General features: G+C 66.5%; 56 protein-coding genes and 3 pseudogenes (1 of these 59 only partly in view). 24 read left to right on the forward strand and 35 right to left on the reverse strand.

What is annotated here, in order from left to right; translation table 11 throughout:
- Window positions 1-323 precede the first annotated feature (323 nt).
- Window positions 324-455, forward strand: coding sequence for a hypothetical protein (locus tag BN4332_RS34890; RefSeq protein ID WP_003882239.1), 132 nt, complete (start codon window positions 324-326; stop codon window positions 453-455).
- Window positions 456-536: 81 nt separating this feature from the next.
- Here the strand turns inward: BN4332_RS34890 and BN4332_RS13330 are convergent, their stop codons facing one another.
- From BN4332_RS13330 to BN4332_RS13340, 3 genes are all read right to left on the reverse strand, one after another.
- Window positions 537-1,550 (reverse strand): NAD(P)H-dependent flavin oxidoreductase, encoded by a 1,014-nt coding sequence (locus BN4332_RS13330; protein ID WP_066898870.1) that lies wholly within the window; start codon window positions 1,548-1,550, stop codon window positions 537-539.
- A gap of 12 nt (window positions 1,551-1,562) precedes the next feature.
- Window positions 1,563-2,318, reverse strand: coding sequence for a 3-hydroxyacyl-CoA dehydrogenase (locus BN4332_RS13335; protein ID WP_066898940.1), 756 nt, complete (start codon window positions 2,316-2,318; stop codon window positions 1,563-1,565).
- A gap of 61 nt (window positions 2,319-2,379) precedes the next feature.
- The gene (locus BN4332_RS13340) at window positions 2,380-3,471 is read right to left on the reverse strand and encodes a CaiB/BaiF CoA transferase family protein (RefSeq protein ID WP_066898871.1); all 1,092 of its coding nucleotides are present in this window, start codon (window positions 3,469-3,471) and stop codon (window positions 2,380-2,382) included.
- 135 nt (window positions 3,472-3,606) lie between these two features.
- Between BN4332_RS13340 and BN4332_RS13345 the strand changes: the two genes are divergently transcribed.
- Together BN4332_RS13345 and tet(V) are read left to right on the forward strand one after the other, a co-directional pair.
- On the forward strand, window positions 3,607-4,410 hold the full coding sequence (locus tag BN4332_RS13345) for an enoyl-CoA hydratase (RefSeq protein ID WP_066898872.1): 804 nt from the start codon (window positions 3,607-3,609) through the stop codon (window positions 4,408-4,410).
- A gap of 74 nt (window positions 4,411-4,484) precedes the next feature.
- Window positions 4,485-5,765: a tetracycline efflux MFS transporter Tet(V) gene (tet(V), locus tag BN4332_RS13350; RefSeq protein ID WP_074133058.1), complete on the forward strand. Its 1,281-nt coding sequence runs from the start codon at window positions 4,485-4,487 to the stop codon at window positions 5,763-5,765.
- Window positions 5,766-5,775: 10 nt separating this feature from the next.
- Here the strand turns inward: tet(V) and BN4332_RS13355 are convergent, their stop codons facing one another.
- Window positions 5,776-6,297, reverse strand: coding sequence for a gamma carbonic anhydrase family protein (locus BN4332_RS13355; RefSeq protein ID WP_066898941.1), 522 nt, complete (start codon window positions 6,295-6,297; stop codon window positions 5,776-5,778).
- 31 nt (window positions 6,298-6,328) lie between these two features.
- Window positions 6,329-7,125: pseudogene (locus BN4332_RS13360) on the reverse strand (GlxA family transcriptional regulator).
- Between the two features lie 39 nt (window positions 7,126-7,164).
- Between BN4332_RS13360 and BN4332_RS13365 the strand changes: the two are divergent.
- Together BN4332_RS13365 and BN4332_RS13370 are read left to right on the forward strand one after the other, a co-directional pair.
- The gene (locus BN4332_RS13365; RefSeq protein WP_066898942.1) at window positions 7,165-8,484 is read left to right on the forward strand and encodes an MFS transporter; all 1,320 of its coding nucleotides are present in this window, start codon (window positions 7,165-7,167) and stop codon (window positions 8,482-8,484) included.
- A gap of 156 nt (window positions 8,485-8,640) precedes the next feature.
- Window positions 8,641-9,351, forward strand: coding sequence for a fasciclin domain-containing protein (locus tag BN4332_RS13370; protein ID WP_066898874.1), 711 nt, complete (start codon window positions 8,641-8,643; stop codon window positions 9,349-9,351).
- Window positions 9,352-9,425: 74 nt separating this feature from the next.
- Here the strand turns inward: BN4332_RS13370 and BN4332_RS13375 are convergent, their stop codons facing one another.
- From BN4332_RS13375 to BN4332_RS13390, 4 genes are all read right to left on the reverse strand, one after another.
- Window positions 9,426-10,298, reverse strand: coding sequence for a type IV toxin-antitoxin system AbiEi family antitoxin domain-containing protein (locus BN4332_RS13375; RefSeq protein WP_066898875.1), 873 nt, complete (start codon window positions 10,296-10,298; stop codon window positions 9,426-9,428).
- A 159-nt stretch (window positions 10,299-10,457) separates the two neighbouring features.
- On the reverse strand, window positions 10,458-11,600 hold the full coding sequence (locus BN4332_RS13380; RefSeq protein WP_066898876.1) for an acyl-CoA dehydrogenase family protein: 1,143 nt from the start codon (window positions 11,598-11,600) through the stop codon (window positions 10,458-10,460).
- Between the two features lie 3 nt (window positions 11,601-11,603).
- Window positions 11,604-12,404, reverse strand: a complete 801-nt coding sequence (locus tag BN4332_RS13385) for a crotonase/enoyl-CoA hydratase family protein (RefSeq protein ID WP_066898877.1) — start codon at window positions 12,402-12,404, stop codon at window positions 11,604-11,606.
- On the reverse strand, window positions 12,401-13,549 hold the full coding sequence (locus BN4332_RS13390; RefSeq protein WP_066898878.1) for a thiolase family protein: 1,149 nt from the start codon (window positions 13,547-13,549) through the stop codon (window positions 12,401-12,403). The genes BN4332_RS13385 and BN4332_RS13390 overlap by 4 nt, the downstream gene beginning before the upstream one ends.
- A 202-nt stretch (window positions 13,550-13,751) precedes the next feature.
- Between BN4332_RS13390 and BN4332_RS13395 the strand changes: the two genes are divergently transcribed.
- The gene (locus BN4332_RS13395) at window positions 13,752-14,543 is read left to right on the forward strand and encodes a FadR/GntR family transcriptional regulator (RefSeq protein ID WP_066898879.1); all 792 of its coding nucleotides are present in this window, start codon (window positions 13,752-13,754) and stop codon (window positions 14,541-14,543) included.
- 130 nt (window positions 14,544-14,673) lie between these two features.
- Here BN4332_RS13395 and BN4332_RS13400 read toward each other — a convergent pair whose 3' ends face one another.
- From BN4332_RS13400 to BN4332_RS13415, 4 genes and pseudogenes are all read right to left on the reverse strand, one after another.
- Window positions 14,674-15,057: a hypothetical protein gene (locus BN4332_RS13400; RefSeq protein WP_066898880.1), complete on the reverse strand. Its 384-nt coding sequence runs from the start codon at window positions 15,055-15,057 to the stop codon at window positions 14,674-14,676.
- On the reverse strand, window positions 15,041-16,774 hold the full coding sequence (locus BN4332_RS13405) for a DUF3556 domain-containing protein (RefSeq protein ID WP_066898881.1): 1,734 nt from the start codon (window positions 16,772-16,774) through the stop codon (window positions 15,041-15,043). Before BN4332_RS13405 ends, BN4332_RS13400 begins: the two co-directional genes overlap by 17 nt.
- 411 nt (window positions 16,775-17,185) lie before the next feature.
- Window positions 17,186-17,683, reverse strand: a pseudogene (locus tag BN4332_RS33690) (DoxX family protein); the annotation flags it as partial.
- Between the two features lie 22 nt (window positions 17,684-17,705).
- Window positions 17,706-18,470, reverse strand: coding sequence for an SDR family NAD(P)-dependent oxidoreductase (locus BN4332_RS13415; RefSeq protein WP_066898882.1), 765 nt, complete (start codon window positions 18,468-18,470; stop codon window positions 17,706-17,708).
- Window positions 18,471-18,494: 24 nt separating this feature from the next.
- On the opposite strand from BN4332_RS13415, the gene BN4332_RS13420 reads away from it, so the two are divergent.
- Entirely contained in the window at window positions 18,495-19,097 is a 603-nt protein-coding gene (locus tag BN4332_RS13420; RefSeq protein WP_066898883.1) for a TetR/AcrR family transcriptional regulator, read from the forward strand.
- Here BN4332_RS13420 and BN4332_RS13425 read toward each other — a convergent pair whose 3' ends face one another.
- The 4 genes from BN4332_RS13425 to BN4332_RS13445 all read right to left on the reverse strand — a co-directional run bounded on the left by BN4332_RS13425 (window position 19,098) and on the right by BN4332_RS13445 (window position 23,132).
- Window positions 19,098-20,354: a WS/DGAT/MGAT family O-acyltransferase gene (locus BN4332_RS13425; RefSeq protein ID WP_066898884.1), complete on the reverse strand. Its 1,257-nt coding sequence runs from the start codon at window positions 20,352-20,354 to the stop codon at window positions 19,098-19,100.
- A 3-nt stretch (window positions 20,355-20,357) separates the two neighbouring features.
- The gene (locus tag BN4332_RS13430) at window positions 20,358-21,269 is read right to left on the reverse strand and encodes an alpha/beta fold hydrolase (protein WP_066898885.1); all 912 of its coding nucleotides are present in this window, start codon (window positions 21,267-21,269) and stop codon (window positions 20,358-20,360) included.
- 529 nt (window positions 21,270-21,798) lie between these two features.
- On the reverse strand, window positions 21,799-22,449 hold the full coding sequence (locus BN4332_RS13440) for an Rv1363c family protein (RefSeq protein ID WP_066898887.1): 651 nt from the start codon (window positions 22,447-22,449) through the stop codon (window positions 21,799-21,801).
- A gap of 80 nt (window positions 22,450-22,529) precedes the next feature.
- Window positions 22,530-23,132 carry a TetR/AcrR family transcriptional regulator gene (locus tag BN4332_RS13445; protein ID WP_235654084.1) on the reverse strand — a complete coding sequence of 201 codons (603 nt, stop codon included), beginning with the start codon at window positions 23,130-23,132 and terminating at the stop codon, window positions 22,530-22,532.
- Between the two features lie 100 nt (window positions 23,133-23,232).
- On the opposite strand from BN4332_RS13445, the gene BN4332_RS13450 reads away from it, so the two are divergent.
- Window positions 23,233-24,105: an alpha/beta fold hydrolase gene (locus BN4332_RS13450; protein WP_066898944.1), complete on the forward strand. Its 873-nt coding sequence runs from the start codon at window positions 23,233-23,235 to the stop codon at window positions 24,103-24,105.
- Window positions 24,106-24,159: 54 nt separating this feature from the next.
- On the opposite strand, the gene BN4332_RS13455 is transcribed toward BN4332_RS13450, so the two are convergent.
- Window positions 24,160-24,330 carry a hypothetical protein gene (locus tag BN4332_RS13455; RefSeq protein WP_096866894.1) on the reverse strand — a complete coding sequence of 57 codons (171 nt, stop codon included), beginning with the start codon at window positions 24,328-24,330 and terminating at the stop codon, window positions 24,160-24,162.
- A 41-nt stretch (window positions 24,331-24,371) separates the two neighbouring features.
- Between BN4332_RS13455 and BN4332_RS13460 the strand changes: the two genes are divergently transcribed.
- On the forward strand, window positions 24,372-25,052 hold the full coding sequence (locus BN4332_RS13460; RefSeq protein ID WP_096866895.1) for a guanylate cyclase: 681 nt from the start codon (window positions 24,372-24,374) through the stop codon (window positions 25,050-25,052).
- On the opposite strand, the gene BN4332_RS13465 is transcribed toward BN4332_RS13460, so the two are convergent.
- From BN4332_RS13465 to ychF, 4 genes are all read right to left on the reverse strand, one after another.
- Window positions 25,042-25,623 (reverse strand): GNAT family N-acetyltransferase, encoded by a 582-nt coding sequence (locus tag BN4332_RS13465; RefSeq protein ID WP_066898889.1) that lies wholly within the window; start codon window positions 25,621-25,623, stop codon window positions 25,042-25,044. The genes BN4332_RS13460 and BN4332_RS13465 overlap by 11 nt on opposite strands.
- 116 nt (window positions 25,624-25,739) lie before the next feature.
- Entirely contained in the window at window positions 25,740-26,486 is a 747-nt protein-coding gene (locus BN4332_RS13470; protein WP_066898890.1) for a class I SAM-dependent methyltransferase, read from the reverse strand.
- Window positions 26,487-26,602: 116 nt separating this feature from the next.
- A complete protein-coding gene (locus BN4332_RS13475) occupies window positions 26,603-26,956 on the reverse strand; it encodes a DUF1801 domain-containing protein (protein WP_066898891.1) in 354 nt (117 codons plus the stop codon).
- Window positions 26,957-27,704: 748 nt separating this feature from the next.
- Window positions 27,705-28,778 carry a redox-regulated ATPase YchF gene (gene ychF / locus BN4332_RS13485; protein ID WP_066898893.1) on the reverse strand — a complete coding sequence of 358 codons (1,074 nt, stop codon included), beginning with the start codon at window positions 28,776-28,778 and terminating at the stop codon, window positions 27,705-27,707.
- Window positions 28,779-28,862: 84 nt separating this feature from the next.
- Between ychF and BN4332_RS35490 the strand changes: the two are divergent.
- Window positions 28,863-29,592, forward strand: a pseudogene (locus BN4332_RS35490) (DUF6542 domain-containing protein).
- Between the two features lie 25 nt (window positions 29,593-29,617).
- Here BN4332_RS35490 and BN4332_RS13495 read toward each other — a convergent pair.
- Entirely contained in the window at window positions 29,618-30,631 is a 1,014-nt protein-coding gene (locus BN4332_RS13495; protein ID WP_066898895.1) for a 4-hydroxy-3-methylbut-2-enyl diphosphate reductase, read from the reverse strand.
- 62 nt (window positions 30,632-30,693) lie between these two features.
- Here BN4332_RS13495 and BN4332_RS13500 point away from each other — a divergent pair, with 62 nt between their 5' ends.
- The 4 genes from BN4332_RS13500 to BN4332_RS13515 all read left to right on the forward strand — a co-directional run bounded on the left by BN4332_RS13500 (window position 30,694) and on the right by BN4332_RS13515 (window position 33,634).
- A complete protein-coding gene (locus BN4332_RS13500) occupies window positions 30,694-31,275 on the forward strand; it encodes a lipid droplet-associated protein (RefSeq protein ID WP_066898896.1) in 582 nt (193 codons plus the stop codon).
- Window positions 31,272-32,234 (forward strand): exodeoxyribonuclease VII large subunit, encoded by a 963-nt coding sequence (gene xseA, locus BN4332_RS13505; RefSeq protein WP_066898897.1) that lies wholly within the window; start codon window positions 31,272-31,274, stop codon window positions 32,232-32,234. The genes BN4332_RS13500 and xseA overlap by 4 nt, the downstream gene beginning before the upstream one ends.
- Window positions 32,235-32,242: 8 nt before the next feature.
- Entirely contained in the window at window positions 32,243-32,455 is a 213-nt protein-coding gene (locus tag BN4332_RS13510) for an exodeoxyribonuclease VII small subunit (protein WP_066898898.1), read from the forward strand.
- A gap of 63 nt (window positions 32,456-32,518) precedes the next feature.
- A complete protein-coding gene (locus BN4332_RS13515) occupies window positions 32,519-33,634 on the forward strand; it encodes a 3-beta-hydroxysteroid dehydrogenase (RefSeq protein ID WP_066898899.1) in 1,116 nt (371 codons plus the stop codon).
- Here the strand turns inward: BN4332_RS13515 and BN4332_RS13520 are convergent, their stop codons facing one another.
- Both BN4332_RS13520 and BN4332_RS13525 read right to left on the reverse strand, forming a co-directional pair.
- Entirely contained in the window at window positions 33,635-33,910 is a 276-nt protein-coding gene (locus tag BN4332_RS13520) for a dsRBD fold-containing protein (protein WP_066898945.1), read from the reverse strand. It abuts the gene before it with no gap.
- Between the two features lie 15 nt (window positions 33,911-33,925).
- A complete protein-coding gene (locus tag BN4332_RS13525; RefSeq protein ID WP_066898900.1) occupies window positions 33,926-35,002 on the reverse strand; it encodes a tellurite resistance/C4-dicarboxylate transporter family protein in 1,077 nt (358 codons plus the stop codon).
- A 148-nt stretch (window positions 35,003-35,150) separates the two neighbouring features.
- On the opposite strand from BN4332_RS13525, the gene BN4332_RS13530 reads away from it, so the two are divergent.
- From BN4332_RS13530 to BN4332_RS13545, 4 genes are all read left to right on the forward strand, one after another.
- Window positions 35,151-36,701, forward strand: coding sequence for an arylsulfatase (locus BN4332_RS13530; protein WP_066898901.1), 1,551 nt, complete (start codon window positions 35,151-35,153; stop codon window positions 36,699-36,701).
- A 140-nt stretch (window positions 36,702-36,841) separates the two neighbouring features.
- Complete coding sequence (locus tag BN4332_RS13535; RefSeq protein WP_066898902.1) at window positions 36,842-38,386, forward strand: arylsulfatase; 1,545 nt, start codon at window positions 36,842-36,844, stop codon at window positions 38,384-38,386.
- Window positions 38,387-38,389: 3 nt separating this feature from the next.
- The gene (locus tag BN4332_RS13540) at window positions 38,390-39,289 is read left to right on the forward strand and encodes an HAD family hydrolase (protein WP_066898903.1); all 900 of its coding nucleotides are present in this window, start codon (window positions 38,390-38,392) and stop codon (window positions 39,287-39,289) included.
- A gap of 78 nt (window positions 39,290-39,367) precedes the next feature.
- Window positions 39,368-40,252 (forward strand): formylglycine-generating enzyme family protein, encoded by an 885-nt coding sequence (locus BN4332_RS13545; RefSeq protein WP_066898904.1) that lies wholly within the window; start codon window positions 39,368-39,370, stop codon window positions 40,250-40,252.
- Here BN4332_RS13545 and BN4332_RS13550 read toward each other — a convergent pair.
- Window positions 40,249-40,803, reverse strand: a complete 555-nt coding sequence (locus tag BN4332_RS13550) for a TetR/AcrR family transcriptional regulator (protein WP_066898905.1) — start codon at window positions 40,801-40,803, stop codon at window positions 40,249-40,251. The two genes, BN4332_RS13545 and BN4332_RS13550, sit on opposite strands and share 4 nt — an antisense overlap.
- A 165-nt stretch (window positions 40,804-40,968) precedes the next feature.
- Here BN4332_RS13550 and BN4332_RS13555 point away from each other — a divergent pair, with 165 nt between their 5' ends.
- Window positions 40,969-42,168, forward strand: a complete 1,200-nt coding sequence (locus tag BN4332_RS13555; RefSeq protein ID WP_066898906.1) for a cytochrome P450 — start codon at window positions 40,969-40,971, stop codon at window positions 42,166-42,168.
- A gap of 23 nt (window positions 42,169-42,191) precedes the next feature.
- Here the strand turns inward: BN4332_RS13555 and BN4332_RS13560 are convergent, their stop codons facing one another.
- Window positions 42,192-42,458: a hypothetical protein gene (locus BN4332_RS13560; protein WP_200820297.1), complete on the reverse strand. Its 267-nt coding sequence runs from the start codon at window positions 42,456-42,458 to the stop codon at window positions 42,192-42,194.
- A gap of 398 nt (window positions 42,459-42,856) precedes the next feature.
- On the opposite strand from BN4332_RS13560, the gene BN4332_RS13565 reads away from it, so the two are divergent.
- The 3 genes from BN4332_RS13565 to BN4332_RS13575 all read left to right on the forward strand — a co-directional run bounded on the left by BN4332_RS13565 (window position 42,857) and on the right by BN4332_RS13575 (window position 46,024).
- On the forward strand, window positions 42,857-43,930 hold the full coding sequence (locus BN4332_RS13565; protein WP_066898908.1) for a cholesterol dehydrogenase/isomerase: 1,074 nt from the start codon (window positions 42,857-42,859) through the stop codon (window positions 43,928-43,930).
- Entirely contained in the window at window positions 43,927-44,691 is a 765-nt protein-coding gene (locus tag BN4332_RS13570; protein ID WP_066898909.1) for an SDR family NAD(P)-dependent oxidoreductase, read from the forward strand. Before BN4332_RS13565 ends, BN4332_RS13570 begins: the two co-directional genes overlap by 4 nt.
- A gap of 130 nt (window positions 44,692-44,821) precedes the next feature.
- Window positions 44,822-46,024, forward strand: coding sequence for an AI-2E family transporter (locus tag BN4332_RS13575; protein ID WP_066898910.1), 1,203 nt, complete (start codon window positions 44,822-44,824; stop codon window positions 46,022-46,024).
- On the opposite strand, the gene BN4332_RS13580 is transcribed toward BN4332_RS13575, so the two are convergent.
- A complete protein-coding gene (locus BN4332_RS13580; RefSeq protein WP_066898946.1) occupies window positions 46,021-46,821 on the reverse strand; it encodes a dienelactone hydrolase family protein in 801 nt (266 codons plus the stop codon). The genes BN4332_RS13575 and BN4332_RS13580 overlap by 4 nt on opposite strands.
- A gap of 23 nt (window positions 46,822-46,844) precedes the next feature.
- A complete protein-coding gene (locus BN4332_RS13585; RefSeq protein ID WP_066898911.1) occupies window positions 46,845-47,483 on the reverse strand; it encodes a DUF4245 domain-containing protein in 639 nt (212 codons plus the stop codon).
- Window positions 47,484-47,538: 55 nt separating this feature from the next.
- Between BN4332_RS13585 and glpX the strand changes: the two genes are divergently transcribed.
- Together glpX and BN4332_RS13595 are read left to right on the forward strand one after the other, a co-directional pair.
- The gene (glpX, locus tag BN4332_RS13590) at window positions 47,539-48,567 is read left to right on the forward strand and encodes a class II fructose-bisphosphatase (RefSeq protein ID WP_066898912.1); all 1,029 of its coding nucleotides are present in this window, start codon (window positions 47,539-47,541) and stop codon (window positions 48,565-48,567) included.
- A gap of 16 nt (window positions 48,568-48,583) precedes the next feature.
- Window positions 48,584-49,999 (forward strand): class II fumarate hydratase, encoded by a 1,416-nt coding sequence (locus tag BN4332_RS13595; protein ID WP_066898913.1) that lies wholly within the window; start codon window positions 48,584-48,586, stop codon window positions 49,997-49,999.
- A gap of 171 nt (window positions 50,000-50,170) precedes the next feature.
- On the opposite strand, the gene BN4332_RS13600 is transcribed toward BN4332_RS13595, so the two are convergent.
- The 6 genes from BN4332_RS13600 to BN4332_RS13625 form a co-directional block, all read right to left on the reverse strand.
- Window positions 50,171-51,940 carry an AIPR family protein gene (locus BN4332_RS13600; protein ID WP_160110847.1) on the reverse strand — a complete coding sequence of 590 codons (1,770 nt, stop codon included), beginning with the start codon at window positions 51,938-51,940 and terminating at the stop codon, window positions 50,171-50,173.
- A gap of 240 nt (window positions 51,941-52,180) precedes the next feature.
- Complete coding sequence (locus tag BN4332_RS13605; protein WP_066898947.1) at window positions 52,181-53,890, reverse strand: sensor histidine kinase; 1,710 nt, start codon at window positions 53,888-53,890, stop codon at window positions 52,181-52,183.
- Window positions 53,891-53,940: 50 nt separating this feature from the next.
- A complete protein-coding gene (locus BN4332_RS13610) occupies window positions 53,941-54,375 on the reverse strand; it encodes a pyridoxamine 5'-phosphate oxidase family protein (RefSeq protein ID WP_066898914.1) in 435 nt (144 codons plus the stop codon).
- A gap of 78 nt (window positions 54,376-54,453) precedes the next feature.
- Window positions 54,454-55,092, reverse strand: a complete 639-nt coding sequence (dosR, locus tag BN4332_RS13615; protein ID WP_066898915.1) for a hypoxia response regulator transcription factor DosR/DevR — start codon at window positions 55,090-55,092, stop codon at window positions 54,454-54,456.
- 10 nt (window positions 55,093-55,102) lie between these two features.
- The gene (locus BN4332_RS13620; RefSeq protein ID WP_160110848.1) at window positions 55,103-55,543 is read right to left on the reverse strand and encodes a universal stress protein; all 441 of its coding nucleotides are present in this window, start codon (window positions 55,541-55,543) and stop codon (window positions 55,103-55,105) included.
- Between the two features lie 18 nt (window positions 55,544-55,561).
- Window positions 55,562-56,060, reverse strand: partial view of an Acg family FMN-binding oxidoreductase gene (locus tag BN4332_RS13625; RefSeq protein WP_066898917.1) — the 3' portion only. 485 nt of this gene lie beyond the right edge of the window; the window shows 499 of its 984 coding nt (coding positions 486-984); the start codon falls outside the window, past its right edge; its stop codon occupies window positions 55,562-55,564.

Here is a 56,060-nt window from a genome sequence, read left to right on the forward strand (position 1 = left end):
TCGCGCCTGTGCCCCCGCGCCGCGGCCGGCCTGATCGCGCTCGGCGTCGTCGCTGCCGTGGTCACCTGGATCGCCCTCAACGGCGTCAACCCGATCCACTTCACCGCGCCCGCCCCCTGAGGCCGAGCGTGGGCCTTCTCGTCGATTCCCACACCGGGGCTTCCGCCCCGCGTTCTCCAGCGACCGTGCGGTAGAAATCGGCGCAGTCACTACGCACCGGCCGGAAGTGCTACTCGCCAGAAACCTACCCAAAAGTAGGATTGCCACCATTTTCCGAACCGTGACTCAAAGATTCCTTAATGGTGACCCATACGCTCAGTGTCATGTGGATCGACGACACCAGTGCCGATGTCATCAAGGTTGACTTCGAAGCTCTCTACCACGGCGATGTCCTGGTCGAGGGGGAAACCTCGGAGCAGTTCGACGACTTCCAAGAGCTGCCCACCGCAGTATGAGAAAAGCGCGCGCCTCGCGGCGCGCGCTTTCCGTCTTGAGTTTGCCGGCGAGTTTGCCCCGGCACTCCTGCAGTCCTCGCGTCAGGCGAGGACTGCTTCTTTCTCCGGCTCGGCTTCGCCCGCGCCGATCATGTTCGCCAGGCGCCCACTGATCAGCTCCTCGGCCTCCGACACCATCCGCGAGACGAGTTCACCGCAGGTGGGGATGTCGTTGATCAGGCCCATCGAGGTTCCGACCGACCAGATGCCCGCGTCGAGATCACCGATTTCGTAGACCTTCACGCCCCGTTTGCCTGCCACCAGATCCTTGACGTCCTCGAACTGGCCGCCATCCTTGAGGATCTGCACCACCTCACGCGACACCGTGTTGCTCGCGACGCGGGCGGTGTTACCCAGGCTCCGGAAGATCAGCTCGGTGTCGAGCTCCGTGCCCGCCACGATCGCTTCCTTGACGTTTTGATGGATCGCCGATTCCGCCGTGCACATGAACCGCGAACCCATGTTGATGCCGTCGGCACCCAGCGCCAGCGCGGCCACCAGACCGCGTGCGTCGGCGAAACCGCCCGAGGCGATCATCGGGATCTCGATCTTGGCCGCCGCGGCCGGGATCAGCACCAGGCCCGGGATGTCGTCCTCACCGGGATGCCCGGCGCACTCGAACCCGTCGATGCTGATGCCGTCCACACCCAGGCTCTGAGCCTTGACGGCATGGCGCACCGAGGTGCACTTGTGCAGCACCTTGATGCCGTTCTCGTGGAACATCGGCAGGTGCGGCGCTGGGTTGGAGCCGGCGGTCTCGACGATCTTGATGCCGGAGTCGACGATCACCTGGCGGTACTCGTCGTATGGCGGCGGGTTGATCGTCGGCAGGATGGTCAGGTTGACCCCGAACGGCTTGTCGGTGAGTGCACGACACCGCTCGATCTCCTTGGCCAGATCCGCCGGGGTGGGCTGGGTGAGCGCGGTGATGAACCCCAACGCCCCCGCATTCGCCACGGCCGCAACGAGTTCGGCACGGCCGACCCACTGCATGCCACCCTGCACGATGGGGTGCTCGACCCCGAACGTCTCGGTGAACTTCGTCTTCAATGCCATATCAGTCCTTATTTACCTGGGGGCCATGCGGATCGCGCCGTCGAGGCGGATCACCTCGCCGTTGAGCATCGGGTTCTCGATGATGTGCACAGCCAGGGCGCCGTACTCATCGGGATCGCCGAGCCGGGCCGGGTGCGGCACCTGCTGGCCCAGCGACTTCTGCGCCTCCTCAGGCAGCGAGCCCAGCAGCGGGGTCTTGAACAGACCGGGGGCGATGGTGCACACCCGGATCAGCTCACGCGAGAGGTCACGTGCGATCGGCAACGTCATGCCGACCACACCGCCCTTGGACGCCGAGTAGGCGGCCTGGCCGATCTGGCCGTCGAACGCCGCGACCGAGGCGGTGTTGATGATGACACCGCGCTCCTCGTTCTTCAGCGGTTCGGTCTTGGCGATGCGCTCGGCCGCCAGTCGGATCACGTTGAACGTGCCGATCAGGTTGACCTCGACCACCTTGCGGAACCCGTCGAGCGGGAACGCGCCGTTGCGGCTCAGGGTCTTGATCGCATTGCCGATACCCGCGCAGTTGACGTTGATGCGAACCGGCCCAAGCGATTCCGCGACGTCGAGCGCCTCGGTCACGCCGGCCTCGTCGGTGACATCGGTGGCGACGAACTTGGCCCGGTCACCGAGTTCGGCCACGACCTCTTCACCCTTGAGGTCGATGACGACCACCTGAGCGCCCGCATCCAGCAGTCGCTTGGTGGTGGCCAGGCCGAGACCCGAGGCACCACCTGTGACGACGGCTACCGCGTCCTTGATCTCCATGTACCGCATTCCTTTCCGGCCGGCTTCCCGCCGGCCCCTTTGGTCGAACCAAACAGTGGAACTAAACCCAGTCCCGCAGAACGGCTTCGGTGTCCGCGCCGCGCTCACGCGGCGGGGTCGGCACGGACAGGGCGCTGCGCGAGAAGCGTGGCGCCGGCATCGGCTGCAGGTTGCCCTCGTCGTCGAAGAAGGTGTCACGCTCGGCGATGTGCGGTTCGGTGAGCACCTCGGCGAAGGACAGCACCGGTGTGGCACACGCATCGGTGCCGGCGAACACCTTGGCCCAGTGATCGCGGTCCTGCGCGGCGAACGCCTTGGTGAAGGCCTCACGCAGCTCGGGCCAGCGAGCCATGTCGTTCTGGGCCGGCAGGTCCGCATCGTCGAGGCCGAGACCCTTGAGCAGTTCGGCGTAGAACTGCGGCTCGATCGCGCCGATGGCCATGTACTTGCCGTCAGCGGTCTCATAGGTGTCGTAGTAGGGCGCGCCGGTGTCGAGCATGTTGGTGCCGCGCTCGTCGGACCACATGCCGTTGGCGCGGAAGCCCCACATCATCTGCATCAGCACCGACGAGCCGTCGACCATGGCCGCGTCGATCACCTGACCCTTGCCCGAGGTCTGCCGCTCGAACAGCGCCGACAGGATGCCGACGAGCAGGAACATCGATCCGCCGCCGAAGTCGCCCGCCAGGTTCAGCGGCGGCACGGGCCGCTCGCCCTTGCGTCCGACCGCGTGCAGCAGGCCGTTGAGCGAGATGTAGTTGATGTCGTGCCCGGCCTGCAGCGCCCGCGGTCCCTCCTGGCCCCAGCCCGTCATCCGGGCATAGATCAACCGGTCGTTGATCTTCGCGCAGTCCTCGGGGCCGAGGCCGAGGCGTTCGGTGACTCCCGGGCGATAGCCCTCGATCAGCACGTCGGCCTTGCCGATCAGCTTGAGCACCAGCTCGCGGCCCTCGTCGCTCTTCAGATCGGCCGCCACGGAGCGACGGTTGCGCAGCATCGAATCCCGGTCGCCTGCGGGCACTCCCCCGCCGCGGCCCGGCCGCTCGACGCGCACCACATCGGCACCCAGATCGCCGAGGATCATCGCCGCGTGCGGCCCGGGGCCGATACCGGCCAACTCCACAACCCGCAACCCTTGCAGTGGTCCTGCCATGCTCTATCGCCCCTTCGCGTGTTGGCCGCTGTTGACCGGTGACATAGCTTACTTGTATAACCTTCTCGATCGGTATGGCCACAACCGGCCCCGCCCCGGACCGGGCCACGAGCCCGCCAAACTTAAGGTGCACAGATGACCGTGACCCGCGCATACCCCGACGTCAAAGACGTATCCGTGGCCGTTGACAACGGTGTGCTGTCGGTGACGCTCAACCGGCCCGACAGCCTCAATTCCCTGACCCAGGGCATGCTCGTCGCGATCGCCGACGCCATGGATCTGGCCGCCACGGACCCCGAGGTGCGCGCCGTGCGGCTCGGCGGTGCTGGCCGCGGATTCAGCTCGGGCGCCGGGATCAGCGAGGAAGACCAGAACGCCGACAGCCATGACGCCGAGGGCGTGCTCGACGCCGCCAACCGCGCCGTCGCCTCCATCGTGGCGCTGCCCAAACCCGTCGTGGCCGTCGTGCAGGGCCCCGCAGCCGGCGTCGGGGTGTCCCTCGCCCTGGCCTGCGATGTCGTGCTCGCCTCGGAATCCGCGTTCTTCCTGCTGGCCTTCACCAAGATCGGGCTGATGCCCGACGGCGGCGCGTCGGCCCTCGTCGCCGCCAACATCGGCCGGATCCGGGCCATGCGACTGGCGCTGCTGGCCGAGCGGTTGACCGCGGCCGAGGCCTACGACTGGGGCCTGATCAGCGGCGTGTACCCGCCCGATGAGTTCGATGCCGCGGTGGACAAGGTCATCGCCAAGCTGCGCTCAGGCCCGGCCGTCGCACTGCGTGAGACCAAGCAGGCCGTCAACGCGGCCACTCTCACCGAGCTTGAAAATGCCTTCGCCCGCGAGCGCAAGGGCCAGCTGCAACTGCTGGTGTCCAACGACTTCCGGGAGGGCACCAAGGCCTTTCAGCAGAACCGCCGCCCGGAGTTCACCGACCAGTAATCGCTCGCCGCCCGGCGCGGCGAAAATCGTTGGACGTAGCCACCATCGGTCGGCAACCATCGAATGTTGTGAGCATGCAACACGGCATCGAGGAGCCGGTCCGCGAGGCCGGCGGCTGGCGTGTGCTCGCCCCCTTCCGCATCCGCGAATACCGGCTGCTCATCGCCGCGGTGACGTTGTCGATCTTCGCCGAGGGCATGTGGTCGGTGGTGATGGCACTGCAGGTCATCGCGATCGACAACGATCCCACCTCGCTGTCCCTGGTGGCCACCTGCCTCGGTGTCGGCCTGGTGGCGTTCGTCCTCGTCGGCGGTATCGCCGCCGACCGGATCAACCAGCGCACGATCATCATCGCGGTCGAGGCGGTCAATCTGGCGACGGTCTCGGCTGTCGCGGTGCTGGGCCTGCTCGACGCGCTCAAGGTCTGGCACATGGCCGTCGCCGCAGCACTTCTCGGCATCGCGGCGGCGTTCTTCTTCCCGGCCTACAGCGCGATCCTGCCGCGCATCCTGCCGCCGGAACAACTGCTGGCGGCCAACGGCGTCGAGGGCGTGGTGCGTCCGGTCTTCCAGCGTTCGGTCGGTCCGGCGGTGGCGGGCATGGTGATCGCGGCGACCTTCCCCTCGATCGGCGCGGTGGTGGTGGCCGTGTTGTTCGCACTCGGCCTGGTTCTGCTGGTGACCACCCGGCCCGCGACGAATTCGGTTGCCGGGCCGGAGAACATCGAGCGGCCGCACGTATTGCGGGATCTGCGTGACGGTTTCGCATTCATGGTGCGCACCCCGTGGCTGCTGTGGACGTTGCTGTTCGCGAGCATGTTCGTGCTCGTCGTCCTCGGGCCGATCGAGGTGCTGCTGCCGTTCATCGCCCAGGACCGGTTCGCCGACGGGGCCCGGGCCTATGGGTTCATCCTGGCGTTCTTCGGATTCGGCAGTGCCCTTGGTGCATTGACGGTGTCCTCACGCCGGATGCCGCGGCGCTACCTGACCACGATGATGCTGATGTGGGGCTTGGGCTCGGTCCCGCTGGTGATCGTCGGCAGCACGTCGTCGTTCCCACTGATGGCGGCGGCCACGTTCTGCGTCGGCGTGACCGACGGTGCGGGGATGGTCATCTGGGGAACGCTGCTGCAGCGGCGGGTGCCGACGGAGATGCTGGGCCGGGTGTCGAGCCTGGACTTCTTCGTATCGCTGGCCTTCATGCCGCTGTCGTTCGCGATCGTCGGCCCGCTGTCGAAGGTGATCTCGATGGAGTCCATCTTCCTGGTGGCCGGTCTGCTGCCTGCCGCGCTGGCCATGGTGGCGGTCACCGCGGCCCGAATGCCGCGCGACGAGCTGGCGCACCCCTTGCGCTAGCTGGTGCGGATCACTCCGCCTCTCGGTGCAGCCCGGTGAGATGTGTGTAGGCCGCCGCGTTGAGCTGGTTGTGACCGACCTCGTCGTCGCTGAGTTCGCGGCGCACCTTGGCGGGCACACCGGCCACCAGTGAGCGCGGCGGCACCACCATGCCCTGCGGAACCACCGCACCGGCGGCAACCAGCGAGCCGGCGCCGATTACGGCTCCGTTGAGCACCACCGCGCCCATCCCGACCAGGCTGTCCTGCTCGACGGTGCAGCCGTGCAGCACCACGTTGTGGCCCACCGTTACACCGGTGGCGATGCGGCACGGGAATCCGGGGTCGACGTGGACGGTCACCCCGTCCTGGATGTTGCTGCCCTCCCCGACCTCGATGGGCTCGACCTCGGCGCGCAGCGTGGCGCCGTACCAGACGCTGGCCCCGGCGGCCAGCGAAACCTGGCCGATCACACTGGCATTGGGCGCAACCCAGGCGTCGGCATCGATCTGCGGGGTATGACCGGCGACGGACACGATCAGCGGCTCAGGCATGCCGGTCATCGTAAGGGGCCGACCGGCCACCTCACGCGCCCTGGTAGACCTTGCGGTAGCTCGACGGGGACATGCCGAGCCCGCGCCGCAGATGGTGGCGCAGATTGCCGGCCGTGCCCAGACCCGAACGGCGGGCCACCTCGTCGACCGACAGATCCCCCGATTCCAGGAGTTGGCGGGCCAGGTCGAGCCTTCGGCTGCGGATCCAGGCACCGGGAGCCTGCCCGGTCTCCTCCCGGAAACGACGGTTGAACGTCCGGGCGCTCATGTGGGCGTGGGCGGCCAGCCGGGTCACGGTGAGCTCCTCGTCGAGGTGCCGCAGCGCCCAGTCGCGGGTGGCAGCGGTCGAGGCGTGGTCGGTGACGGCGAATCCGTGGTCGATGAACTGCGCCTGGCCGCCTTCCCGCCACGGCGGCACCACGCAGTAGCGGGCCACCGCGTTGGCGACCTGGGCACCGTGGTCGGAGCGAATGATGTGCAGGCACAAGTCGATTCCGGCCGCCAACCCCGCCGAGGTCAACACGTCACCGTCGTCGACGAACAGGATGTNGCCGTCACGTCAGCGCCCAGCACGCCGTCGGCCCGCGCCGGCGCGTACCTGGTCCCCGGGATCACCACGGTGTCGGCCGTATCCAGCGCCTCGGGCCCGGCGGCGGGCACCATCGCGAACCCGTTCGTCGACGGCACCGGGTCGATGGCGAGCCCACACGTCACGACGTCGTAGAGGGGATCGCCCGCGGCGTCGGTGGCGTTGGAGAACAGCAGCGGCGCGATGGTGGCGTCGAAGCCGACCACCGGAGCCAGCAGCAGGACGGCCACGCGGTGCACGACGCCAGTGTGGCACGTTTTTGATGATTGATGTCGTTCATGCCACTGGTCCGCCCTCCCGTCCTCGGCAACAGTGGTCGGGTGACTCGAAACCTCCACTGGGCCTGGGTGGTCGCCGCGGTGAGCTTCGTGGCGATCCTGGGCGCGGCCGGATTCCGGTCGATCCCGGGCGTGATGATGAATCCGCTGCATCACGAGTTCGGCTGGTCGCACGGCACGGTCGGGCTGGCGATGTCGGTCAACATGATGTTGTACGGGCTCACCGCGCCGTTCGCCGCGGCACTCATGGACCGCTTCGGGGTCCGGCCGGTGCTGACCGTGTCGCTCCTGCTGATCGCGACCGGCTCGGCGTGCAGCATCGCGATGACGGCCAGCTGGCAGCTGGTGCTGCTGTGGGGCGTGCTGGTCGGCATCGGCACCGGCTCGATCTCGATGGGATTCGTGGCCACCGTCGCCACCCGCTGGTTCGAGCAGCGCCGCGGACTGGTCACCGGTGTGCTCACCGCCGCCAGCGCCACCGGTCAACTGCTGTTCCTGCCGGTGGTCGCGGCCGTCACGACCCAACACGGCTGGCGCTGGGCGTCGGTGATCGTCGCGGCCGCCTCGCTGGCCGTCGTCCCGCTCGTCGCGCTGTTCATGCGCAACCGTCCCGCCGACGTGGGTTTGGCCCCGTACGGGGCCACCGAGCTCATCCCGGCTGCCCCGGCGACCGCGGGCGGCTTCAAGACCGCGTTCGACGGCCTGCGCATCGGCGCGCGGACCCGGGTGTTCTGGCTGTTGGCCGGCAGTTTCGCGATCTGCGGGATGACCACCAACGGTCTGATCGGCACGCACTTCATCCCGGCCGCCAACGACCACGGCATGCCCACCACCGTCGCCGCGGGACTGCTGGCCACCATCGGCATCCTCGATGTCGCGGGCACGGTGTTCTCCGGCTGGCTCACCGACCGCGTGGACCCCCGGCTGCTGCTGCTCATCTATTACGTGGGCCGCGGCGTATCCCTGCTGCTGTTGCCGTCCCTGCTCTCCCCGCGCGCCGAACCGGGCACCTGGGTGTTCGTCATCTTCTACGGCCTGGACTGGGTGGCCACCGTGCCGCCGACCATCGTGCTGTGCCGGGATTACTTCGGCGATCGTTCGCCCGTGGTGTTCGGCTGGGTGTTCGCCTCCCACCAGGTCGGCGCCGCGATCGCCGCCGCGGGCGCGGGGTGGTTGCGTGATCTGAACGGCAATTACGACGTGGCCTTCCAGCTGGCCGCCGGGCTGTGTTTCGTCGCCGCCGCACTTTGCCTCAGCATCAGAAAAGCGCAGGTCACAGCGCCCGAACCGGCACGAGCAGACACGTCGGCTTTGCCGTAACCGCTTCGTAACCCTTACCATCCGATGCGGCGCCGCGGGGAACGCCGAGTCGGTGGTGCTCGCGGTCGCTCGCCATGGGTCACGCGGACAACCGCGTAACGCGCCACCGGCAGCCGACGACAAATGGCTAGGCATGAGCGGGAGGAAAACCCAACGATGAAGACTCGCACCACGACACTGGGCTTCGCTGCAGCCGTCGCCGCACTCACGGCGTCGCTGCCGTTGGCGGTCACCGCGTACGCAGACCCGACGCCGACGACGACCGCGGCCCCGGTGGTGGAGATCCCCGACCCACACGGCTCGGGTTGCGACAACTTCAAGAAGGCCATGCCCGAGTGGAAGAACCTCGCGGAGCTGCCCGCGGGCAAGGTGCTGGCCAGCATCCCCGACATCAGCACGTTCAACGCCGCGATCTCCGGTGGGTTGAACCCGGAGGTCAACATCGTGCCGGTGCTCGACAACGGCCCGTACGTGATCTTCGCGCCGACCAATGACGCCTTCGCCGCCATGGAGCCGGGCAAGCTCGACGCGCTCAAGGCCGACGCCGCCGCGCTGACCAGCCTGGACTACTACCACGCCTTCCTCGGCCTGCTCGGCCCCGATGACGTGAAGGGCCAGCGCCCCACCCAGCAGGGCGCCGAGGTCAAGGTGACCGGCAAGGGCGGCGACATCAAGGTCAACGACGTCGCCAAGCTCGTCTGCGGCCCGATCCAGGCCCAGAACGCCCGCATCTACCTGATCGACACCGTGCTGGATCCGAACACCCCGCCGGACGCCCTGGTGCCGACGGTCTCGGGCACCAGTACCACGACCACCACCAGCAAGGCCCCCGAGCCCACCCCGGCCGCGGACGCCCCGATCGGCTGAGTTTCTCCGCGAGCAGACACAAAACTGCCCATTTCCGCGCGGAAATGGGCAGTTTTGTGTCTGCTCAGCGGCCGTCACGCGGCGCGTTCGAGGTGACTCTTGATCCGAGAGCACAGTTCAGCGGGATACCGCCGGACATCATCAACAACGGCCGGCACACTGACCCAGCCGATCTCCTGCAATCGAGCCGATTTCATCCGGTCATGTTTGACTGCAACAGGATTCGCGTGCCAATCCATACTGTCGTATTCGGCCGCCACCCGGCACGCAGGCCAGGCAAAATCCACTCGCCACAATTGCCCGTGTCGGTCGACGATTTCGTACTGCAGTTCTGGGGTGGGCAGGCCCCAGTCCATAAAGACCAACCTCATCTCAGATTCCATCGGCGACTCGGACCTGGCGTCAGCGCGGGGCAGCAGTTCGCGAACCTTCACCACGCCGCGCCGGCCGTGCTGTTCCCGGAGCGCGCACTGGAGTTCGACCGGAGTCCAAGTGCCGCTGCGCAGCGCGGCATCGAGAGTGGCCAACGCGCGCGGTCGCCGCAACGACCGGGCCAGCTCGATGGCTGTCCAAGCCGGCGCCGTCAGCAATCGACCGTCGATCTTCTTGAGCGGAGCGCCAATTCGTTGATGCACCATGAGGTCTGGTGACGGCCTCATGCGGGCCCCGGGATCGAGAATGTGAGTCCGAACCGTGTTCTCGGTGTCGAAGCCGTAGAGCTGAGCGGCGGTGCCCATGCAGCCCACGATCGGGGTCTCCGACAGCAGGTCGAGTGCGCGGAGCCGGCCAATGGTGTCCGGCGGGCCCAACGAATACACACCGTGCCAAACTCGGACGATCTCACCGTCGCGGACCCGCCGCGCAAGTGTCCGGTACGTCATCGCCGCAAGTAGTTGCTGCGTGGTCGCGACGCCGTGGTTGAGCGCGAACACTTCGTCGAGCGTCATGCCGGTGATTGTTTGCGGGCCATTCGCCGGACGCCACTATTTGCCTTCGAGCCCTGTGGATAACCCCTCCAGCAGACGCAAAACTGCCCATTTCGGCGTGGAAATGGGCAGTTTCGCTGGGGGCCCCTCCCGCTTGCGGGGGACTGCTCGCCGAAAGTACTACACGCCGAGCTCGCGGCCGATGATCTCCTTCATGATCTCGGTGGTGCCACCGAAGATCGTCTGGATCCGTCCGTCCACGTAAGCCCGCGCCACGCGGTACTCCATCATGTAGCCGTAGCCGCCGTGCAGCTGCACGCACTGGTCGACGACCTTCTTGGCGACCTCGGTGGCCCACCACTTGGCCTTGGCCGCCTCGACCGCGGTCAGCTCACCGTCGACCACACCCTGCAGGCAGCGGTCGAGGTAGTTCTCGGTGACCTCCAGCTCGGTCTCCATCTCGGCGAGCAGGAACCGGTTGTGCTGGAAGCTGCCGATCGGCTGGCCGAAGGCCTTGCGGTCCTTGGCGTATTGCAGCGTCTCCTGGAAGACCGCACGCGCACCGTAGAGCGCCGAGATGGCGATCCCGAGCCGCTCCGAGGGCAGGTTGGTCATCAGGTGATAGAAGCCGCGCCCCTCCTTGCCCAGGAGGTTGGCATTGGGCACCCGCACGTTCTCGAAGTGCAGCTCGGAGGTGTCCTGTGAGTGCAGGCCCATCTTGTCGAGCTTGCGGCCGCGGGTGAAGCCCTCCATGCCCCGCTCCACCACGAAGAGCGTGAAGCCCTTGTGGCCGGCGTCGGGATCGGTGCGGGCCACCACGACACACAGGTCGCAGTTGATGCCCGACGAGATGAAGGTCTTGGACCCGTTGATGATCCAGTCGTCGCCGTCGCGCACCGCCGAGGTGCGGATGCCGGCCAGGTCGCTGCCCGCGCCCGGCTCGGTCATCGCGATCGCGATGATCAATTCGCCGCTGGCGATGCCGGGCATCCAGCGCTGCTTCTGCTCGTCGTTGGCCAGCTCCTTGAAGTACGGGCCGACGACGTCGTTGTGCAGGCTCAGCGCCGGGCCGTGCACGCCGGCCTTGGCAATCTCCTCGTCGATGATGGCGTTGAACCGGAAATCATCCGTGCCGCCGCCACCGAACTCCTCGGGCATGTTGAACCCGATGAGGCCGTACTTGCCGGCAGCGGTGTACGCCGACCGGTCGACGATGCGCTCGGTCTCCCACTTCTCGGCGTTGGGCACGAGCTCACGCTCGATGTACTCCTTGACCGTCTCGCGGAACGCCTCGTGTTCGGCGGTATAGATCTGTCGCTTCATGACTTACCTTGCCTTCCAGACAGGCTCACGCTTCTGGGCGAAGGCCAGCGGCCCTTCCTTGGCGTCCTCGGTCTGCAGCAGGGTGCTGAATTCGCGGTTGGTGCGCTTCCAGCCGTCCTTGTCGCCGGTGACGACGCCCTCGTCGACGCCGTAGGCGACGCGCTTGGACGCCTGCACGGCCAGCGGGGCGTTGCCCGTGATCCGTTCGGCCAGCTTGAGCGCCGCGTCCACGACGGTGCCGTCGGGCACCACCTGGTTGATCAGACCCCACTTGAGTGCGTCGGCCGCCGACATCGGTTCACCGGTGAACAGCAGCTCGTTGGCCACCTTGCGCGGCAGCTGTTCGGCGATGCGGAACACACCGCCTGCGCCGGCGATCAGGCCGCGCTTCACCTCGGGCAGACCGAACTTCGCATTCTCCTCGGCGACGATGAGGTCGCTGGCCAGCGCCAGCTCCGTGCCGCCGCCCAGCGCGGTGCCGTTGACCGCCGCGATGGTCGGCTTGTCGATGAAATGGCTGACGTAGCCGGCGAACCCGTATTCCGGATGCTCGGGGTGAAAGAGGTTCTCACCCCGGGAGATCGCCTTGAGGTCGGCACCGGCGCAGAACGACTTGTCGCCCGATCCGGTGATCACGACGGCCCGGATCTCGGGATCGTGCTGAGCCTGCTCCAGCGCGTCGCCGACGGCGAGGCTCACCGAGCCGTTGATCGCGTTGCGTGCCTCGGGCCGGTTGATCGTGATGAGCAGGACGTTGCCGCGCTTCTCCACGAGGGCGCCGGGCTGGGTGTCGGTGTCGGTCACAGGAGCTCCAGGATGGTCGCGTTGGCCTGGCCGCCACCCTCGCACATGGTCTGCAGGCCGTACTGAATGTTGTTGTCGCGCATGTGGTACAGCAGCGTGGTCAGGATACGGGCACCGGAGCCGCCGAGCGGGTGGCCCAGCGCGATGGCGCCGCCGTTGGGGTTGAGCCGCTCTTCGTCGGCGCCGATGTCCTTGAGCCAGGCCATCGGAACCGGGGCGAACGCCTCGTTGACCTCGAAAACCCCGATCTGGTCGACACTCAGGCCGGACTTGGCCAGCGCCTTCTGGGTGGCCGGGATCGGCGCGGTCAGCATGATGACCGGGTCGGCACCGGCCAGCACGGCGGTGTGCACCTTGGCAATCGGCTTGAGCCCCAGGTCTTTTGCCTTGTCTGCCGACATGATCAGCAGCGCGGCCGAGCCGTCGGAGATCTGGCTGGAGTTACCGGCGTGGATCACGCCGTCCTCCTTGAAGGCCGGCTTGATGGCGGCCATCGACTCGACCGTGCCGCCGCGGCGGATGCCACCGTCTTCCAACACTGCGTTGCCGTCTTGATCCTTGATGCCCACGATCTGGTCCTTGAATGCACCCGAATCCTGTGCGGCCGCGGCCTTCTCGTGCGAACGCAGGGAGAACTCGTCGAGCTGGGTGCGCGAGAAGCCCCACTGCTCGGCGATCGTCTCGGCGCCCACACCCTGGTTGGGGGTCTTGTGGTCGTAGCGCTCCCGGAACGCCTCGGGGTACGGGTGGCCACCGCTGGCCAGCGACGAGCCCATCGGGGTGCGCGACATCGACTCGACGCCACCGGCGACCACGACGTCGTAGTGACCGGCGACCACACCGGCCACGGCGAAGTGCAGCGACTGCTGGCTGGACCCGCACTGGCGGTCGACGGTCACACCGGGCACCGTCTCGGGCCAGCCTGCGGTCAGCACGGCGGTGCGGGCGATGTCGAGCGCCTGCTCACCGGCCTGCATGACGCAGCCCCAGATGACGTCGTCGACGAGGGCGGGGTCGATTCCGGCGCGCTCCACCAGACCGTTGAGCACCTGGGCCGACAGCTCCGACGGGTGCACGCCCGAGAGGGCGCCGTTGCGCTTCCCGACGGGTGACCGGACAGCCTCGACGATGACGGCTTCAGCCATGACTTCTCCTTTGAAGAGTGGGTGGCGCTACCCCAGTTGGACCCGATGGGGCGCTCGAGGTGAAAATAACTCAGTAGGTTTACTAGGTCAACCTACTGGTTGGTAGACGGCGATGTTCCGTTTCCACGCTGAACAGATGGTTTACTGAGTTGTACAGCTGGCCGACCGGCCAGCGCCGACCTTGTCCTCCTGGGAGTGTCTGGTGGCTCGAACCACACCACTGGCGCCGATGATCGGCCCTGACGCGATCGCACCGCAGGCACCCGTCCGTTCCCCGAAGACCGCGGAGCTCGTCGCGGGCACGCTGCGGCGCATGGTCGTCGACGGCCAGCTCAAAGAGGGCGACTTCCTGCCAAACGAAGCCGAGCTCATGGAGCATTTCGGGGTCAGCAGGCCGACGCTGCGCGAGGCCGTGCGAGTGCTGGAGTCCGAGCGCCTGGTCGAGGTGCGGCGCGGCTCCCGCACCGGGGCCCGGGTGCGAGTGCCCGGCCCCGAGATCGTCGCGCGCCCGGCCGGGCTGCTGCTGGAACTGTCCGGCGCCGACATCGCCGACCTCCTGGTGGGCCGAGCCGCCATCGAGCCGATGGCCGCCCGCCTGCTGGCCGAGAAGGGCGACGAGGCCGCGTTCGCCGAGCTGGAACGCATGCTCGACGAGCACATCCCGACCGACCATCGGTCCGACCGGCTGGCCGAGACCACCGGCGACTTCCACCGCCGGGTGGTCGAGCTGTCAGGCAACGCCACGCTCGGCATCATCGCCGGCATGCTGCACGAGATCACCGTGCGCCACCATGCATTCCTGTTCAAGGAGCGCAGGCCGGTGTCCAAGACCGACTTCGACAAGCTGATGCGGTCCTACCGCAAGCTGATTCAGCTCGTCCGCTCCGGCGATGGCGACGCCGCCGAGGCGCATTGGCGCAAGCATCTCGACACCGCACGCATCCTGATGCTGCAGGACATCGAGAGCGTCAAGGTGCGCGACGTCATGCGCTGAGCCCTGGCTGCTCATCGAGCCCACCGAGTCTGCGGGCCGCCCATCGAGTCTGCGCCCAGATCGCGTTTCGCGGCGATTTCGCGATCTGTGCGCAGGTTCGACGATCCGTCCGCAGTTTCGAGCACCACAGCTAGTCCGGCCATACCGCCAGCCGCGCATTCGTCGCCCGCCAACCGTCGGCGGTCTTCCATCGCATCGGCAGCAGCCGGTAGCGCCAGCTGCCGGCTGGGCCGTCCGGGCCGACATGGTCCACGGTGATCGAGATGAGGTCTACCCCAATCTGTTTGGCGTGCGTCTCAAGGTAGACGCCGGCTTCGTCGTCGAGCTCGGACATCAACTCACCGAACAGCAACCGAGGCCCCGGCGGCCGGTACAGCACGACACACTGTGGCCGCTCGGGGCAGTGGCCGGACCGGACGGTGGCGTGACACCGCGTGTCGACACTGCCGAGGTCGCTCATCAGCTGTCCGGCCTCGTCGATCCATACCGCGACCGGCTCAGGTGGCGCGGTCATCTCGATCGGAATACACCGGCAGCTCGTCGTCCCACGGTTGGCGCGTCACCATGTCGGCGACCTTGACGTAGCCCCGCTCGAACTCACCGGTGGCCGCGTCGACGAGCCGGTACTGCTGGGTCTGATGCTGGATCGGCTGAGCGTCGAGCATGACGATGCGCACCTCCCCCGGCTCGAAATGGCACCGCCTCTGCAGGGCGGCGACGAGTTGCTCGTTGCTCATGTGCCCGTCGCCGAAGTTCCAGCCGATCGCCGTCGACACGATCCGCTCACCGTCGGTCAGCACATAATCGTCCTCGTTCTGGCCCGCCATCGCCCGGTGCGCCAGCGTGAACAGCGCACGGCCGTGGGAGTTGAAGCCCCGGAAGGCATATCCCATATAGAGGTACATCTGCGCGGTCTCCGGGCTGCCGTAGTACCGCTCCATCTGAGCGGCGGGCATGCTGGCGATCGCGACGATGTTCTTCTCGATCTTCTCCGCGGCCGAGGGTTTGACGCACCACAGCGAGGTATCCCAGTTGCCCGCGTAATAGCGCATGCCGGGCAGGAAGGAGATCTTGCGGGGGAACAAGTTTCCGAGCACCACCGTGCCCGCGACGACGGCGAACAACACGATCGGCCACGGGCTGGACAGATCACTCAGACCCACCTCGGCGTGGCCCACGAACAGTGCCAGTACCGAGAACATCATGAAGACGTTCCACTCCAGCGGCACGCCCATCGGTATCGAGCTCAGGATGCCGAAGTGGAACACCAGCATCACAAACGCGGCGATCGCCGTCGCCCAGCCGCCGTGGGAGAAGAACAGCACCAGGGGCACCAAACCCTCGATGGCGGTGGAGAAATGCGCCAGGAACCGTGACGGCCGGCCCGGGCGGAGGTCATCGGGGAAGTTCTCGAAGAACTTGCGTTTGATCCAGCGGGGGCGGAACACCGGATTGTTGCTCATCATCGTCGAGATGACGAACGGGAAGTGCTTGTTCAGCTTGGACGCCGCCGCGCCCAGCCAGATCACCAGGCACACCAGCTTGGCCGCGATGACGATATCGGCACCACTGAACAGGAAGCACACCGCCAGCGAGCCGTACACCTCACCGCGGGCGGCCAGGAAGATCACCTTGTCCCGCAGGCCGGCGACCGCCAGCAGGCCGACGATAGCGGCGGTCTGCCACACCGGGAGCACGCCGATCTGGCTGCCGAGTTCAGGGATGGGGCCGGTGCCCTGCGAGGCCAGTGCCACCACCAGCATCACCAGCAGCGCCCCATAGAGCACGATGTCGACGACGGAGCGGCTGTCCCCTTTGGTCAGCGGGACCCGGTTCGGCCAGGGTGGCAGCCGAATCGTCTTGGGCCGCAACCAGTACAGGATCGAGCCCATGGGCGGGAAGAACCGGTTGTTGAGCGGGCCGAAGCCGCAACCAAGGCCGACGACCTCGAACAGCATCGTGTAGAACACGACCTTCTGGTAGACGATGGGCTCGGCGTACCAGGCGGCAACGTTCGTGAAACCGTCGACTCCGGTGGTCGTCAGCGCGATCAACCAGGCACCGAGGATGTAGGCCGCGATCTTGACGACGTAGAACAGGTGCAGCGCCACCGGCGTCCCGAAGCCGACCTCGGCCCAGTGCCGCGCCATCGGCCGGATCTTCTCGGCGCGCGTGCCCTTGCTCCACTCCTCGAAGTCGATCTGGGGCGATTCCTGTTTGAGAAAACCCATGTCGGTCAGATTAGAACGTGTTCTAGTCTGGTGGTAGTCGTTCTGCCGGGTCCGCTCCCAAAGCCCGCGAAACTACGGGTTTTGGCGCGAAAACGCCCGAAGTTCAGCAGAAGCCGTCGTGTCGGCGCGTTAGTTGGTCTTGACCGGTGGGCGGTAGAAGATCGCCAGCTGGCCGATGCCACCGAGCAAGCCGAGGCCGACCGCGATCGCCAGGCCGTACCAGCCGTGCAGCAGATCGTAGAAGCCGCAGTTGGAGAACAGCAGGTGATCGAGGCTGTAGCGCCCGGCCCCCGTCCCGGCGATCGCCACCGCGGCGACCGCCAGGATCAGGTTGTACTCCCAGCCCTCCTTGACGATGAAGAAGCCGTTCGCTCGGTGCACGGTCCAGGCCGCCACCAGCATCAGCGCCACGAAGCCCGCGGCGGGCNCGATGCCACCGAGCAAGCCGAGGCCGACCGCGATCGCCAGGCCGTACCAGCCGTGCAGCAGATCGTAGAAGCCGCAGTTGGAGAACAGCAGGTGATCGAGGCTGTAGCGCCCGGCCCCCGTCCCGGCGATCGCCACCGCGGCGACCGCCAGGATCAGGTTGTACTCCCAGCCCTCCTTGACGATGAAGAAGCCGTTCGCTCGGTGCACGGTCCAGGCCGCCACCAGCATCAGCGCCACGAAGCCCGCGGCGGGCACCGGGGTGAGCAGGCCGAGGGCCAGGCCGAGACCGGCGGCGATCTCGGTGCTGGCCGCGACCCGGGCATGAAACAGGCCCGGCTTCATGCCGATGCTGTCGAACCAACCCGCGGTGCCCGGGATCCGGCCGCCCCCGAAGAACTTGTTGTAGCCGTGCGCGGCCATGGTCAGGCCGAGCACCACGCGCAGGAGCAGGATCGCAGCGTCGTAAGCAGTGGAAGCCATGCAACAGAATGTAGGACATCTGTTAAGCCGCCGCCCAGCCCCCGTCCACACTGAGGATCACGCCGTGGATGTTGCCGGCGTCGTCACCGGCCAGGAAGGCCACGGCCGCCGCGACCTCTTCGGGGGTGCTCATCCGCCGGGATGGGAGCCGGGCCAGCATCGGGGCCACCTCGTCGGCGATGTCGGCGACCCGTTCGGTGGCGATCGGGCCGGGCGCCACCGCGTTCACTCGCACACCGCGCGGGCCGTATTCGACCGCCCATGACTTGGTGAGCGAGTGCAGGGCCGCCTTGGTCGACGAGTACAGCGCCGACCGGTCGCCGCCGATCAGCCCGTTGATCGATCCGACGTTGATGACGGCCCCGCTTCCCCGCTCGACCATCGCGGGCGCCAGCGCACCGGTCAGCAGAAACGGTGCCACGACGTTGGCCTGATAGGACTCCAGCAGCGCTTCTTCGGAGATCTCCTCCGTGGGCTGCGGCATCCTCCAGACGGCGGCGTTGTTGACCAGGATGTCGATCTGCCCGCCGGCGGCGGCAACGGCCTGCTGTGCGAGCCGGTCCACCTCGGCACCGCCTGCGCCCAGATCGGCGGCGACGAACTCGGCCTGCCCTCCGGCAGCCCGGATCTCGGCGACGACGGCATCGCCGCGCTCCTTGTTGCGGCCGCTGACGACGACGAGGGCGCCCTGGGATGCCAGGGCCTTGGCGATGGCGACGCCGAGGCCGCCGGTGGAACCAGTGACAAGTGCTGTGCGGCCGTGCAGGCGCGTAGTGTTTGGACTCATGAGTCCAGGTATAGGCCGCTGAAAATGGACCTGCAAGTCCAGAAACTGACCGCGAAAGGCGAGGCCACCCGGCGCCGGATCATCGAGGGCGCCGCGGCGGTGATCCGCACCAACGGCGTGGCCGCCACCACGCTCGACGACATCCGCGCCCACACCCAGACCTCCAAGAGCCAGCTGTTCCACTACTTCCCCGACGGCAAGGACCAACTGCTGCTCGCGGTCGCCGAACGCGAGGCGCAGATGGTGCTGGAGGACCAGCAGCCCTACCTGGGCGAGCTGACCTCATGGGCGGCCTGGCAGCGCTGGCGCGACGCCGTCGTGGACCGGTACCGCCGCCAAGGCCAGAGCTGCCCGCTCAGCCTGCTGATGTCCGAGATCGGTCGCACCACCCCCGGAGCCCAGGCGGTCACCAAAGCCCTGTTGCGCCAATGGCATGACGAGATCGCCGCCGGAATCCGGCACATGCAGTCGCAGGGGAAGATGGCCGCCGATCTGGACGCCGACCAGGTGGGGGCCGCGCTGCTGGCCGGGATTCAGGGCGGCGTCAGCGTCATGCTGGCATCGGGCGACCTGAGCTATCTCGAGTCCGCGCTGGACGTCGGGATCGCCATGCTGCGACGCGGCTAGCTAGCCGTCCAGTTCCGCGGTGAGGCGGGCCAGGTAGGCGTCGACGTCTCCGACCGCGGACTCCGCGGCGTGCACGCTGACGGCCACGGTCTCGCCGATGCCGTGCACACCGTGGGTCAGCCCCATCATCAGCGACAGCGACGGGTATCCGGCGGTCACCACCACCCCGGCAGTGCCGAATCGCAGATCGGCCGCTCCCCGGTTGACGCTGGACACCACCGTGTTTCCGGTCACCGAGGGCGCCCGCACGGTAGGGTCGAATTGCGCCACCCCCCAACGCAACAACGGTGCGGGGGTCGCCGCATACGCGCGGCTGGCCGCGGCCATCCCCGGATGCGCCGCCCGGCGGCGGCGGTCGGCGAAGTCGACGGCGATGCGCGTGACACGTTCGGCACCGGACAGGTCGGGATACAGGCCGACGCCGACGTTGGCGAAATGGTTGTGGGCGAGCCGCTCGCCTGGCTTGGCCATCGGCACCTCGGCGCCGAGCTCGGCGGTATCGTCGCCGAATTCGCGCAGATGCGCGGCCAACGCGGACGAGATGGCCGCCAGCACCCCGATGGTCACGGTCGGGCCGGGAATCCGGGCACGAGGCCGGACGACGGTGCGGATCCAGCGTCGCCCGGTCGGCGCCGAATTGCTGTGCAGCACCGGGCGCGACGGCGCCGGTGCCGGCACCGCCCCGGATTCGGTGTCACGCACCAATTCCCGGTGGGTGCGGGCGGCCCGCACCGCCCGCCAGGGCAACCGCGCGGGGGCAACCCGCTGCGACGGCACCGCAACGACCTGCTGCGGCCGGCCGAACAGCCAGGCGGCCAAAGCCGAGGCCCTGGTGCCATCGGCGAGCGCGTGCGAGATCTGGAGTACCGCAACGGTGCCAGGACCGGGTTCGGCACCGGGAATGCCCCGGACCCGGGTGTACACGTGCAGGCGCCACGGCGTGACGGTGGCGTCGAGCTGGTGATCGGCCAGTCCGGCAACGGCGTCGAGGCACTCGATCCAGCCGAGTTCGCCGTCATACCGGGCGAACTGGTCGTCACCGACCTCCCGCGGCGCCCAGGCCGGATAGGTCAGCCGGCAGTCGTCGCGCACGTGTACGACCAGGTCCGGGCAGCGTCGCGCCCGGTCGCCGATCTCGGCGATGGCGGCATCGACGTCATCGGCCACGCCGTCGAATCCGTACAGCAGGAACTGATCGTTGGGAAGTTTGGCCGACATCCACCAGTTCTGGGCGTCGATTGCGGCCAGCCGGCGCACCGGTCAGCTCCTCCCGGGGCTACCGATGAAATCGACGATGTGCTTCGCGACCACATCCGGCTGCTCGAGCTGCAGGAAGTGGCCGGCACGCTCGACGATGTGCACCGCGCTGTCCGGTGGCAGCACCTTCTGCACCCAATGGGCGTAATCCGGTGTCGCGCAGCCGTCGTCGGTGCCGTGCAGGTACAGCGTCGGCACCACCGGCGCCGACAACCAATGCTGGTGCAGCTCGGCGTACTGCGGTGGCGGCTTGCTGAGCCGGATAGTGGCCCGGTAGTACCCGAGCGCGGCGCGCCACCGGTCGCGGGCGCCGATGGCGGCGTCGACGTGGCGGACGTCCTCGGCGGCGTTGTATCCCGGTGACCACAGCTTCCACAGCCGGGGCACCACCCAGGACGCGGAACGGTCCGGCACCCAAGGCAATTGGAAGTACATCATGTACCAGCTGCGCAGCATCTGGCGCGGCAGCTTGGCCATGAGCCTGCCGGTCTCGGGCACCCGGCCCAACGGCTGGAACGACGCAGGCGGCGGCACGGACATGATCACCGTCTTGGCGAACGCGTTGTCCGGCATCGCGGCCAGGCCCGCCGCCGCGATGGCTCCCCAGTCGTGCCCGATGAGGATGTCGTCACCGGTCGGCCCGGCCGCCCGCAGCACGCACAACGCGTCATCCATCAACGCGCCGATGTGATAGCTGCCGTCCGAGGGAATCGACGACGGCACGTAGCCGCGCAGGAAAGGCGCCACCACTTTCCAGCCGGCCTCGGCCAGCGCCGGCGCCACCTTGCGCCAACCGTAGGCCGTGTCCGGAAAGCCGTGCAGGCACAACGCAACCGGGCCGTCCTCGGGACCCCACACCAACGCCCGCAGCTGCACCGCCGGGGTGGCGACATCGATCCAGCGTGGCTCGGTCACAGCGGCACCGGCTCGTACTCGGACATCAGCCAGCGGTCACCCTCTTTGACCATGGTGGCCCGTGCCACCGACGGCGTCTTCTCCGGCATCTGACCTCCGACCTGGACGGCCTGGTTGACGTACAGCACCAACTCGGTGCTGGTGGGTTCCGCGCTCACCACAGCGATCTCCGGCACCTCGGCGACGGCCGCGATCTGCTGCGCCTGTGCCGCCGGGATGATGTCGTTGATCATCGCGGTGTAGCTGCCGAGGAAGTTACCGGTCAACCGCTCCCGGACCGCATTGAGCTGCTCGGCAACGGTTTCGGTCTCGTACNCCGGCGCCTCGGTATCCGTAGCCGGCTCCTCGGCCGGTTCGTCGGCGGCCGGCTCTTCGGGCGTGGCGTCCTGCGAGCCGGACTGTTCGGGGGTCGGTTCTGCGGGAGTCGGCTCGTCCGGCGTCGTCTCGTCGGGAACTGTAGGTTCGGTGCTCGCGTCCGAATCCGCGGCGGCCTTCCGCCGCCCGGCCGGTGGCATCGTGTGCCGGCCGCTCATTGGATGAACTCCACGTTGGAAACCTTCGCCTCGCCCTCAATGTCCTGCACTGTCAACACCATCCGCCACACCTGCGGCTTCTGCTCGGGCACGCCTGCGTTGGTGGACCGGACCGTGACCGAGACCAGAACGTCCGCCTGATCGCCCGAGTAGGACTTCAGCCCCGATGCGGTGACGGTGCCCTCGGACTTCGATTTGATCTGCTTGACCACCTCGAGGAACGACGTTGACCGCTTCTGGAAATCGTCGTAGAACCGGCCGGTGGAGCTGTCCAGCACGCGCTGGACGTCGTCCTCGGCGTGCTCCCAGTTGATGCTCGTCAGGTTCAGCGCCCCCTGGCGCGCGGTGTCGACGAACATGTCGCGTCGTTGCTGTTCGGTCTGAACCTCATAGAACCGATAACCCAGCCAACCGGTGAGTGCCACGAGCGCGATGACGAGCACGCCACCGACGAGGCCGGCGGTCAGGAACCGTCGCCGCTTCGGCGGAGCCTCGTCTGTTTCCCCGGTCTCGTCCGCCGCTGATCCGGCGCCGGCCGAATCGTCGTCAACAGTGGTTTCCGGAACCTTCGGCTCTGGGGCGGACTGGCTCGACTCCTCGGTCCCGGTCGGCTCGACCGGCTCGGCGTCGGCGCTGTCGTCAGCCATACATCTGCTCCTCGGTGGCACTGCGTGTCGCGTGGAATGGGCACACGTGCGGTCCAACGTACGTGGCACCGGTCACACCGTCATCGGGTGGGCGCCCCGACCGCGCGCAGCGCAAAGTCCACGACCTCGGCCTGCGCGATCTCGCACTCACCGTCGGAACACAGTCGCGACATCGAATGGCTGACCATCGCGCCGATGGCGACCGCGTCCTGTTCGGGCTTGGCCTGGGGAAACGAGCCGTCCTCCAGCCCGCGGCGCAGGATCGCCGCCAACGACCGCTCACGGTCGGCATGCCACTGCTCACGGGCCGCGCGATAGCCCTTGGCCGCGCGGACCTCGTCGGAGTCCAGGACCGTCATGTGCATGTTCAACCGCTCGTCCTTCAGCAGGCCGAAGATCTGGCCGAGCCACACCCGCAGCTGATCGGCGGGAGGGCCGTCGTACCGGGCGGCGATCTGGTCGAGCCGGCGGGCCAGCGAGTCACCCTCGCCTCTCATCATCGCCAGGAACAGCGCGTCCTTGGATTCGAAGTGCCGGTAGAACGCGCGGGTCGACAAACCCGCCCTGGCCAGCACCGCGGCCACCGGCACCGCCCCGGTGTGCGGCTCGGACAGGCAATCGAAGGCAGCCTCGATGATGGCGTCGCGTTCCGCGGCGTCGCCGTCATCCACCTCGATCCGCACGGTTGCCGATTCTAGAAATCCCGCGCCGCAGCGGGTCGCAGATGCGGCGAAAACCCCTCTGGGTAACGTGACTTCCCGGGGGCTGCCGAGAGGAGTGTCCGTGAGCAGCGGGAAAACCGAGCACAGCGCACCGCGCACCGTCACGTTCCGGGGCGTCGACGACCTGAATCTCGTCGGTGACGAGTGGAACCGGGACGCCCCGTCTGCTGCCGACAATCCCACGATCGTGCTGTTGCACGGCGGTGGTCAGAACCGGTTCTCCTGGAAGAACACCGGCCAGATCCTGGCCGACCGCGGCTGGCACGTGATCGCGCTCGACGCCCGGGGCCACGGCGACAGCGACCGATCCCCCAGCGCAAACTACTCGGTGGAGGCGTTGTCCGCCGACGTGCAGCACGTGCTGTACCAGATCGGCCGCCCGGTCGTACTGATCGGCGCCAGCATGGGCGGGCTGACCAGCATCCTGGCCTCCCACGAGGCCGGTCCGGAACTGGTCACCAAGCTGGTGCTGGTCGATGTGGTGCCGCGGTTCGAGAAGAGCGGCAGCGCACGCATCCGCGAATTCATGTTCACCAACGTGGACGGCTTCGATTCGCTGGAGCAGGCGGCCGAGGCCGTCGCCGGGTATCTGCCGCACCGCACCAAACCCCGCAGCCCCGAGGGGCTGAAGAAGAATCTGCGGCTGCGCGACGGACGCTGGTACTGGCATTGGGACCCGGCCTTCCTCACCAAACCCGAGGACGATCCGTTCATGCGGGTGGAGAAGCTGGAACAGGCCGCGATGAACCTGACCATCCCGATCCTGCTGATCCGCGGCAAGCTGTCCGATGTGGTGAGCCCCGAAGGCGTTCAGGACTTCCTGCAGAAGGTGCCTGCCGCCGAGTTCGTCGAGTTGTCCGACGCGGGACACACCGCCGCCGGTGACGACAACGACGCGTTCACCGAGGTGGTCGTGGAGTTCGTCGGCCGGTGAACGCCACCAAATCACTTGCCAGCCAACAGATAAGCACTTCCTGAAGTCCGTCGGTTACGGCGCCCGCTCGGCGTTTTCCGCCTCGGCCAAGCGCTGGTGCAACCGCTCCCGGATGTCCTGCGGGGTGTAGGCGTTGCGGCGGCGCTGATCGCGCGCAACCATGACGCCGCCTGCGACGACCCCGGCGACACCGGCCAGCCCGACCCACTTCCAGATGCTCCGCATGCTCCAAGTGTGCCTAAGCTTCGCTTGTGAAAGCGAATACGGTGGCTTTGACCAAGGCGCTGGAGGAGACCCGCACCGGTGACATCTGGCTGTTTCGCGGCGGTTCCGGGCCGGACCGGGCGATCCAGACCCTGACCAACAGCCCCGTCAACCACGTCGGGATGACCGTGGCGATCGACGACCTGCCACCGCTGATCTGGCACGCCGAGCTCGGCGACAAGCTGCTCGACATGTGGACCGGCACCAACCACCGCGGGGTCCAACTCAACGACGCCCGCCAGGTGGTCGAACGCTGGTCCCACAGCTACGGGCAGCGCTGCTGGTTGCGTCAGCTCACCCCGTTCGCGACACGCGAGCAGGAGGACAAACTTCTCAAGGTGATCGCCAGGATGAACGGCACCGCCTTCCCCACCACAGCGCGGCTGACCGGGCGCTGGCTGCGCGGGCGGATACCCGTCGTCAGCGATTTCACCCGCGGAATTCCCTTTGTGCACAAGAAGGTTCGCGAATCCGCCGAGCGCAAGAAGGCGGTGAGCCGACAGGTCGGGTTGGAGACCGCCTACTGCGCCGAGACCGTGGCCATCACCTACGAGGAGATGGGCCTGCTGACCACCGAGAAGCACTACAACTGGTTCGATCCAGGTTCCTTCTGGAGCGGCGACGAGTTGCCGCTGACCGCCGGCTACGAGTTGGGTGACGAGATCTCGGTGCTCATCGAGTAGACGTATCTCGCAGGGGTTTCGCCTCGTCCAGGAATTCGACCACCGAACGCTCGAACGCCAAAACCGTCGTCAACTCCCCCGACGGCGTGCGTTCCTCACGAGGCCCGTCGGTCTGGACGAATCCGACGCCCTCCAGCACTCGGATCGACCCGTTGTTCTCGGGAGCGGTGCGGGCCCTCAGATGGGTCAGCCCGGCATCTGCGGCGACGCCGGCGATCAGGCGCAGGGCTTTCTGTGCCACGCCGCGCCCGCGCGCCTCCGGGCACAGCCAGAACCCCACCTCTGCGTGATCGTCGCGGAAGTCGAACAGCACGATGCTGCCCAAGAATTGGTCTGACTCTGCGTCCGCGATGGCCAGCACCGCGAGCGATCCGTCATCCAGCCCGTGCGCGATGACACCGTCGATCTGCTCACGAACGATCTCCGGCGAGTATTCGGGAAGGGGTAGGTGCCCGTACCGTTGCACCCCGGCATCCTTGGTGCCCGCGGCGAAAGCCTCTGCGTCACCGTGGCGTAGCCGCCGAATACGCACATCTGTGTCGTCTTTGGGCAACCGGTCAGCGATCGTCATTTCTCCTCCTGCACTCGGCGAGCACGGGCCTGTGGGCACGAAAGTTGTTGCGTGCGTTTGCTCTACGTTCGGCAAGCTTGATACTACCGTCGACGCGGAATGTCGCGACGGTGCGATCAGACCATCCCCCGCGCCGCCCAGGCGGTCGCGGTGACGGTGAACGGTCCGTCACCCACCTGTTCGCGAGCCACCGACGCCAGCCGTGCCCGACCGTCGTCGTCGAGCCGGCGCACGTAGTCACCGGCGGGGCCGACGCCGAATGTGTAAGGCTCCCACCACTCCTCGAACGTCGGGTGGACGACGTCAACCGTGATCGGACGCTCTTCCACCGCGCGCAAGCCGGCCGCCGCGAAGATCTCGGCCAGGTGGCCCCGGCGCGCCCCGGACAGCAGCGCTTCGTCATCAGCGTCCGGCTCGATCAGGTGGACCGCATCCCAGAACGGTGCCAGCGCGCCGGTCGCGCCGTCCCACACGCAGGCCGCGACGACTCCCCCGGGGCGCGTGACGCGCACCATCTGCCCGATGCCGACCACCGGATCCGGCATGAAGTGCACCACCAGTTGGGCCAGGGCAGCATCGAAAGCGTCTGTGTCATAGGGCAATTCCTCGGCCACGCCCACCCGCACCTCGACGTGCGGGAAGCCTGCGCGGATCGCGTCGACGAACGGCGAGGACGGATCGATCGCGGTGACCCGGGCCCCGAGCGACAGCAGGTGCGCCGTCAGAGCGCCCGGACCGCACCCCACGTCGAGCACCTTGTCGCCGGCCCCGATCCCGGAAAACGCCGCGAAAACCTTCGCCAGAGGCTCGGCATACCGGCCCATGAAGCGGGTGTAGGCGTCCGGCGGGACGTCGAAGCTCACCAGGTGATGCTATGCCGTGCGTGCGACGCCGCCAGACTTTCGAACGTGAAGACGATGGCGAGTTCTCGCGAGAATCTCGCCATCTACTTCACGTTCGGCGGGGTGAGCGCGAGCTCCTACTCGATCGCGGCGCGAACGATCTCCGTGACCCGCTGCTCGGTGACGTCGTCCAGGCCATCGAGGTACCAGGACGCAGGCATCAACAGTCCGTCCTTACCTCCGGCCGGCTTGAGCGTGGCCTTCTCGGTCACCCCGAGGCTGATCAAATCGTCGCTCCGAAAGAAGATGAGGACCGGACTACTCGCGGACAGGGCATATCCCGGCATGCCGTACCAGATGCGAGGCTTCAGATCGGGAGCTGCGGCAACGATCACCTCGTGCAGCCGCTGCATCACGCTACGGGCCGGCTCGTCCGTCCCCGCGATCTTGTCGAGCACCTGCCGGAGGTTCTTGTCGTCCTTGGCGGTCATGTCACGTCCCTTCGTCTGCCGGTATCGGTCAACCGGCGCAATGGAGTTGGCGCGCCAGAAGGCGCAGCACCCCATTCGGACATGTCCTGATCGGCTCAGGCCCCTCCGCAATGATTCAGGTGTTCGTTCACCTGGAAGTGCCGAGTGTGGCAGACATCGTCGCCACAATCAGCACGCTAACACGGGAGCGCACGCTGCAGGCGCAGAGCTGAAGCGTGCACGACCGCCTGACGAGCGTGGCCCCTGTGCACGAAATTGGGGCCTAATGCGTGCATATCCGTCACGCTCGGCGCATTACACGTTGAAGTGTCGCCGCTCATCGACGGGTCGACCTCATCTCGCGACGCCAACTGTGAGGCCAGCATTGCCCATTGGCGTGGTGGGACCAGACATGATCCAGGTCGTCACGGATCTCGGCCGTCACCGCGTATCGCCACATGCGAACTGCCGTCGGATGCGGTTCGAACCGCACGGATATCCCGGCGGCCGATACCCAATCGGCGGGGATACGTCGAGCCTGCAACTGCCGGACCAACTGTCCGCTGTACTTGCGCACCAACGGATCACCGTCGGAATCGGCGCACAAATCTAGGTCGATCCCAGGTGGCCCTGGCGTGCGGCAAAGCACACCGATCCCCCACCAGCCTGCGATGTCGTTGTTCCGACTGCTGAAACTAGTGGCGATCCCTCGGCACACATCCCGAAGTTCACGACGTCGTGGCATCGCCCGCCCCTCACGCTCGGCGCACTACACGTTGAACCGGAACTCCACCACGTCGCCGTCGGCCATCACGTAGTCCTTGCCTTCCATGCGGACCTTGCCGGCGGCCTTGGCGGCGGCCATCGACCCGGCCTCGACGAGGTCGTCGAAGGAGACCACCTCGGCCTTGATGAAGCCCTTCTCGAAGTCGGTGTGGATCACGCCGGCCGCCTTGGGCGCGGTGTCGCCCTGGTGGATGGTCCAGGCGCGAGATTCCTTCGGCCCGGCCGTCAGATAGGTCTGCAGCTTCAGTGTGTGGAACCCGGCGCGGGCCAGGGCGTCGAGACCGCGCTCGGTCTGTCCGATCGACTCCAGCAGTTCTTGCGCCGATTCGTCGTCGAGCTCGATCAGCTCCGACTCGATCTTGGCGTCGAGGAACACCGCGTCCGCCGGGGCCACCAGCTCGCGCAGCTCGGCCTGCTTGGCGGGGTCGGTCAGCACCGACTCGTCGGCGTTGAACACATACAGGAACGGCTTGGTCGTCATCAGGTTCAGCTCACGCAGGATCGACCAGTCCTTGCCGGTCGAAAAGAGCGTCTTGCCGTCGTCGAACACCGCCTGTGCGGCGACCGCGGCCTCCAGGATCGGCTTGCGCTCCTTGTTGTTGCGGGCTTCCTTCTCCAGCCGCGGCACCGCCTTTTCCAGCGTCTGCATGTCGGCCAGGATCAGCTCGGTCTCGATCACCTCGATGTCCGAGCGCGGGTCCACCCGGCCGTCGACGTGCACCACGTCGTCATCGGCGAACACGCGGACCACCTGACAGATCGCGTCGCACTCGCGGATGTTGGCCAGGAACTTGTTGCCGAGGCCGGCTCCTTCGGAGGCGCCTTTCACGATGCCGGCGATGTCGACGAATGTCACCGGCGCCGGCACGGTCTTCTCCGACCCGAAGATCTCGGCGAGCTTGTCGAGCCGGGGATCGGGCAGCGGCACCACGCCCTCGTTGGGTTCGATGGTCGCAAACGGGTAGTTGGCCGCCAACACGTCGTTACGCGTCAGGGCATTGAACAGAGTCGACTTTCCGACGTTCGGCAAACCGACGATTCCCAGGTTCAGGCTCACAGGGACCACAGTCTAGGACGGTGTGACGGGCACGCCAGCGCGAGCTGGCAGCACGCGGCCGGATTGAGCCGGTACGGTCTACGTGTGTCAGGACAGCGCGCACAGTCGGCAGTGCCGGCTGACCAACGCTCTGTGCACCCGCGATTCGCCGGTGTGCCGTGGTGGGGTGCTGTGCTGATCGCCGTCACGGCTACCGCGATCGGCTTTGCTTTCGATGCCGGTTCGGGCAACCGCGAGCTCAGCTCGGTCTTCGCGGTCTGTTACTCGCTGGGGTGTCTGGCGGCGGTGCTGGCGGTTCAGCAGGCCGGGTTGTTCACCGCGGTCATTCAGCCCCCGTTGATCCTGTTCGTCGCGGTTCCCGGGTCCTATTTCCTGTTCCACGGCGGCCAGCTCCAAGGTGTGAAAGACCTGGCCATCAACTGTGGCTATCCCCTGATCGAACGTTTCCCACTGATGCTGTTCCTGTCGGCCACGGTGCTGTTGATCGGGCTGGGCCGGTGGTACGTCGGGCTGACGGCACAACGCGGCGCCGACGAGGCCGACTCGGCCGACGCCGCCAAGACGGCCAAAGNCCCCGGAGCGCCGGGAAGGCGCGCCGCGCGAGCGGCAGCCGCGTCCGCGTCGCCGGTTCGACGACTACCAGCCGTTCGAGGATTCGTTCGAGGCGCCGTCCAACGGTTCGGGGCGCTCGACGCACCATCCGGTGTCGCGCGTGCGTTACCGGGGTTCTGAGGACGAGGATCGCCGGGTGGAGCACCGGACCCGGCCACGCTCAGCCGCGCGGGGCCGTCACTCCTGGGACCCCGACGACTGACGAAGCCGACCGGCTACAAAACGGGTCAGGCCCGCGGCGGGCGGATCTCCCGCGGCAACGCGAACACCAGCGTCTCGTTGGCGGTGGTCACCGGCTGCACGGTGCCGTAACCGTATTCGGCGAGCCGTTCCAGTACCCCGCGCACCAGCACCTCGGGCACCGACGCACCTGAGGTGACGCCGACGGTGGTAACGCCTTCCAGCCAGGCCGGGTCGATGTCTTCGGCGTAATCCACCAGGTGGGCGGCCTGCGACCCGGCGCCGAGGGCCACCTCGACCAGCCGCACCGAGTTCGACGAGTTGCGCGAGCCGACCACGATCACCAGTTCGCACTCGGGTGCCATCGCCTTGACGGCCACCTGACGGTTCTGCGTCGCGTAGCAGATGTCGTCGCTCGGCGGATCCTGCAACGTCGGGAACTTCTCCCGCAGCCGGCGCACCGTCTCCATGGTCTCGTCGACGCTCAGCGTGGTCTGCGACAACCAGATGACCTTCTCCGGGTCCCGCACCGTGACCTTGTCCACGGCGTCCGGGTTGTCGACCACCTGGACGTGGTCGGGCGCCTCACCGGCGGTACCGACGACCTCTTCGTGGCCCTCGTGGCCGATCAGCAGGATGTCGAAATCGTCGCGGGCGAACCGCTTGGCCTCGTTGTGCACCTTGGTGACCAGCGGGCAGGTGGCGTCGATGACCTGGAGGCTGCGCTCAGCGGCGGTCTCGTGCACCGTCGGCGCCACACCGTGCGCCGAGAACACCACGATGGCGCCCTCGGGCACCTCGTCGGTCTCGTCGACGAAAACCGCGCCGGCCTTGGCCAGCGTCTCCACGACGTGCTTGTTGTGCACGATCTCGTGCCGCACGTACACCGGGGCGCCGTGCTTTTCCAGGGCTCGTTCCACGGTCTCGACGGCACGGTCGACCCCGGCGCAGTACCCACGGGGTTCAGCCAGCAGGACGCGTTTGCCGACGGCTTCCGAACCGCCGCCTGACCTCACCGAGCTGGTTGCACCCGGGATACCCATGTTGATTGTCGACGGCATGTGTCCAGGGTACGGGGCGACAACACAACGGAGCCAGCCGTGGCTGTGGCTAGTCTGTGCACATGGGAACTGCACCGTATGGGGTCCGGCTGCTGGTGGGTGCGGCGGTGACCGCCTTGGAGGAAACCCGCCGGTTGCCTCAAACCATCCTGACCTATCCCATGACCGTGGCCAGTCAGGCGGCCAACATCGTCATGCACGTCCAGCAGAACCTCGCTGAGCTGGTGGTCAAGGGCGACGAGACGCTTGAGCAGCTGTTTCCGCCCAAGGATGAGCAGCCCGAGTGGGCCACATTCGACGAGGATCTCGAGTCCGACGACGCGGACGACGCACCCGACGACGCCCCCACCACCGACGGCGAGCGGCGCACCGAGGGACGGTTCGCGCTGTACAGCACCGGCGAGCCCGAGGCGGCCGGCGCGGCCAACGGCAAGACCACCAGCGCCGCCACCAAGGGTGAGGCGCCGGAGATCGCCGGCGAGCTGGGCTACGACACGCTCACCCTGGCTCAGCTGCGGGCCAGGCTGACGTCGCTGAAGGTCGCCGACCTCGAAGCACTGCTGGCCTACGAAGAGGCCGGCCGGGCCCGCGCCCCGTTCGTCACGTTGCTCGCCAACAGGATCACCCGCGCGACCGCGAAGTGACCGAACCGGGTCAGTCACCGGAGAATCCCTGGCCGGTACGCGCCGTGGCGACCCGCGTCGCCAAATGGATCGACCGGCTCGGCACCGTCTGGGTCGAGGGGCAGCTGACCGAACTCAAGGTCCGCCCCGATTCCAAGACCGTCTTCATGGTGCTGCGCGATCCGGCGGCCGACATGTCGCTGACCCTGACCTGCCCGCGCGATCTGGTGCGCAACGCGCCGGTCAAGCTGTCCGAGGGCACCCAGGTGATCATCTGCGGCAAGCCCAATTTCTACACCGGCCGGGGCACATTCTCGTTGCGGGTCAGTGAGATTCGCGCGGTCGGCATCGGTGAACTACTGGCCCGGATCGAGCGGTTGCGCCGGCTGCTGGAGGCCGAAGGCCTGTTCGATCCGCGGCTCAAGCGCCCGATTCCGTTCCTGCCCAACACCATCGGCCTGATCACCGGCCGCGCATCGGCCGCCGAACGCGATGTGACCACGGTGGCCACCACCCGCTGGCCCGCGGTGCGTTTCGCGATCCGCAACACGATCGTGCAGGGGCCCAACGCGGTGCCGCAGATCGTGGAGGCCCTGGCGGCCCTGGACGCCGACCCAGACGTCGACGTCATCGTCTTGGCCCGTGGCGGCGGCAGCGTCGAGGATCTGCTGCCGTTCTCCGACGAAACCCTGTGCCGCGCCATCGTCGCGTGCCGCACCCCGGTGGTCAGCNCCACCGCACAGCGCGACATCACCCGGCTGATCGACGGGCAGGCCGACACCGTCGGCCACCTGTCCGCGCGACTGACCGCGCTCGGACCGGCAGCGACGCTGGCCCGCGGATATTCGGTGGTGCAGACGGTTCCGGCGGCCGGAACGCCGACAGTTTTGCGTTCGGTGGCCGACGCACCGAGTGGCACCCGACTGCGGGTGCGGGTGTCCGACGGCGTGGTCTCGGCAGTCAGCGAGGGTAGTGAGTAAGGGTATGCATGAAGCCTATTAGTGAATTGGGCTACGAAGAAGCCCGCGACGAATTGATCGCAGTAGTGCAGCAGCTGGAGCAGGGCGGGCTGGATCTCGATGCTTCGCTCAACCTCTGGGAAAGAGGCGAAAAGCTGGCACAACGCTGCGAAGAGCACTTAGCGGGAGCCCGCCAGCGCGTCGAGCAGGCGCTGGCCGCCCGCGAGACCGAAGAAAGTTGATCCAGCAACCATTTTTGCCATTCTTGCTCGAAACTGGAACCTGTTTCAGTTATCCTGTCCGGCATGGGTGACCCGAAACTGACCGGTAACTCCGATGCTCCTCGCGACCGCGCCGAACTCGGCCGCGTCCTGGTTACCGGCGGCTCCGGCTTCGTCGGCGCCAACCTGGTGACCGAACTGCTCGACCGCGGTTACTCCGTGCGCTCGTTCGACCGCGCGCCGTCCCCGCTGGGCGATCATGCCGGCCTGGAGGTCATCGAAGGCGACATCTGCGACACGCAGACGGTCGCCGCAGCCGTCAAGGACATCGACACCGTCATTCACACCGCGGCCATCATCGACCTGATGGGCGGCGCTTCGGTCACCGAGGAGTACCGGCAGCGCAGCTTCGCCGTCAACGTCGAGGGCACCAAGAACCTGGTGCACGCCGCGCAGGAGGCCGGCGTCAAGCGCTTCGTCTACACCGCGTCCAACAGCGTGGTGATGGGCGGGCAGGACATCGTCAACGGCGATGAGACCATGCCCTACACCAGCCGGTTCAACGACCTCTACACCGAGACCAAGGTGGTGGCCGAGAAGTTCGTGCTCGCCCAGAACGGTGAGCACGGCATGCTGACCTGTTCGATCCGGCCCAGCGGCATCTGGGGCCGCGGCGACCAGACCATGTTCCGCAAGGTGTTCGAGAACGTCCTGGCCGGGCACGTCAAGGTGCTGGTCGGCAACAAGAACATCAAGCTGGACAACTCCTACGTGCACAACCTGATCCACGGCTTCATCCTGGCCGCCCAGCACCTGGTGCCCGGCGGCGCCGCACCCGGTCAGGCCTACTTCATCAACGACGGCGAGCCCGTCAACATGTTCGAGTTCGCGCGCCCCGTGATCGCGGCATGCGGCCGCAAACTGCCGACGTTCTACGTGTCAGGGCGCCTGGTGCACAAGGTGATGATGGCCTGGCAGTGGCTGCACTTCAAATTCTCCCTGCCCGCACCGTTGATCGAACCCCTTGCGGTGGAACGGCTTTACCTCAACAACTACTTCTCCATCGCCAAGGCCAAACGCGACCTGGGCTACGAGCCGCTGTTCACCACCGAGCGGGCCATGGCCGAGTGCATGCCGTACTACACCGAACTTTTCCGTCAGATGGAGTCCGGGGCGGTCAAGCAGCCCGTCACCGCCTGATCAGCGGTAGAGGTGCACCGGATGGTGCGTGGACTGCTCGATTCGCGCCGAGGCGGCATGCAGTAGATCGGTGCCCAGCGCGATGAGCGCCCTTGCCGCCGCGATCTCCTCCCCGATCATGGGCGCACCGGGGTCCTTCGGATTGCGGTAGGCATCTCCGGTGGTGGACATCGTGTCGTCGCGCAACTGTGCGCGGGCCGATGCGTGGGTATGGACGTCGTCCTCGGAGAATTCGATTTCGACGAGCCACTTGTTGGTCAGGTCCTTGTCGTACATCGCGAACACCTCCACCTACAACTGTGCTCCCGGTACGGCGTCGATGCCAGGGGTGGCGTGGCGATTCGACCAGAGGGTGATGGCCAGGTGGCGCAGCATGGCCACGAACGTCAACGCCCACGCCGCCAGCGCGATCCAACTCTCCGCGTAGCCGATGTGTTCCACGATCGGCAGCCGGTCGGCCTGGCCGAGGTAGTGGCCGCCGACCCCGTACATGCCGAGCGGGAACACCACGCTCCACAGGGTGGCGTCGTAGCGCAGCGGGACGCGGTGCACCCAGTGCCGCCAGATGCCGGCGGCGATCAACGGCGGGATCAGCCAGGTACCGAAGGCCCAAAAGAACACCGACGTCCCCGCGATCAGCCCGCGAGTGGCCGCCACCATCGGGGCGTCGGCCATCTCGACGATCCGTGCCCCGGCCACGACGGTGATGGCGGTGGCGCCCATCGCCACCCAGTACGGCGGCGTGAGATCGCCCGGCCGCAACGGATAGACCAGCAACCGAAGGGCCACGAAGACGCCTGCGGCGCCGTACAGAAAAATTCCGACCGACCACGAGAACACCGCCAACAACGCCAATTCCGAACGGCCCACCGATATTTCGGGCTGCAACGCCGCGGCGAGCACGGCCACGGACTGACTCGCAACCACCCAGATGAACCAGGTGCCGTTGGCACTTTGCAGCACCGGCCGGACGGCCTGGCCGACGACGGCGGTCCACGGCACCACGTAGCCCAGAATCATCCACGCCACCCAACCGACCGCCAGCAACGCGAAGGCCGAACCGTAGTGGCTGTCGGCGGCCAGCCGGGTTCCCACCACACACGTCGCGGCGACGAACGTGAACATGGCGAAGCCCCGACTCGGATCGGTCAGGTCCGCCGTGACATCGCCGCGATAGGCCACGGTGCGGATGACTGTCAGAATCACCAGAACCACGTACGCGACGCCCGCTATCCACAGCAACGCAACCGAAAGTGCATGCGCGTTGTGGTAATTCATCGCGATGGACATGATGCCGGTGGCCATGACGAGTGCGAAGTAACCCGGATGCATGGTGCGTAGCGCCTCGCGGGCGGTCGGCTCGCTCATGTCTCAGGTCTTACCACCGCATTTCAGGCGAATGCGTAAATATCGGGCGACAGACGGGCGAAGCCGCCACCCGTGCTGCCTGCCGCGGCCTATGGTCGGAGTAAGGCCGGGGCACATGACGGATACATCGAGGGGCGAGGAGTCGAACATGCCGAACGGTAAGCCGAACATTCTGGTGATCTGGGGCGACGACATCGGGATCAGCAACTTGAGCTGCTACAGCGACGGCCTGATGGGCTACCGCACCCCGAACATCGACCGGCTCGCCGACGAAGGCATGCGATTCACCGATTCCTATGGTGAGCAAAGTTGCACCGCGGGCCGCGCGGCGTTCATCAGTGGGCAGAGTGTGTACCGCACCGGAATGAGCAAAGTCGGGGTGCCGGGCGTCGACATCGGTTGGGCCGCCGAGGATCCGACGATCGCCGAGTTGCTCAAGCCGCTCGGTTACGCCACCGGGCAGTTCGGCAAGAACCATTTCGGTGATCTGAACAAGTACCTGCCGACGGTCCACGGATTCGACGAGTTCTACGGCAACCTGTACCACCTCAATGCCGAAGAGGAACCGGAGAGCTTCGACTACCCGCACGAGGATCGCTTCCCCCGGCTCTATCAGCTGGCCAAGCCCCGCGGCGTGCTCAAGTGCAAAGCCACCACCGAGGTGTCCACCGAGCCCGACGACCCGAAGTTCGGTCCGATCGGCAAGCAGACCATCGAGGACACCGGCCCGCTGAACACCAAGCGCATGGAGACCATCGACGACGACATCGCCGATGCCACGGTCGATTACATCAAGCGTCAGCACGAGGCGGGCAATCCGTTCTTCGTCTGGTGCAACTTCACCCATATGCACCTGTACACCCACACCAAACCGGAAAGCCGTGGGCAGGCGGGGCTGTGGCAGTCGCCCTACCACGACACGATGATCGACCACGACCGCAATGTGGGCACCGTGCTGAACGTGCTCGACGAACTCGGCATCGCCGAGGACACCATCGTCATCTACTCCACCGACAACGGCCCGCACCGCAATACCTGGCCCGACGGCGGCACGACACCGTTCCGCAGCGAGAAGAACACCAACTGGGAGGGCGCATTCCGGATTCCCGAGCTGATCCGCTGGCCCGGAAAGATCAAAGCCGGCACCGTCTCCAACGAGATCATCCAGCACCACGACTGGTTGCCGACCCTGCTGGCCGCCGCGGGTGAACCCGATATCAGCGAGAAGCTGAAGAAGGGGCACAAGGCCGGCGCAGACGGGGAAACCGAGTACAAGGTCCACATCGACGGGTACAACCTGCTGCCCTACCTGACCGGCGAGGTCGATACCAGCCCGCGGCGCGGGTTCTTCTACTTCTCCGACGACGGCGACCTCGTTGCGATGCGGTTCGAGAACTGGAAGATCGTGTTCGCCGAGCAGCGCTGCCAGGGCACGCTGCGGGTGTGGGCCGAACCGTTCACCCCCCTGCGGGTCCCCAAGCTGTTCAACCTGCGCACCGACCCGTACGAGTACGCCGACATCACGTCCAACACGTACTACGAGTGGTTGTTGCGGCATGACTACTTCGTGTTCTATGCGACGGCGATGGCGACGAAATTCCTTGAGACGTTCAAGGAATTCCCGCCACGGCACGCCCCGGCGAGCTTCAGCGTCGACCAAGCCGTCGAGAAGCTGCACGAGTTCCTGGCCAAGGACTGACCCGTCTCGAGTCTTGAATTTTCCCTGAGAGACGCAAGAGTTCGTCGTCAACTCGCCCACCGACGCATAACGTCGGGGTGGGTCGGGAGCGCTCGCGGCAGTCACGTCAAGGGAATCGATACGAAAGCGAGGCCGTGCACATGCCGAACAATCAACCGAACATCCTCGTCATCTGGGGCGACGACATCGGGATCAGCAACCTGTCCTGCTACAGCATGGGCCTGATGGGCTACCGGACGCCCAACATCGACCGGATCGCCAAGGAAGGCATGCTGTTCACCGACTCGTACGGGGAGCAGAGCTGCACGGCAGGCCGCTCATCGTTCATCACCGGCCAGAGTGTGTACCGCACCGGCTTGTCCAAGGTCGGGATGCCCGGTGTGGACATGGGCATGTCGCCCGAGGATCCGACGATCGCCACACTGCTGAAGTCGGTCGGGTATGCCACCGGGCAGTTCGGCAAGAATCACCTCGGCGACCTGAACAAGTATCTGCCGACCGCGCACGGTTTCGACGAGTTCTTCGGCAACCTGTACCACCTCAATGCCGAGGAAGAACCCGAAAACCCTGACTACCCAACCGAAGAAGAGGCGCCGCAGCTTCGCGCCAAGATGCTGCCGCGCGGTGTTGTCCATTCGTGGGCCACCGATGAGGAATCCGACGAGGTCGACCCGCGCTTCGGTCCGCTGGGCAAGCAGCGGGTCGAGGACACCGGCCCGCTCACCAAGAAGCGGATGGAGACCATCGACGACGAGACCACCGAGGCGTGTATTGACTTCATCAAGCGCCAGCATGAGGCGGACAAGCCGTTCTTCGCCTGGATGAACACCACCCACATGCACTTCCGGACGCACACCAAGCCAGAAAGCCGTGGACAGGCCGGCCGGTGGCAGTCCGAATACCACGACACGATGGTCGATCACGACCGCAATGTCGGTCAGCTGCTCGACGCGCTCGATGAGTTGGGAATCGCCGAGGACACCATCGTCATCTACTCCACCGACAACGGCCCGCACGCCAACACCTGGCCCGACGGGGCGACCACTCCGTTCCGCAGCGAGAAGAACACCAACTGGGAAGGCGCATTCCGGGTCCCCGAGCTGATCCGCTGGCCCGGAAAGATCGAGGCGGGCAGTGTCTCCAACGAGATCGTCCAGCACCACGACTGGTTGCCGACGTTCTTGGCCGCCGCCGGAGACGCCGACATCGTCGAGAAGCTCAAGAAGGGCTACGAGGCCGGTGATCGCACCTACAAGGTCCACATCGACGGCTTCAACCTGTTGCCGTACCTGACCGGCGAGGTGGACAAGAGCCCGCGTCGTGGCTTGGTGTACTTCTCCGACGATTGCGACGTGCTCGGTGTCCGTATCGACAACTGGAAGATCGTGTTCATGGAGCAGCGGTGCCAGGGCACCCTGCAGATCTGGTTCGAGCCGTTCACGGTCCTGCGCGCACCGAAGCTGTTCAACCTGCGCACCGACCCCTACGAACGTGCCGACATCACGTCAAACACCTACTGGGACTGGTACTTCGACCACGACTTCCTGGTGTTCATGGCAAATGCGCTGGTGACCCAGTTCCTGGAGACATTCAAGGAGTTCCCGCCGCGGCGCGAGCCGGCATCGTTCACGATCAGCAATGCCGTCGAGCAGCTCAACAAATACCTCGAATCGATCGGCGGCTGAGGGGTGTCCGACCTCCCATCCTGGAACGACGGACCCACGAAGTCGGCGATCGTCGACTTCGTGGACCGCGCCACCGCCGAGGTGCCGCCCGAGGAACGTGTCGCGGTGTTCGACAACGACGGCACGCTGTGGTGTGAGAAGCCGGCCTACATCCAGCTGGATTTCCTGGTGCGGCGGCTGGCCGAGCAGGCCGCCGCCGACCCGGCGCTGGCCACCAAACAGCCGTACCAGGCCGCGGCCGCCGGGAACCTGGCCTGGTTCGGCGACGCCGTCACCAAGCACTACAACGGCGATGATTCGGCCCTGAAAATCCTTGCCGGAGGAATTCTCTCGGCCTATGCCGGGATGACCGTCGACGACCACGCCGAACGGATCAAGGCCTTCTTCGCCGAGGCGCAGCACCCGACACTGGCCCGCCCGTACACCGCGTGCGGCTATGCGCCGATGATCGACCTGCTGCGTTACCTTGAGGCCAACGGTTTCACCAACTACATCGTCTCCGGTGGCGGCCGGGACTTCATGCGCCCCGTGACGGCATCGATGTACGGTGTTCCGCCGGAGCGGGTCATCGGTAGTTCGGTGGGCCTGGATTTCGTCGACGGACAACTCCGGACCACCGCCACACCGGAGTTCCTCAACGACGGCCCGGTCAAGGCGGTGCGCATCTGGGGCCGCATCGGGCGTCGCCCGATCTTCGCGGCGGGCAACTCCAACGGCGACATCCAGATGCTGGAGTACACCAGCGCCGGCCCGGCCACATCGTTGAGCGTGCTGGTGCGTCACGACGACGCCTCGCGCGAATTCGATTACACGGCAGGGGCAGAGAAGGCCTTGGACCTGGCGAGGTCCAACGGCTGGACGGTGGTCAGCATGCGCGACGATTGGACGACGGTCTTTGACTGAGCGTGCACCAAGGTCATCGACTGTGCGCTCAGGGCGCAAAAGTGCGAGTGGTCCTCGCCCTCACCGCAGAGTCGGCGCATGACCGACAGCGATCTGGTCTGGATTCCCGCGCAGACGACAATCCTCGGCTCCGACGCGCACTACCCCGAGGAGGCGCCGGCCCGCGAGGTTTCCACGGCGGGGTTCTGGATCCAGCGGCACCAGGTGACCAACGCCGACTACGCCGAATTCGTGGAGGCCACCGGCTATGTCACCGTCGCCGAGCGTCCGGTGAATCCGGACGACTTCCCCGGTGCCCCACCGGAGAACCTGGTGCCGGGCTCGATGGTGTTCCGGCGCACGGCGGGTCCGGTGGACCTGCGGCACATCAGCCAGTGGTGGGCGTGGACACCGGGCGCGTGCTGGAATCACCCCAGGGGGCCACGCTCCTCGTTGACGGGCCGCGAGCAACATCCCGTGGTGCACATCGCCTTTGATGACGCCGCGGCCTACGCAGATTGGGCCGGTCTGGCGCTGCCGACCGAGGCGGAGTGGGAGACCGCGGCCCGCGGCGGCATCTCCGGTGCGGCCTACACCTGGGGCGACGAGCCCGAGCCACCCGGACGGCAACTGGCGAACTACTGGCACGGCGAGTTCCCCTATCTTCCCGAAACCGGCTACGGGACAACGAAACCTGTCGGCTCCTTCGAGCCCAACGGCTACGGGCTGTTCGACATGGCGGGCAACGTGTGGGAGTGGACCACCGACTGGTACGGCGAGGACCGGGCCACCACTCCGTGCTGCGCCGCGGACACCTACGATCCGAACCAACCGCAGTTTCAGATCGGGCGCCGGGTGATCAAGGGCGGCTCGTTCCTGTGCGCCGACAGCTACTGCATGCGGTACCGCCCGGCCGCGCGGCGACCTCACATGGTGGATACCGGCATGAGCCACATCGGTTTTCGGTGTGTGAAACGGTCCTAGTCGAAGGCCGGCGCGACGAATCGTCGCAGCATCTCCTGCTCGGTGGCGTCATCGGCACCGGGCCACACCAGCAGCGAGAGCACCAGCCGGACGATCCACGCCGCGGCAACCGGGTCGTCCTCGGCCAGCCCGCTGAGTTCGGTGGCGAACTCCGCGGGCACCGGTGACCGGGTCAGATCGGCCATGCCATCGCCACTGCGCAGTGAGCCGACCAGGAGATCGAACATCGGGTCGGCCCGAATCCGCTGTAGTGCAACGGTGACCGCGGTCAGCACCCGCTGGGCGCCGGCAAGGCCGTCGACCGCCCGGCGCACTTCTCCCACGATCGCAGCGGCCAGCCGGGCCAGCACGGCGTCACGGATCTGGGCCTTTCCGCCCGCGTGCCGGTAGATCGTGGCCCGCGAACAGTGCACCCGGGCGGCGAGGGCATCGATGTCGAGGGAGTCGAATCCGTCGCGGGCGGCCATCTCCGCTGCGGCCGCATAGATCCGCTCGGCGGCCTCCGCGCGCCGGTCGCCGCCTACCAGCCAATCCGCACGCGTGGGAGACACAACAGCGAATTTATCGCATCTTGAGACGAAATACGTCGTGATTCTCACTTCACGCGCAGGTGGCGGACCCAGGTTGAGACACCGCCTCGCCGGACGCCGGAGCGGCCCGTATCAACTTGCGCCGGCGTCATTGACTGCTCCCGGACACCCAGCCAACCTGGGCAAATGCTTGCCGCACACGAACTGTTCGACCCGGCCTGTCTGCAGGATCCGTACCCGCTGTATGACCGGCTGCGGGCCGGTGCGCCGGTGGCACAGGTCGGCGACTCCCCGTTTTTCGTGGTGAGCTCGTTCGACGCCGTCATCGAAGCCACCGCGCGACCGGAGGACTTCTCGTCGAACCTCACCGCGACCATGTGGTACCAGGGCGACGGCACCGTCTCACCGTTCGGCATGGGCGAGCCCGGCGCAGACTTTCACGTGCTGGCCACGGCCGACGACCCGATCCACAACGCGCACCGCAAGGCGGTGCTGCCCCGGATGGCGGCCAAGCGGATCGCCGAGTTGGAGCCGTTCATCGCCGCCACCGCCGCGGAGCTGCTGGCGGGGGCAGGACCCACCTTCGACTGGATGTCCACCCTGGCCGACCGCCTGCCGATGCTGGTGGTCGCACGGCTGCTGGGACTGCCCGCCGACGATGTGGACCGGCTGGTGGCCTGGGCGTACGCCAGTACGCAACTGCTCGACGGACTGGTCGATACCGAGCAGCTGACCGCGTCGGGGATCGCGGCCATCGAACTCGGCGGCTACCTGACCGAACGGTTCGAGGCGGCGGTGGCAAACCCGGGCGAAGACCTGTTGGGAGACCTGGCGGCGGTCTGTGCGACCGAACGACTGTCGCCGGAAACCGCCGTGCTCATGCTCGTGCAGCTGGTGGGCGCGGGCGGGGAGTCAACGGCGTCGCTGATCGGCAGCGCGGCCTGGATTCTGAGCCGCAGGCCCGAACTGGCCGAACGGCTGCGGCACGATCCGGCGATGGTCGCGTCGTTTCTGGAGGAGGTGTTGCGGCTCGAATCCCCGTTCCGGGGTCACTATCGGCATGTGCTGACCGACGCCGAGCTGGCGGGCGTCACGGTGCCGGCGGGGGCACACCTACTGCTGCTGTGGGGCGCGGCCAACCGCGACGAAGCGGTGTTCGAGGCGCCGGCCGAATTCCGGCTGGACCGGCCGAATATCAAGAGCCACTTGGCGTTCGGCAAGGGCGGGCACTTCTGCCTCGGAGCGGCACTGGCCCGCATGGAGGCCCGCGCCGTGATCTCGGCGCTGTTGGCGGCCGATTACACGCTCGTCCCGGCCGGCGAGGCCGAATGGCAGCCGAGCATGCTGGTGCGCCGGTTACGTCAGCTTCCGCTGAGCGTGCGGTGATCCGGCGACGAGTTCAGGTCGGCCTAAGCCGCGAGCGCGATGCTGTCGTCGTCGACGAACACCAGGCCGCCGTCGTCGAGGTTGACGGCCCAGCGTCGAGCCGGCTCGACGATTCGCTCGCCGGCGACCTCGACCGCGGTCCCGGCCAAGTCGGCGAAATCTTCTACGACGGTGCCGTGCAGTTCTTCGTCAGTGCCCGGATACACGACCACCGAGGAACCCACAGCAACGACTCCGGCAATTTCGTCGGAGTCACTGTCGTTAACCCCCGTCACGACATCTTCGGACATCTCACACCTCCCCAATTGCTGACGCGTGCAACCGAGTACATCACAAACGCCTGCGATTGGCTCACTTTCGCCGATACCTACAGCCACACCTTGCATAGGCGTCGGGCAAATTTCCAAATCCGGATACGAATACCTATCTGGCAAACGCATCACATCACGGGTCGATACGTGTGCTCGGTCACATTTATCGAACGACAGTGCCATTCGCGGATGCTTTTGAGGCAACGCCAGCAACCTTCGCCTCACCGGACACTCCCCCAGTTCGACCGCCCTGCACCGGTTGCTGAGCAGCGACGGGCTAATAGCCCATTTAATGCGTCGCAACGCCGGGCGGATCGTGGTGACACACACCACATCTCTGTTCGCTAGTGTTGCAACACGTTCTAGCGAGGAGGCCCATGTCCGACGCTGTCTTGGTGACCGGAGCTTTCGGTTTGGTGGGTTCTGCCGTCGTGAAGGCGCTCGCCGCCGCCGGCCGGAGCGTGGCAGCGACCGATCTCGACGTGCCCGCGAACCGCAAGGCCGCGGCCTCACTCCCGTCATCGGTTCAGGTGCACTGGGCCGATCTGACCGATTCGGCCGCGGTCGACCGTCTGGTGTCAGCGGTCGCACCGGCCGCGATCATCCACCTCGCCGCGATCATCCCGCCGTTCTGCTACATGCGCCGCGGGCTGGCCCGCAAGGTCAACGTCGAGGCCACCGGGTCGCTGCTGCGTGCCGCCGAAGCCCAGCCGGCGCCGCCCCGGTTCATCCAGGCCTCCAGCATCGCGGTCTACGGCGCCCGCAACCCGCACCACATCGACGACGTGCTGACGCCGGACACCCCGACCAACGCGTCCGACATCTACGGCGCGCACAAGGTCGAGGCCGAGGCGCTGGTCCGGGCCTCCACGCTGGACTGGCTGATCCTGCGTCTCGGTGGCGTGATGAGCTCCGAGTTCAGCGTCGACATGGACGTCGACCTCATCTCCTTCGAAAGCGTGCTGCCCGCCGACGGGCGACTACAGACCGTCGATGTGCGCGACGTCGCGGCGGCGTTCGTCGCGGCCACCACGGCGGACGCCAACCGCGAGGTGCTGCTGATCGGCGGTGATCCCGCGACGCACCGCCACATCCAGTCCGCGGTCGGTTCGCAGGCGGCGGCCGCCATGGGCATCAGAGGCGGATTGCCGATCGGGCGCCCCGGTAACCCCGACGATGACGCCGCCTGGTTCGCCACCGACTGGATGGACACCACCCGCTCCCAGGAGGTGCTCGGGTTCCAGCATCACAGCTGGCCCGAGCTGCTGGCCGACACCAGAGCCAACGCCGGGTGGAAACGTTTCCCGATCGGTCTGGCCGCCCCGCTGATCCGCGGGTTCCTGCGGTCCAAGTCCGCCTACAAGGACTATCCCGGGCGGTACGCCGATGTGTGGAACGCCATCGACAAGAAGTGGGGCGACCATCGACCGGACGACGGAGGCCAGGCATGAGCACCCAGCGCGTCGCGATCGTCATCGGTGGGGCCTCGGGCATCGGGTGGGCCAGCGCCCTTGCCCTGGCCGCCGACGGCTGCCGCATCGTGGTGGCCGACCGGGATACCGAGGGTGCGGCGGCCCGTAGCGCCGAGCTGGGCGCCCCGCATACGAGCCACTACGTCGACGTCACCGACGAGGCCTCGGTAGAGCAGCTGTTCGCCGCGGCGGGTCCGGTCGACATCGTGCTCAACTGCGCCGGGTTCAGCAACGTCGGACTGATCACCGACATGCCGGTCGAGGATTTCCGCTCGGTGATCGACGTCTGCCTCAACGGCGGCTTCGTCGTCGCCAAACACGCCGGCCGGAACCTGCCAGAAGGTGGTGTGCTGGTATCGATTTCCTCGTTGAACGGCCGTCAGCCCGCGGCAGGTATGAGCGCCTACTGTGCGGCCAAGGCCGGCTTGTCGATGCTCACCCAGGTGGCCGCGCTCGAGCTGGGGCCCCGCGGCATCAGGGTCAACGCGATCGCACCGGGCTTCGTGAAGACGCCGCTCACCGACCCCGCGGCGATGATCCCGGGCGTGGTCGAGGAGTACGTCGAGAACACCGCGCTGGGCCGCACCGGCACGCCGGAGGACATCGCCGCCGCGGTGGTGTTCATCTGCTCGCCGCAGGCGTCGTGGCTGACCGGTGAGGTGCTCGATCTCAACGGCGGCGCACACCTGCGGCGGTACCCGGACGTGCTCGGGCACGTCATGAAGCTGGCCCAGGCGTGACGACGTCCCTGGCCGGCGAGGCCGCCCGTGGCGCCGATCTCGGCCCCACCGTCACGCTGGAGTGACGCTCAATGCCGACCGTCACGCTGGAGTGACGATAAGGTCAGCGCAACGGCGGGAAGGCGTGGAAATGAAAGACGAGTTCACCCTCAGCCAGAAGCGCGCACTCGCCGTCGTCACGGTGCTGGCCATCCTGCTGGGTGCCTATTTCCTGCGCAGCTTCTTCGTGCTGATCGTGATGGCTGCCGTCGGCGCCTACCTCTTCACCCCGCTCTACCAACGGTTTCAGCGCCGAATGGGCAGTGGTCTCGCGGCCGCGCTGACCCTGTTGGTCGCCATCCTGATGGTGATCATCCCGGTGTCGCTGGTGGTGTTCATGGCGATCGTGCAGGTGACCCAGCTCGTCAACACCGTGAGCACCTGGATCGCCGACACCGACATCAGCACGCTGGGCGACCGGGCCCTGCAGCTGATCAACTCACTGGCCGACCGGGTGCCGTTCCTGGATGTCAATGTCACCGCAGATTCGTTGCGCGACACCGTGGTCAAGCTCTCTCAGCACCTCGGCGAATGGCTGCTCGGCATCCTGCAGGGCGCGGTCGGCGGCATGGTCGGTGCGATCACCTCGTCGATCATCTTCCTGTACGTGTTCATCTCGATGCTGGTCAACAGCTCCGAGATGGCCACCTTGATCCGCCGGCTCAACCCACTCGGCGAGGAGATCACCGACCTGTACCTGGCCAAGACCGGCGCCATGGTGAAGGGAACGGTCAAGGGCCAGTTCGTGATCGCGTTCTGCCAGGGCGTGGCCGGCGCCATCTCGATCTACATCGCCGGCTTTCACAACGGGTTCTTCGTCTTCGCGATCCTGCTGACCGCGTTGTCGGTGATCCCGCTCGGCGGCGGCATCGTCACCATTCCGTTCGGCATCGGAATGATGTTCTTCGGCAACATCATCGGCGGCATCTTCGTGGTGGTGTTCCACCTGCTGGTGGTCACCAACATCGACAACCTGCTGCGGCCGTGGCTGGTACCCAAGGCGGCCCGGCTCGACCCGGCGCTGATGCTGCTGGCCGTGTTCGCCGGCATCTCGATGTTCGGCTTCTTCGGTCTGGTGATCGGACCGGTGCTGATGATCATCATCGTCACCACGGTCAGCGTGTACCTGGCCGTCTACAAGGGCGTCGAACTCGAGGTCACCGAGCCCGACGAGCCGGGTCAGCGGCCGTGGCGGCGGGTGTGGGACTGGATGCAGAAACGGCTCGGCGGCACAAAAGGCGAAAAAGCCGCCGCCCGAGCCGAACCCAAGGCCGAAGCCGGCGCCGACGGCTAAGCCGTCAGCCGCTCGGTGAGGAACTCCACCACCCGCTTGCGCGCCTCATAAGCGGGATGCCCGTCGACCTCGCGGACCTGATCGGTCAGCACCGAATGCGCCGACGCCTGGATGCCGTGCGCATTGCCCTTCTTCGAGTCGATCTCGATGACCTCGAACGCATCGCCGAGACGGGCCTTGAGCGTGGTGAACCGGTCTCCTGGCGCCAACTTGTCCTGGCTGAACCGCAGCGCCAACGCACACAGGCCGTCGTTGGCGACCCGCTGTTCGACGATCTTGAGCTCGGCCTCCGACATCCCTGGATCACGCTTCTGCTTCGCCGTCAAGGCGATCGGCACCGAAGGCTGGCTCAGCACCGGAGCCAGCACGCTGTCGTCGACCGCGGCGGCGAGCGCGAAACCGCCGGTGAAACACTGCCCGATGACGCCGACGCCCTTGCCTGGCGTGCTGGCATTCAGATCACGGGCCAGCGCCCGCAGGTAGTGCGCGACGGGTCGGTCAGCGTTGGTGGCGAACGCCGCGAACTCCTTGGTGACGCACGCCTTCAGCATCACCGGGATGGCGCCGGGACGCACGGCGGCCGCGCCGGGCGTGCCGAACAACGACGGCGCGGCCACGGTGAAACCGTTGTCCACCAGATGGTTGCCCAGCGCCAGCACGCCGGGATGAAGTCCGGGGATCTCCGGGATCAGCACCACACCCGGGCCGGAACCCTTGCGGTAGACGTCGTACGTCTGGTTGGCGGCGGTGAAGGGAGCGACGCTCCACCCGGTCAGATCTGCTTCTGGCGACGTCAACACGGGCTCCGTCCGTTAGTGCGTCACGGCCTCTTGATCGGCAGCGGCGACTGCGTCTGCGTCGCACGTGCCAGCGTACGGAACTCCTCCGTACCACCGGCGCCCGTGATGGCGACCTGCGCCGGCCCGCTCAGCCGAGTGGTCCACACCGGTTCCGGGTCGCTGCTCTCGTAGACCACCCAGGTCACCCCGTCGACCTCCTGCGCACCCGACGGATAAGAATCCGGCTTGATCGAGGCCACCAGGGCGGCCTCGTCGGCGTTGCTCTGGGTGAGGCTCAGGTACTTGCCGGTGGGCGCCAGGTACCCGACGCGCGAGGCCACGGCCCTGGCACGCTGCCCGTCGGGCAGGGTCATCCCGCCGTCGATACCGCTGCGACTGCCGGAGTTGGGCTGCCAGCCCTCGGGCAGCCGGGGCAGCCGGATCGGGATCTTCAGGGCGTCGGCATCGGCCTGCAGGGCGGCCGGGGCATCGAACTGCGGCACCGGCCCGGCCCCTGGCCCGCCGGCCTGCAGCGAGCACATCCCGAGCATTCCGGCCAGCACGATGCAGGCCACGACCAGCGGGGCCATCGACCAGAACATGTCCCGGCCATCCTGCAGTAACCGGGCCTTTTCGGGTCTCGGAGCCGGGGTTGGCTGGGACGTCGGCTCAGTGGACATGCTCGCCAGTATCCCAGCTCCCAAACCCGCAGGCCGTTCTGGGACAATTTGCGCCATGAGTCCCACGCGGGGGGAAGCCCCGGATCGCAACCTTGCCCTCGAACTCGTCCGGGTGACCGAGGCCGGCGCCATGGCCGCCGGCCGCTGGGTCGGCCGTGGCGACAAGGAGGGCGGCGACGGAGCCGCCGTCGACGCCATGCGTGAGCTGGTCAATTCCGTGTCGATGCGCGGCGTCGTGGTGATCGGTGAGGGCGAGAAGGACGAAGCCCCGATGCTCTACAACGGCGAAGAGGTCGGCAACGGCGACGGGCCGGAGTGCGACTTCGCCGTGGACCCCATCGACGGCACCACCCTGATGAGCAAGGGCATGCCCAACGCCATCTCGGTGCTCGCGGTCGCCGAGCGGGGCGCCATGTTCGACCCGTCGGCCGTGTTCTACATGAACAAGATCGCCGTCGGTCCGGAAGCCGCCGAGGCCATCGACATCACCGCCCCGATCGGCGAGAACATCCGGCGGGTGGCCAAGGTGCGCGGCGCCTCGGTGAGCGACCTGACCGTGTGCATCCTGGACCGTCCCCGGCACGCCCAGCTGATCGACGATGCGCGTGCCGCCGGCGCCCGCATCCGGCTGATCACCGACGGCGATGTCGCCGGCGCCATCTCGGCCTGCCGCCCCAACTCGGGCACCGACATCCTGGCCGGCATCGGCGGCACCCCCGAGGGCATCATCGCCGCGGCGGCCATCCGCTGCATGGGCGGTGCGATCCAGGCCCAGCTCGCCCCCACCGACGACGCCGAGCGCCAGAAGGCCATCGACGCCGGCTACGACCTGGACCAGGTGCTGTCCACCGAAGACCTGGTGTCGGGCGAGAACGTCTTCTTCTGCGCGACCGGTGTCACCGACGGCGACCTGCTCAAGGGTGTGCAGTACTACCCCGGTGGCTGCACCACCCAGTCCATCGTGATGCGGTCCAAGTCCGGCACGGTCCGGATGATCGAGGCCTACCACCGGCTGGCCAAGCTCAACGAGTACTCCGCCATCGACTTCACCGGCGACAAGTCCGCCGCCTACCCGCTCCCCTAACTCGAGAAAGGCACGCATGAGCACCGACAACGCTGTCGAGACCGAATACCGCATCGAGCACGACACCATGGGCGAGGTCCGGGTGCCGGTCAACGCCCTGTGGCGGGCGCAGACCCAGCGGGCCGTCGAGAACTTCCCGATCTCGTTCCGCGGCCTGGAGCGCACCCAGATCCGCGCACTCGGATTGCTGAAGGCCGCCTGCGCGCAGGTCAACAAGGACCTGGGCCTGCTGGCCGCCGACAAGGCCGACGCCATCATCGCCGCCGCCGGTGAGATCGCCGACGGTCTGCACGACGATCAGTTCCCGATCGACGTGTTCCAGACCGGCTCGGGCACCAGCTCGAACATGAACGCCAACGAGGTGATCGCCTCGATCGCGGCCCGCAACGGCGTGACCGTTCACCCCAACGACGACGTGAACATGTCGCAGAGCTCCAACGACACGTTCCCGACCGCCACCCACATCGCGGCCACCGAAGCCGCTGTGCGCCACCTGATCCCGGCGCTCGAGGTGCTGCACGAGTCGCTGGCCGCCAAGGCCAAGCAGTGGAAGACCGTGGTGAAGTCCGGCCGCACCCACCTCATGGACGCGGTGCCGGTGACGCTGGGCCAGGAGTTCGGCGGCTACGCCCGCCAAATCGAGGCCGGCATCGAACGAGTGAAGGCCACCCTGCCCCGCCTCGGTGAACTCGCCATCGGCGGTACCGCCGTGGGTACCGGGCTCAACGCGCCCGACGGCTTCGGCGCCAAGGTGGTCGAGGTGCTGGTGAACCAGACCGGCCTGGCCGAACTGCGCACCGCCGCAGACTCGTTCGAGGCTCAGGCCGCCCGCGACGGGCTGGTCGAGGCGTCCGGCGCTCTGAAGACCATCGCCGCCTCGCTGACCAAGATCGCCAACGACGTGCGCTGGATGGGTTCGGGCCCGCTGACCGGCCTGGGCGAGATTCAGCTGCCGGATCTGCAGCCGGGCAGCTCGATCATGCCGGGCAAGGTCAATCCCGTTCTGCCCGAGGCGGTTACCCAGGTCGCCGCCCAGGTGATCGGCAACGACGCCGCCGTCACCGTCGGCGGCCTGTCGGGTGCGTTCGAGCTGAACGTGTACATCCCGATGATGGCCCGCAACGTGCTGGAGTCGTTCAACCTGCTGGCCAACGTGTCTCGGTTGTTCGCCGAGAAGTGCATCGACGGTCTGGTGGCCAACGAGGAGCACCTGCGCACGCTGGCCGAGTCCTCCCCCTCGATCGTGACGCCGCTGAACTCGGCGATCGGCTACGAGGAGGCCGCCAAGGTCGCCAAGCAGGCCCTGAAGGAGAAGAAGACCATCCGCCAGACGGTCATCGACCGCGGCCTGATCGGTGACAAGCTCAGCGAGGCCGAACTGGACAAACGCCTCGACGTGCTGGCCATGGCCAAGGTGAAGGACGGCGAGTAGCCCTCACCTTCTCTGCGCGAGCGACTCAAGGGCCTGAGATCATTAATATGAGCTCAGGCCCTTGAGGAGTACCGACACTTCGTGGCTGCGGTACCTAACTTTAAAAGGCTACGCGGATGCCAGCGGCGAGCGACACCACCCGGCGCCGCCCGATTGTGTGGTGGCCGCCCCTCAGTTATGGCCCCACACACTCTTCATGGTCTTCGGCCATCGCATCTTGTCCGTATACCGACTCAGCCGTCGGTCGATCTCTTTTGACCACTCGGAACTCTTTGCCAGAACCGTCAGATCAGAGGAACCTGTCGTCTTCTCAGCGGCCTTACGCGCGATACGGACCCATTCGTAAACGTGTTCCAACCGGCTTGGAGTGAACCCATGAGGGTCAATATTACCGATCATCTGGGGCCGTGGCCGAGAAGAACAGAGCGCAAAAGCAGTTGCTGCGCGAGCCAACTGATAACGAACGTTACCCCGTTCCTGACGATTCAATTGCTCAGTTCCATCCAGATAGGCATCCACATATCGGACAATCAAAACGGAATTCAAGAATGCGCTAAGCGGAGTTGACGGGCGAAACACCTTATCATAGCGAGGTGAGCGAACCAATGTAGACGGTTGCCCTCGCGAAATATGCGGCTCACACAATATGATTGCCCCGACAGCTTGCGCAAGCTCTAGTACCTCCATGATTTGATTTCGAGGTTTACCAAGATTCTTATACTGATTCTTTTTTCTTTCGTAATAGAATCCATGTTGGGAAAAATACTCTTCGATAGAACGTTGAAAAGGCTCAGCCGCCCGAAGGGATGCACTTGAAACTCTGTTTTGGCTATTTGTCGCCTTGATAATATGGGAAGCCAGGGTCTCATCTTCCGCTTCAATCACCCGCACCAATAATCGCCGCTCTTCGCCAGCACTTTCTGGTAAGCTGCCAACCGAAAAGTAATGGTGGATGTTGCGCGACGTCTGAAGTCCATTCACAATCTGAGGATCTTCAATTACGAGCGATTTCTTACTCTGCTGGACCCGGGCGCCGAGAACCGTCACTCCATTGTTCAACCACCAGAAGTCTGCTTTCGAATCGTCACCTTGCCTCAAAGACTCGGCGATCGCTCGGTTGATGGTTGTATCGCCTTCATACTCTCGGACGTTCTCTTCAAAAATGTCGCCACGCAGTTCATTCGACTCGCCGTGCGTAATGAATCGATACCACTCAGCAAGTGTGACCAAACAGACGAGCCCACCCTTGTCCGCGGATATGGGGCCCTCGGAGACACGAAGGTCGGCAATCGTGGTCAATCGCTCGCGTGCACGTGAATTCAGTTCACGTGCACCAACGAAGGAGATGGTTGTGGCGGCGTCATGGAAGCAAGTCGATAAAACGGATTGCAGACGTTCCTTTTTTCGGAGCACCTTCGCATGAGGTTCCTCAACCGACTTCGTTACATAACTCACAGAGATGTTTAGTTCAGGAAACGTCTGCGAAGCCGCGAGGTATGTTGACCGAAAAATACTCAACCGCTCTAGAAGCCGATCATTAAACTCAACTTGCAAGCCTTTCGGTGCATCGAGCTGCAACAGCAATGGCAGGTGATCGATCAACAGCTGGAGCGCAGTCTCTTTGTACCCTCTCTCGGATTTAACTTGCACAATATGTAATTCGATTTGGTTTCTTTCATACACAGCCGGTGAATCATCCTCAACCAATACACCATTGAGAAATGTATATACCGCGTCTATGCCGCCATCGTCGCCACCTTCAGTGATCCCAGCCTCAATTTGCTGATACGACAGCTGCCATTGCCGCATTAAGGTATCGATCGAACTAAGAAGAAAGAAATCAGGTTCAGACGAGTCTGGATACGTCTCCATTCGGTACTTGGCCAGTCGCCCCTCCAGAAGTAAGACTTCATTGGGCGTGGACGCAGCGTTCGATGGCACAGATGCCTCCCCAAAGCAATTGAGCCGAATTGACAATTTGTGAGCTTGTTATATCTATCACAAACCCATCATGTTTGCCCCCGTCTGCACGGAAGTGCTGCGTCCACGCATCTGGTACGCAGAACGATCCCGGCGGGCTGCGGAATGAAACAAACCGCGTTAATGCCGGATCATGGCACAGGTTCCCAATAGCCTCGACAACGTCGCCCGACTATGTGCCTGCATGCTTGTCAACACGCACTACTCGGGAAGCGGTGCGGCCCAAAGCAACACGGTCCCGCCACCGGGCCGGTCGGTCACGCTGAACGCGCCACCGGCACTCGATGCCCGGGCCCGCAGATTGCTCAGGCCGCTCTCGGTGACGTCGGCGGGAATCCCGCGACCGTTGTCACTCACTTCCACGGTCAAATCGTCGGCCACCTCTACCCGGACGGTGAGTTCGGTTGCCCCAGAATGACGTACGGCGTTGCTGATCGCCTCGCGCAGCACCGCCTCGGCATGCTCGGCCAGGGTGGCGTCCACCACGGACAGCGGGCCGACGAACCGGGTACTCGTGTGCAGCCCGGCGTCGGCGAACTGGGCGATCACCTCGTCGAGCCGCTGCCGCAACCGCGTCGTGCCGGCCTGCGCGCCGTGCAGATCGAAGATCGCCGTGCGGATCTCCTGGATGACGGCCTGCAGATCGTCGACGGTGTCGCTGAGTCGCTGCTGCACCTCCGGGGCCTGCGCCCGCGGAATCGTGCCCTGCAGCGACAATCCCACCGCGAACAACCGCTGGATCACGTGATCGTGCAGGTCACGGGCGATGCGGTCGCGGTCGGCCAGGATCTCCAGCTCCCGCATGCTGCGCTGCGAGCTGGCCAGTCGCCACGCGACCGCGGCCTGATCGGCGAAGGCGGCGGCCATGTCCAGTTGCTCCGAGGTGAAGTGGCGGGCCCCGTCGGCACGCACCGCCACCAGCACACCGGCGACGGTGTCACTGGCCCGCAGCGGCAGCACCAGCGCCGGGCCGCCGGACCCGTCGAGCTCGAGTCGATCGAGCCGGTGCGGCGTACCGTCCCGGAATGCCGCACCCACGGCGTCCTGCCCGTTCGGGCCCACCGCAATCGAATCGATGGTGGTCGGACTGCCCGCGGTGGCGGCGATCACCAGGGTGTCGGCCTCGCCGGCCGGATCCTCACCGGGTACCGCGACCACGATGCGGTCCGCGCCGGTCAGTTTGAGCGCCTCGTCGGCCACCATCCGGAACACCGTGGCCGGGTCGGTGCCGCCGAGCAGTTCGGTGCCGATATCGCGGGTGGCGGCGATCCAGGCCTGCCGGTCGCGGGCCACCTCGTAGAGCCGGGCGTTCTCCACCGCGACGCCTGCGGCCGCGGCCAGCGCCTGTACCAGGATCTCGTCGTCCTCACTGAACGGCTGCCCGTTGGTCTTTTCCGTGAGATACAGGTTGCCGAACACCTCGTCACGGATCCGCACCGGGACACCGAGAAACGTCCGCATCGGCGGATGGTTCGGCGGGAATCCGACCGAGGCGGAATGTTGGCGGATGTCGTCGAGCCGGATCGGTTTCGGATCGTCGATCAGCACACCGAGCACGCCGCGGCCCTCGGGCAGATGCCCGATCAAGGCCCGCGTTTCGTCGTCGATGCCCTGGTAGACGAACTCCGTCAGTTCATGGTCATCGCCGCGCACCCCCAGCGCGCCGTAGCGGGCATCGACCAGCTGGATCGCGGTCTGCACGATGGTGCTCAACGTGACTTCGAGGTCAAGGCCCGAGGTCACCGCGAGCATGGCCTCCACCAGCCCGTCGATCCGATCGCGCCCGGTCAGGATCTCCTCGACCCGGTCCTGCACCTCGGTGAGCAGCTCACGCAGCCTCAGCTGCGACAGGGTGTCCCGCAACGGCGGAGTTCGCGGTTCATCGTCGGGGCGTGCGCCGTGGCCAGTCACGTCACCATGCTGGCACTCGGGGCCGCAACGCACCAAGCGTGTCCAGCTGGTCACCCCGCGGCCGGCTCGGGACCGAACCGGAACCGGCGCCCGGTGACCCGCACCGGTGACACCCTGACGTAGTGAGTTTTCGTCGTTGCCGTCCACGGAAGCAACTGCGCCCGTTCGGCTTCGTCGAGTTCCTCGTCGGTGCGCACAGTGCGTGCGATGCCCCGCACGATCACGCTCCAGCCTTCGGCCGAGTTGTGATCGTCGGCCTCGAACACCACCTGGTTGTTGATCGCGGCACTGATCAGTTTCGTGCCCGCCGCGGTGCGGAACAGGATGGTGCGGTTCTGCACCACGAAGTTCACCGGGAAGACGTGCGCCTCGTCGTCGACCGCGGTGACCAGGCGGCCGAGCGCCACACCATCGAGCAGATCCCAGCTCTCGCGTTCGGAGAGGATCGCGACCGGCTCAGTGCGCGTTGAGATTTCGGTTTCCATAGCGATGACGCTATGGCCGCGCAGTCCGCGCCGCCATGGGCAAAAGCCCTGTCCGCCAGGGACCAAAGACCCTGGGTTCTACTCGCGATGACGTTCCAGCGTCGAGGCGAACACCGCGGCCTGCGTGCGGCGCTCCATGCCCAACTTCGCCAACAATCGCGATACGTAGTTCTTGACGGTCTTCTCGGCGAGAAACATCCGGGCCGCGATCTGCCGGTTGGTCAACCCCTCCCCCAGCAGATCCAGCAGCACCCGCTCCTGCTGCGTCAGCCCGGCCAACGGATCGGACCGCTCGGCATCCCCGCGCAGCTTGCCCATCAGCGCCGTGGCGGCACGATTGTCCAGCAGCGATTTTCCGGCCCCGACGTCCTTGATCGCCCTGGCCAGTTCCATGCCCTTGATGTCTTTGACGACGTAACCGCTGGCGCCGGCCAGGATCGCATCCAGCATCGCCTCGTCGGAGGTGAACGAGGTGAGCATCAGGCAGCGCAGATCGGGCATGCGCGACAACAGGTCCCGGCACAGCTCGATGCCATTGCCGTCGGGTAACCGGACGTCGAGCACCGCGACGTCCGGGGCCACGGCGGGCACCCGGGCCAGCGCCTGGGCCACCGAATCCGCCTCGCCGACCACGTCCAGCTCCGGGTCGGCGCTGAGCAGATCGATCAGCCCGCGCCGAACCACCTCATGGTCGTCGACCAGAAAAACTCTGATCATTCCCCGAGTCTCACAACCGGTGGCGCCGATCGCAAGTGAGCACCGCGCAACCGGAGCGCGCCGCGGCCGTCTGCAGCTCGGCCGAATCCGGATGATCGGCACCGAGCACGAGCACCTGAGCCGACTCGGGATGCGCCGCCAGGTATTCCGCGGCGCTGTCGTAGCCGTCGATGCTCTGCACATCGAGGTCCGGTGAGCGCTTGAGCGCACGGGTCAGGCGGCGCTCCAGCTGTGCCGCCGACAGCCGGTCACGCTCGGCCACCGCGGTCGCGTCGTACATCTCCCGATGCCGAGCACCCCAGGTGGTCAGCACCCGCAGCGGTACGCCACGCCGCACGGCCTCGTCGATCGCGGCGTGCAGGGCGTCGTTGCTTGCGGTGCGGCCGTCGGCCTCGACCACGACGGCAGCGGTGGCCACGGCGGTGGCAGGGTCGATCAGGGTATCGGTCACGGTCATCTCCTATTCCGATCAGGATTCGAAGGTCAGGAAGGCCTCGACGGGACGACGAGGCGTGGGCGGGGGCGCATCGGTGATGGTCGGGGCGATGCCGATCCGCACCAGCACCTGGGGGCAGGCGTCGCGGCCGATGAGGGTGCCGATGATGTCGCGGCTGGCATGCAGTTCGGTCACATGACTCACCGGGCAGGAGCCCAGGCCCGACATCGTGCAGTCCAGCAGCACCGCGGAGAGTGCCTCGCCGGCGTCGAGGGCGTCGGCCCGGCTGTACCCGTCGGTGGACAGCACCACCAGCGTGGCCGAGTCGTCGCCGACGGTGGGCCGCCGATCGCTGTGCGACGTGACCGGGAAGGTGCGTGCCACCGCGACGCGTTCGCTTTCCGCCGCCGATACCAGGGAGCTCTGCGGGATGCCGTCTTCGGTCGCGAACGGTGTTGTCCACCAAGCCAGTTCGGCGTGGTAGCCGGTATCGTAGAGGCGCAGCGACTCGGTCAGCTCGGCGGCTTCGGCC

This window comes from Mycolicibacterium houstonense (assembly GCF_900078665.2).
Classification (GTDB): domain Bacteria; phylum Actinomycetota; class Actinomycetes; order Mycobacteriales; family Mycobacteriaceae; genus Mycobacterium; species Mycobacterium houstonense.

What these genes read in the sequence shown, in the direction of transcription:
- BN4332_RS13345 (WP_066898872.1), top strand. Translation starts at nt 3,607, where the DNA reads ATGACCGTGACCCGCGCATACCCCGACGTCAAAGACGTATCCGTGGCC.
- BN4332_RS13560 (WP_200820297.1), bottom strand. Translation starts at nt 42,458, where the DNA reads ATGTCCGAAGATGTCGTGACGGGGGTTAACGACAGTGACTCCGACGAA.
- BN4332_RS13525 (WP_066898900.1), bottom strand. Translation starts at nt 35,002, where the DNA reads ATGAGCGAGCCGACCGCCCGCGAGGCGCTACGCACCATGCATCCGGGT.
- BN4332_RS13355 (WP_066898941.1), bottom strand. Translation starts at nt 6,297, where the DNA reads ATGCCTGAGCCGCTGATCGTGTCCGTCGCCGGTCATACCCCGCAGATC.
- BN4332_RS13565 (WP_066898908.1), top strand. Translation starts at nt 42,857, where the DNA reads ATGTCCGACGCTGTCTTGGTGACCGGAGCTTTCGGTTTGGTGGGTTCT.
- BN4332_RS13440 (WP_066898887.1), bottom strand. Translation starts at nt 22,449, where the DNA reads ATGGCTGACGACAGCGCCGACGCCGAGCCGGTCGAGCCGACCGGGACC.
- BN4332_RS13570 (WP_066898909.1), top strand. Translation starts at nt 43,927, where the DNA reads ATGAGCACCCAGCGCGTCGCGATCGTCATCGGTGGGGCCTCGGGCATC.
- BN4332_RS13575 (WP_066898910.1), top strand. Translation starts at nt 44,822, where the DNA reads ATGAAAGACGAGTTCACCCTCAGCCAGAAGCGCGCACTCGCCGTCGTC.
- BN4332_RS13405 (WP_066898881.1), bottom strand. Translation starts at nt 16,774, where the DNA reads ATGGGTTTTCTCAAACAGGAATCGCCCCAGATCGACTTCGAGGAGTGG.
- BN4332_RS13595 (WP_066898913.1), top strand. Translation starts at nt 48,584, where the DNA reads ATGAGCACCGACAACGCTGTCGAGACCGAATACCGCATCGAGCACGAC.
- BN4332_RS13535 (WP_066898902.1), top strand. Translation starts at nt 36,842, where the DNA reads ATGCCGAACAATCAACCGAACATCCTCGTCATCTGGGGCGACGACATC.
- BN4332_RS13510 (WP_066898898.1), top strand. Translation starts at nt 32,243, where the DNA reads ATGAAGCCTATTAGTGAATTGGGCTACGAAGAAGCCCGCGACGAATTG.
- BN4332_RS13455 (WP_096866894.1), bottom strand. Translation starts at nt 24,330, where the DNA reads ATGCGGAGCATCTGGAAGTGGGTCGGGCTGGCCGGTGTCGCCGGGGTC.
- glpX (WP_066898912.1), top strand. Translation starts at nt 47,539, where the DNA reads ATGAGTCCCACGCGGGGGGAAGCCCCGGATCGCAACCTTGCCCTCGAA.
- BN4332_RS13500 (WP_066898896.1), top strand. Translation starts at nt 30,694, where the DNA reads ATGGGAACTGCACCGTATGGGGTCCGGCTGCTGGTGGGTGCGGCGGTG.
- BN4332_RS13390 (WP_066898878.1), bottom strand. Translation starts at nt 13,549, where the DNA reads ATGGCTGAAGCCGTCATCGTCGAGGCTGTCCGGTCACCCGTCGGGAAG.
- BN4332_RS13330 (WP_066898870.1), bottom strand. Translation starts at nt 1,550, where the DNA reads ATGGCATTGAAGACGAAGTTCACCGAGACGTTCGGGGTCGAGCACCCC.
- BN4332_RS13375 (WP_066898875.1), bottom strand. Translation starts at nt 10,298, where the DNA reads ATGACGCTCGACGAAGTGTTCGCGCTCAACCACGGCGTCGCGACCACG.
- BN4332_RS13495 (WP_066898895.1), bottom strand. Translation starts at nt 30,631, where the DNA reads ATGCCGTCGACAATCAACATGGGTATCCCGGGTGCAACCAGCTCGGTG.
- BN4332_RS13420 (WP_066898883.1), top strand. Translation starts at nt 18,495, where the DNA reads ATGGACCTGCAAGTCCAGAAACTGACCGCGAAAGGCGAGGCCACCCGG.
- BN4332_RS13340 (WP_066898871.1), bottom strand. Translation starts at nt 3,471, where the DNA reads ATGGCAGGACCACTGCAAGGGTTGCGGGTTGTGGAGTTGGCCGGTATC.
- BN4332_RS13545 (WP_066898904.1), top strand. Translation starts at nt 39,368, where the DNA reads ATGACCGACAGCGATCTGGTCTGGATTCCCGCGCAGACGACAATCCTC.
- BN4332_RS13415 (WP_066898882.1), bottom strand. Translation starts at nt 18,470, where the DNA reads ATGAGTCCAAACACTACGCGCCTGCACGGCCGCACAGCACTTGTCACT.
- BN4332_RS13335 (WP_066898940.1), bottom strand. Translation starts at nt 2,318, where the DNA reads ATGGAGATCAAGGACGCGGTAGCCGTCGTCACAGGTGGTGCCTCGGGT.
- BN4332_RS13475 (WP_066898891.1), bottom strand. Translation starts at nt 26,956, where the DNA reads ATGACCGCCAAGGACGACAAGAACCTCCGGCAGGTGCTCGACAAGATC.
- BN4332_RS13610 (WP_066898914.1), bottom strand. Translation starts at nt 54,375, where the DNA reads ATGGAAACCGAAATCTCAACGCGCACTGAGCCGGTCGCGATCCTCTCC.
- BN4332_RS13465 (WP_066898889.1), bottom strand. Translation starts at nt 25,623, where the DNA reads ATGACGATCGCTGACCGGTTGCCCAAAGACGACACAGATGTGCGTATT.
- BN4332_RS13585 (WP_066898911.1), bottom strand. Translation starts at nt 47,483, where the DNA reads ATGTCCACTGAGCCGACGTCCCAGCCAACCCCGGCTCCGAGACCCGAA.
- BN4332_RS34890 (WP_003882239.1), top strand. Translation starts at nt 324, where the DNA reads ATGTGGATCGACGACACCAGTGCCGATGTCATCAAGGTTGACTTCGAA.
- BN4332_RS13555 (WP_066898906.1), top strand. Translation starts at nt 40,969, where the DNA reads ATGCTTGCCGCACACGAACTGTTCGACCCGGCCTGTCTGCAGGATCCG.
- BN4332_RS13530 (WP_066898901.1), top strand. Translation starts at nt 35,151, where the DNA reads ATGCCGAACGGTAAGCCGAACATTCTGGTGATCTGGGGCGACGACATC.
- BN4332_RS13515 (WP_066898899.1), top strand. Translation starts at nt 32,519, where the DNA reads ATGGGTGACCCGAAACTGACCGGTAACTCCGATGCTCCTCGCGACCGC.
- dosR (WP_066898915.1), bottom strand. Translation starts at nt 55,092, where the DNA reads ATGATCAGAGTTTTTCTGGTCGACGACCATGAGGTGGTTCGGCGCGGG.
- BN4332_RS13370 (WP_066898874.1), top strand. Translation starts at nt 8,641, where the DNA reads ATGAAGACTCGCACCACGACACTGGGCTTCGCTGCAGCCGTCGCCGCA.
- BN4332_RS13520 (WP_066898945.1), bottom strand. Translation starts at nt 33,910, where the DNA reads ATGTACGACAAGGACCTGACCAACAAGTGGCTCGTCGAAATCGAATTC.
- BN4332_RS13400 (WP_066898880.1), bottom strand. Translation starts at nt 15,057, where the DNA reads ATGACCGCGCCACCTGAGCCGGTCGCGGTATGGATCGACGAGGCCGGA.
- BN4332_RS13380 (WP_066898876.1), bottom strand. Translation starts at nt 11,600, where the DNA reads ATGAAGCGACAGATCTATACCGCCGAACACGAGGCGTTCCGCGAGACG.
- BN4332_RS13365 (WP_066898942.1), top strand. Translation starts at nt 7,165, where the DNA reads ATGCCACTGGTCCGCCCTCCCGTCCTCGGCAACAGTGGTCGGGTGACT.